This is a genomic window from Streptomyces sp. NPDC055966 (genome assembly GCF_042269865.1).
GTDB lineage: Bacteria > Actinomycetota > Actinomycetes > Streptomycetales > Streptomycetaceae > Streptomyces.
Genome location: NZ_JBHJYK010000017.1, coordinates 1 through 57,500, shown reverse-complemented (window position 1 = coordinate 57,500; position 57,500 = coordinate 1). Strand labels below are relative to the sequence as shown.

Sequence of the window (57,500 nt, the reverse complement as noted above, 5' to 3'; positions counted from 1 at the left end):
CCGGTGCCTAGCTCTCGGCCGTCCCGCCCGGCGACAACGTACCCATCCCTCCCATCAGTTGGCGCAGACAGTGGAGCGCGAGGGCGGCCGGGGAGCCCCTGCCCGTGACGTCCGCCTCCGTGTCGGCCCAGGTCTCCAGGGCGATGCGGATCGCGTCCGTGGCGGCCGCTGCCACCAGGCGCACCTGTACCGCCTCCAGGTGCCCGTCCGCGAGGCGGGCGACGACCGGCACGAGACGCTCCTCGGACTCCTGGTTGACGCGGTACCAGACCGCGCGCAGCGCGGGATCGTCGGCGGCGGCACGCAGCAGCCCCCGGGTCCGCAGCAGCGCCCGGGCGGCATCCTCGTCCGGTGCCGCCAGCGATTCCTCCACGGCGGCCTCAAGTGCCCGGGACAGCCCGGTGCCCGGTTCGGCCGACTCCAGCAGCGCCCGCCACCGGTCGGCACCGGCGGCGAGCAGCGGGCTCACCGCGTCCTGCTTGGAGCGGAAGTACCGGTAGAAGGTCCGCAGCGCGACCCCCGCGTGCCGGGCGATCTCCTCGGCCGTCGTCGCGTGCGGGCCCTGGGCGGCGAAGAGCTCGGCCGCGGCGTGCGCGATCTCGAGTTGGGTGGCGGCCTTGCGGCGCTCGGTCAGGGAGGTGGGCGGCGCGCTGCTCGCCCCGGACGGCTTGGTGCTCACCCCAGAAGGGTACGGCCCGACAGCACGCCACGGCACGCAATGACGAAGTGGCAAACCATGCCATCGAGGCGTAACGTGAAGCGCATGGGGACGCTGGCGGGCAGGAGATCCGGCGTCGCGAAGGCTCCGCCGTACAGCGACGGGGCGGGCAGGAGAAGACATGAACCGCTACGAAGGCCGCCGCGCACTGATCACCGGCGGCGGCTCGGGCATCGGCCAGGCCACCGTGCTGCGCCTGCTCGCCGAGGGCGGCACCGTCGTGGCCGCCGATGTGAGCGAGCGGGGCCTGAAGGACACACTGGCCAAGGCGGCAGCGCACGCGGACCGCCTGACCACGCTCGTCGTGGACGTCGCCGACGAGACCTCCGTACGCGAGGGCGTCACCGCCGCGGTCTCCGCGCTCGGCGGGCTGGACGTGCTGGTCAACGCGGCGGGGATCCTGCGCTCCTCGCACACCCACGAGACGACCCTTGACGACTTCACCCGCATCCTCCAGGTCAACCTCGTCGGCACGTTCCTCGTCATCCGCGAGGCCGTACCGGCACTGCTGGCGGGCCGCGACGCGGCGGTGGTCAACTTCAGCTCCACCTCGGCGACGTTCGCGCACCCCTACATGGCGGCGTACGCGGCGAGCAAGGGCGGGATCCAGTCCATGACCCACGCCCTCGCCGCCGAGTACGCGAAGCGGGGCATCCGCTTCACCGCCGTCCAGCCCGGTTCCATCTCGTCCGGCATGACCGACGGCAGCGGCGCCAGCGGACAGAGCGTCGGTTCGGGGCTGCCCGCGGACGCCGATATGTCGCTGTTCGCCAAGCTCTCCCCGGCACTCGGACAGGGCTTCGCCGGTCCCGAGACGGTCGCCTCCGTCGTCGCGATGCTCGCCTCACAGGACGGCGGGTTCATCACCGGCACCGAGATCCGCGTCGACGGCGGCACCCACTTCTGAATGCGGGAGGCCGCACCGTGCTGCCGACTCCCGCGATGCGGCCCGCCGCGCGGCGGTACGGCCGTCAGGAGCCGAGGAGTTCGACGAACCGCTCGATGTCGATGTTGCCGCCGGAGGCGATGACGCCGACGCGCGGCGGGAGGCTGTCGACGCGGCCCGCCAGGAGTGCGGCCAGGCCGGTGGCGCCGCTGGGTTCGAGGACGATCTTGAGCCGTTCGAAGGCGAACCGCATGGCGGTGATGATCTCCGCGTCGCTGACCAGCGCGATACCGTCGACCAGGCGCTGGTTGATCGGGAAGGTGAGCTCGCCGGGCGTCGGCAGCGCCTGCCCGTCGGCGATGGTCCGGGGGACGGGCCGGGTGACGCGGACGCCTCTCTCCAGCGACTGCTTGGTGTCGTCCCCCGCCTCGGGCTCCACGCCGAGGACCCGGATCGCGGGGTGCAGCGCCTTGGCCGCCGTGGCGCTGCCGGCGATGAGTCCGCCGCCCCCGACGGGCACGAGGAGGGAGTCCAACGGGCCGGTCTCCTCCAGGAGTTCGAGGGTCGCGGTGCCCTGGCCGGCGATGACCTGCGGGTGGTCGTAGGGCGGGATGAGGGCGAGACCACGCTCCTCGGCGAGAGCGCGGCCGAGCGCGGTGCGGTCCTGGGTGTAGCGGTCGTAGGTCACGATCTCGGCCCCGTACCCGGCGGTGGCCTCGCGCTTGGCGCGGGGGGCGTCCTCGGGCATCAGGACGACGGCGGTGGTGCCCAGTTCGCGGGCGGCGAGGGCGGTGGCCTGGGCATGGTTGCCGGAGGAGTAGGCGGCGACGCCCTTGGCCAGCTGCTCCGGCGGGAGCTGGGCGATCGCGTTGTAGGCGCCGCGGAACTTGAAGGCGCCGACCCGCTGGAAGTTCTCGCACTTGATGAACACCTCCGCGCCGACGAGGGAGTTCAGGGTGCGCGAGGTGAGGACGGGGGTGCGGTGGGCGACGCCCGCGAGGCGTGCGGCGGCGGCACGGACGTCGTCGAACGGGACGGGTGAAGCGGCGGCCATGGCGAGATCCTCTCCCGGTGCGTCATTTCGCATAGTTGTAGACGGTGGCCCGGGAGACGCCGAGCAGGTCCGCGATGGTCTGCGCGGCGTCGCGCGAGTCGAAGTACCCGTCCTGGTACAGCTGTCGTACGAGCGTCTTCTTGTCCTCCCGGCCCAGCGACCGGGGCGTGGCGCCGCGTTGCGCGGACAACTCCTCGACGGTGCGGCGCAGTTCGCGGGCGGTGCGGTCGCGCAGGGTCTCCAGCGGGCGCTCGCCGTGCGCGGTGTCCGTGGCGACGAGGTTCGAGAGGGCGCGCGTGACGGGCGACAGGACGGAGATGTCGAGGTTGAGGCAGAGCGCGGCGACGTACTCCCCCTCGGCGTTCCTGATGCCGATGGACGTGCTCTTCGCGGGGCGGCCGTCCGGGAAGCGGTTGGGGTAGTTCTGGACGATGCTCGGGAAGTCCGGGTCGGCGATGCGCGCGAGTCCCAACTCGGTGGCGGAGTCGCCGACCTGACGTCCCGACAGATCGTTCTCGATCACCCGGATGGCGTGCCGCGGGTCCCGCAGATCGTGCAGCACCACCTCGCACAGGCCCGGAAACATCCGCCCGAGCGCCACGGCGATCTTCTCAACCTCCCGGACGAGGTGTTCGTCGGACTCCGCCGCCACCTCACTCACCAGCCCCGCCACTTGGAATGATTTTCCAATACTGTACATGAATTCCAAATGCGCGCCGCAGGACGGGTTCGTACGGGCGCACCCCCCGAGGGCGCGGGCTCAGTGGCCGCTGATCCCGCGCGGCGTGTACGGCTCCTCCAGCCGCCGCACCTCTTCGTCGGTGAGCCTCAGGTCGAGGGCCGCGACGGCGTCTTCGAGGTGGTGGGCCTTGGTGGCGCCGACGATGGGGGCGGTGACGCCCGGGCGGGAGGCGACCCAGGCCAGGGCCACCTGGGCCCGCGGGACACCGCGGCTCTCGGCGATCGCCGCGACGGCGTCGACGATGCGCTTGTCGTCGGGCTGGTAGAGGTTGCGCAGGATGGCGTCCGACTCGCTGCGGGCACTGCCGGCGTCCCAGTCCCGGGTGAGCCGTCCGCGGGCGAGCGGGCTCCACGGGATCACCCCGACACCCTCGTCCGCGCAGAGCGGCAGCATCTCGCGCTCCTCCTCGCGGTAGAGGAGGTTGTAGTGGTTCTGCATGCTGACGAACTTCGTCCAGCCGTGCAGCTCGGCGGTGTGCTGGAGCTTGGCGAACTGCCAGGCGTACATCGAACTCGCCCCGATGTAGCGGGCCTTGCCCGCCCTGACCACGTCGTGCAGGGCCTCCATCGTCTCCTCGACCGGGGTGCGGGGGTCGAAGCGGTGGATCTGGTAGAGGTCCACGTAGTCGGTGCCGAGCCGGCGCAGGCTGTGGTCGATCTCGGCCATGATCGCCTTGCGGGACAGCCCGGACCGGTTGGGCCGCTCGCTGCGCGCCGCGCCGTTCTCCACCGCGAAGAACACCTTGGTGGCGATCACGACGTCCTCGCGCCGTGCCATCTCGCCGAGTGCCCGGCCGACGATCTCCTCGCTGGTGCCGGCCGAGTAGCTGTTGGCGGTGTCGAAGAAGGTGATCCCCGCGTCCAGGGCCTGGCGGATGAACGGGCGGGCGACGTCCTCGGCCAGCGTCCACGGGTGCGGACCCCGGTCGGGAATGCCGTAGCTCATGCAACCGAGCGCCAGCCGCGAGACCTCCAGGCCGCTCGCGCCGAGCTTTGCGTACTCCATGGTTCGGTTCCCCTCGTCGGTGCCGGTCCCGCCACGCACCCCGGCGCGTGTCCGGGGACGGGGCGGGCCTGCTCCATCGGTACGAGCGTGATCGTACCGATGGACGTACGGCGACCCGAGGGGCGTACGGCGACCGGCCCGGCGGACTCGAACGCCCCCGCCCGCACTCCACGACGCCGTCCGGGCCGAGGGTGTGCCGACGGCGTGCGGTCAGCCGGCCAACTGCGGGTACAGCGCCGCCAGGTCGCCGGAGAGGCCCGCCTTCACGTTCCGGGTGAGCTCGTCGGCCAGCACTTCGTACGCCCCGGTCTCGACGCCGTCGAGCGCGAGGGAGGCGACGTCGTGCGGTGTGGACTTGGGGGCGTCCACGGCCGCGGCCATGTCGGTGTCGATGTAGCCGACGTGCAGCCCCGTCACCCCGATGCCACGTGAACTCAGCTCAAGGCGCAGGGAGTTGGTCTGGGACCAGAAGGCGGCCTTGGTGGCGCTGTAGGAGCCGGCGAGCCCGAGCCAGGAGAGCACGGAGTGCACGTTGAGGAGGTGTCCGCCGCCATTGCGCTCCAGGACCGGGACGAAGGCCCGGGTGACCAGCAGCGGGCCGTAGAAGTTGGTCTCGAACTCCCGCCGTACGACATCGATTTCAGCGTCGAGGAAGGAGTGCGCGCCGAACGAGACACCCGCGTTGTTGATCAGGACCGTGACGTCCTGCGCCTGCGCGGCGGCCGCCGCGACGGAGGCCGGGTCGGTGACCTCCAGGGCGAGCGGAACGGCGTCCGGGTGGGTCACGGTGCGCGGGTCCCGGGCCGTGGCGTACACCTTGGCGGCTCCGCGCGCGTACAGCTCCTCCACCAGCGCCTTGCCCAGGCCCCGGCTGCCGCCGGTGACCAGGGCGACGGAGTTCTTGATCGCGGTCATGTCGTCTCCAGAGGAAGTCACACGTGGAAACCGATCGGTTTCCCATCGGTCGCTCCCCACGGTAAACCGATCGGTTTCCAACTTCAAGTGCGCACCGAAACCACCCCCCTCGCCGCCCCGTCCACTACCCTTCCAGTGAGTTTGATTTTCCAACCCACCAGGAGGAGGCCGCATGAGCGAGCAGCGCAGGGCAGAGGGAGCGGGGAGCCGGAAGCTGCCCGCCCGCCTGGCCGCCCACCCGTCCGTACGGGCCGTACTGGCATCCCGCGCGAACGCCGCTCCGGCACCCGCGCCACCGGTGATCGACGCGGACTGGCTGCGCGCGCTCTGCTTGGAGGCCGGTGCGGACGACGCCGCGGCGGTGAGCCTGGACCACCCCGACCTCGCCGGGGAGCGGGACCATGTCCTGGCCGCCCTGCCGGGCACGCGCGCGCTGGTCTCGCTCATGGTCCGGATGAACCGTGACAACACCCGCTCACCCGCGCGCAGCGTGGCCAACCAGGAGTTCCACCAGACCGACGAACAGGTCAACGCCGCCGCCCGCAGGGTGGTCCGGGCCCTGGAGGACGCCGGCCACCGCGCGCTCAATCCGTCCGCCGGGTTCCCACAGGAGATGGAGCGTTTCCCCGGCCGTATCTGGGTCGTCGCGCACAAGACGGTCGCCGTGGCCGCGGGCCTGGGCGTCATGGGGCTGCACCGCAATGTCATCCACCCCCGGTTCGGCAACTTCGTGCTGCTCGCGACCGTGCTCGTGGACGCCCCGGTCAGCGCGTACGGCCGGCCGCTGGACTACAGCCCCTGCGTGGACTGCAAGTTGTGCGTCGCGGCCTGTCCGATCGGCGCCATCGGCAAGGACGGCTCGTTCGACGCCCTGGCCTGCACGACCCACAACTACCGGGAGTTCATGAGCGGCTTCACCGACTGGGTGCAGACCGTGGCCGACAGCGCGGACGCGGCCGACTTCCGCTCGCGGGTGACCGACCCGGAGAACGCCTCGATGTGGCAGAGTCTCGCGTTCAAGCCGAGCTACAAGTCCGGCTACTGCCTGGCCGTGTGCCCCGCCGGCGAGGACGTGCTGGGCCCGTACCTCGACGACCGCAAGGCCTATCTGGAGACCGTTCTGCGCCCGCTCCAGGACAAGACGGAGACCCTCTACGTCCTGCCGGGCTCCGACGCCCAGCGGTACGCCGAGCGCCGCTTCCCGCACAAGCCGGTCAAGGAGGTCTCCGGCGGCTGGCGGCCCCCCGCCGGGCGCCGTCCCGTCGAGCGGCGCGCCGACGGGGAGCGCCCGGAGTCCCCCGGCCCGCGCTGAGCACCACCACCCGCCGGGCAGCCCTCGTCACCCGGGCGGCCCGTCTCCGCTGGCCGTCGCGCGTCCGGTGGCGGAGGGTCTGAACAAGATCGGTGGGTCGATGCCTCGTCCGACCGGTCGCCGAGTCGCCCCTCCCTGTCCGTGACGACGTGCCGAGGCGGGCCGACCCACCGGGGGGCGGGGAGCGATCAATCCATGCGCTCGGGTAGTTCCCCGCCCTCTCCCACCATCCCGGGATCCACACGGCCCCTCCCGGGATCCACACGACACCCCCTATCCGCCGCGCCGCAGGAAGCGAATCACCGGGTGCCCGTCCGCGGTGGTGACCGCGGCGTCGACGCCGTAGACCCGCTTGATCAGACCGGTGGTCAGGACGTCGCCGGGCGGGCCCTCGGCGACCGCCCGGCCGCCGTGCAGCACGAGCAGCCGGTCGCAGTACATCGCGGCGAGGTTGAGGTCGTGCAGGGCGATCACCGTGGTGACCGGCAGGCTCGCGACGAGGTCCAGCAGATCGAGCTGGTGCTGGATGTCGAGGTGGTGGGGCGGCTCGTCCAGAAGCAGTCCGCGGGGTTCCTGGGCCAGGGCGCGCGCGATCCGGGTGCGCTGGCGTTCGCCGCCGGACAGGGTGTGCCAGGACTGCCCCGCGCCGTCGGTGAGACGCGTGCGGTCCAGCGCCTCGGTGACGGCCCGCGTGTCCGCGGGACCGGCGGCCGCCCAGGCGCGGCGGTGCGGGATCCGGCCGAGGGCGACGACGTCGCGGACGGTCAGCTCGGTCTGGGTGTGCGCGTGCTGCTCGACGGTGGCGACGCGCCGGGCACAGCCGTCGGCGGGCGGAACTGTGGGCACGAGCGGGGTAGTTGATATGGGAAGCTTTGGCCAATCGTTCACGGGACCAAGGCCGTGACGGTCGGGGAGAGGAGCCCACTGTGACTCAGGACGGCGGCCAGGCCGTGCACATCGACACCAGCAAGCCGCATCCCGCGCGCATCTACGACTACCTCCTGGGCGGCAAGGACAACTACGAGGTGGACCAGCAGGCGGGCGACCAGCTCGCCGCGGCGGCGCCCGAGGTGTGGATCTCCGTGCGCGCCAACCGCGCCTTCCTGCACCGTGCGGTGCGCTACGTCGTCGACAGCGGTGTCCGCCAGATCCTGGACATCGGCACCGGCCTGCCCACCTCCCCGAACGTGCACGAGGTCGCCCAGGAGCTGGCGCCGGACGTGCGCGTCGCCTACGTCGACAACGACCCGATCGTGAAGGCGCACGCCGACGCGCTGCTCAGCCGGGCCGGCACGACCAGCATCGTGCTCGCCGACCTGCGCGATCCGCAGTCCGTCATCGATCATCCGGAGGTCCGCCGGATCATCGACTTCGGCCGGCCGGTCGCCCTGTTCCTCGTCGCCATCCTCCACTTCATCCGTGACGCGGACGAGCCCGAGCGGATCGTGGCCACCCTGCGCGACGCGCTGCCGGCCGGGAGCTTCCTCGTCCTCTCGCACGCGACGGGCGACTTCGCCGACGACCGCAGCGACGCCGAGGCCGTCTACAACGGCGCCACCGCCACCATGAACCTGCGCTCCCGCGACCAGGTCGAGCGGTTCTTCGACGGCCTCGAACTGGTCGAACCCGGCCTGACCCAGGTCCCGTTCTGGCGCCCGGACACCACCCCGCCGGCCGGCTCCGAGGAGATCGGCTTCTACGGCGCCGTGGCCCGGAAGAACGCCTGAGCACGGCGTGTCCGGCGCAGGGCCGAGCCCGTGCCGGACACACGCACGGTCGCCGGGCGGGCCCCGCGTTCGGCGTCCCGCCCGGTGCACGGGTGGTGCGGGTGCCGTACCTCGGCGCCGGCGCATGTGTGGCCGGCCCCTTCGAGGAGGCTGCCGTCGGCCTGCCACGCGAGGCGAGGAGACCTGCGCCGCTCTCGTGCGCGACCGGTGCCCGACGGGTGTCGTGGACGAGACGGCGGGAGTGCCGGTGCGGTGGGGGCTCGGTCCGAGGGCGGCCGCGTTCGGCTTCGGCCGGCACTGTTCGCCCCGCCCGTTCGCTCATACCGGAGGCAGTGCCTGCGCGGTCCCGGCGGCCCCCGACGCCGGGGTGAGGATCGCGGCGCACGGCAACGGCAACGCCCCGGTCACCGAACGTGCCCGTCGCGACCACGCACGGTGCACGCCGGGATGCACGTACCTCGGGCCGGCCGCACCCGGGGGACGGGCGGCGCCCGCCTGGCGCCGGGCCTCGGCCACATGTGAGCACCGCCCGTCGTAGGGGGGTCCGCCCGCTTGGTGGGTGCCGTCCGATGGTGCGACGCTGGGTGGAGAGGTGACCGACCCCGGGGAGTCCTGGAGGGCCGATGGGACGTGACGTCCCGGCGCTCGTCTTCACCCGCGAGGACCGCCGCCGGTACCGGATCAAGATGCACGGGTGCCTCGACGCGCTGGCGCAGATGCTGCGCGAGCAGCGGTTCGAGTCCGAGCGGCCCCAGGTGGGCCTGGAGATAGAGCTGAACCTGGTGGGCGACGACGCAGAGCCGGCGATGCGCAACAGCGATGTGCTCCAGGCCGTCTCCGACCCCGCCTGGTCCACCGAACTGGGCCGCTTCAACCTGGAGATCAACGTCCCGCCCCGGCGGCTGACGGCGGGCGGCCCCGACGCGTGGGAGGCCGAGATCCGCGCCGCGCTGAACCACGCCGACGAGCGGGCCCGCACGGTCGGCACCCGGCTGATCATGATCGGGATCCTGCCCACGCTGCGCCAGGAGGACATCGGCGAGGGCGCCCTGTCGGAGAACCCCCGCTACCGCCTGCTCAACGACCAGATCTTCGCGGCCCGGGGCGAGGACCTGCGCATCGAGGTGGACGGCGCCGACCGGCTGCGGACCTACGCGGACACGATCACCCCGGAGGCGGCCTGCACCAGCACCCAGTTCCATCTCCAGGTCTCCCCGGAGGAGTTCGCCGCCTACTGGAACGCCGCGCAGGCGATCGCCGGCGTCCAGGTGGCGCTCGCGGCCAACTCCCCCTTCCTGTTCGGCAAGGAGCTGTGGCACGAGACCCGTATCCCGCTGTTCGAGCAGGCCACGGACACCCGCCCGGAGGAGATCAAGGTGCAGGGCGTACGGCCCCGGGTGTGGTTCGGGGAGCGGTGGATCAACAGCGTCTTCGACCTGTTCGAGGAGAACCTGCGCTACTTCCCGGCCCTCCTCCCGCTGTGCGACGAACAGGATCCGGCCGAGACCCTGGACCGGGGTGACGTCCCCGAGCTCGGTGAACTCACCCTGCACAACGGCACGATCTACCGCTGGAACCGCCCGGTGTACGCCGTCACGCACGACGTGCCGCACATCCGGGTGGAGAACCGGGTGCTGCCGGCCGGCCCGACCGTCGCCGACACACTCGCCAACGGCGCCTTCTACTACGGTCTCACCCGGGCCCTGACCGAGGAGGACCGGCCGGTGTGGTCGCGGATGTCGTTCGCGGCGGCCGAGGACAATCTGCACACCGCCGCCCGGCACGGCATCGAGGCCCTGCTGTACTGGCCCGGGATGGGCGAAGTCCCGGTGCCGGAACTGGTGTTGCGCCGGCTGCTGCCGCTGGCGCACCGGGGGCTCGCGCTCTCCGGCATGGACGAGGCGTGGCGCGAGCCGCTGCTCGGCATCATCGAGCAGCGCTGTGTGACCGCGCGCAACGGCGCGGTGTGGCAGAAGGAGACGGTCCACCACCTCGACGCCACCACGCACACCAGCCGCCACGAGACACTGCGCCGGATGACCCAGCTCTACATCGACTACATGCACCTCAACGCTCCGGTGCACACCTGGCCGGTGGACTGATCCGGCTCAGCCGCGGCCGCTCAGCAGATTGACGGCCCGGTCGAAGGCCGAGTCCCGGTTCTTGGCGAACTCCTCCTTGGTGAAGACCGGTTCGGTCAGCTGCGGCGGAATGCCGGTGCCGTCGAAGGTGCGCCCGGTGCGGGTCAGGTACTCCTCGTCGGGCAGGCCGAAGACGAGCCCGTCGGGCAGGTTGCGCATCAGGACGTCAGAGAACACGCCCTGGGTGGGCTGTCCGATGCGCACGGTCCGTGCGGGCCGGTCGATGAGCGCCTGGGTGAAGGTCTCTCCGGCGCTGACCGTGGAGCCGCCGGTGAGGAGGGCGACCGGGCCGGTGTAGCGGGGCGCGTCGGCGGGGACGACGGACACGGGTTCGGGCCGGGTGTGCCGGTCGGGGTCGGCCGGGTCGTTGCGGGCGCGCTTGGCGTACGCGGTGTAGGGCGTGTCCGTCAGCCGCCGGGCGATCCGGATGCCGAGGCTGTCGGCCCCGCCGCCGTTGACACGCAGATCGATGACGAGCCCCTTGAGCCGCTTCGTCCGACGGGCGTCGAGCACGGTGTTCAACGCCCGGTCCAGTTCGGCCTGTTCGGCGGTGTACGGCGCGTTCTCGCCGGCGTATCCGCCGAAGCCGGAGATGCGCAGATAGCCGAGGTCGCCCGGCAGGTCGGCGTAGGTGATCCGGCCGGCGCCGAAGTCCTGGCGGTGGGCGGCGTCCTTGAGATCGCGGGCGACGATGAAATTCTTGACCTTCGCGTCGAGTTCCTCGCTCGGAATGTCGGTGCCGGGGCGCACCTCGGCGAACCGACGGTGGCCGTCGATGACGCCGACATGGGCGTCGTACAGCGGGCGCACCATCCGGCTGAGGATGGTGAAGAGCTGGTCCTTGGTGGTGTCCCGGTGGACCAGCGGCCGGTAGCGGTCGCGTACGGCGTGCCAGTCGATGCCCTTGGCGGCGAAGAACGGGTAGTTCTCCTCGAAGGTCTGCCAGAAGACGTCGAAGGCGGTGCGCGGGTCGGGGGACGCCGGGCGTGCGCAGTCGGCGGGCAGGGCGGGCAGGCGGCGCAGCTGCCGGTGTCCCACCGAGCTGTCGGCGGCGAACAGCGCGTGATTGCGGTCGCGCTGGATCCGTACGGTCAGCACCGAGCCGTCGGCCGTGAGGTAGGTGCCCGGTCCGGTCCGCCGCGAGGTGTCGCCCTTGAGACAGCTGACGGACGTCGTCTGATACTCCTGGAGCACTCCCCCGCCGGCGACGAGGACGGTGCCGTAGCCGTCGACACGCCACACGCCGTCGGTGCCGGGCGGGCCGGCCTGGGCGGCGGCCGCGGCCGGTACGGCTGTGGCGGCGAGGGCCAGGACGGCGACGGTGGCCGTGAGGGTACGCACGATGGGTTCCTTCCGGTTCGGTGCACGCCGGCCTCCACCGTCGCCGCACCGCCCCTTGCCGCACCATCCGGTGTCCCGGTGCACCGGCACGGGGGACAGCCCCCGTACGCGCCTCACCCGGACCGGTGCACGCCGTTCAGGGGGACGCGCCGCGCGGTCAGTGTGCGGTGGCTGATCCGCCAGCCGTCGGGGGTGCGGACGAGGAAGTCGTCGTAGGTGAGGGAACCGCAGGTGCCGTCCGCCCGGACGCCGAGCCCCTTGGAGCGGGCGCGGACCCGGCCGTCCGGCTCCTCCCGCACGACGATGTTGGTGACGTGATGGGCGACGGGGTTGCCGTCCCCGAGCGCCAGCGCCGCCTGTCGGAGAGCGGCCAGGCCCACCAGCGGGTCCTGGCCGAAGTCGGACATGTCGTAGACGACGTCCGGGGTGAACAGCTCGCCCAGGCGGTCGAGCTGTCCGTCGTCCACGAGGTGACCGTGCAGCGCGATCAACTCCCCGATGGCGACCCGGTCTTCGAGCTCCAGCGTCATGTGCTTCCCCCTCGGCCGACTCCTGCGCGGATGCCCTGGTCGGGTGCTCCCGCTACGCCGCGCCCGGACACGGCGGCGCGTCCGGCAGATGGGTCTTGGCCCAGTCTCCCAGTTGCCGCAGCGCGGGCTCCAGGGCGGCACCCGCCTCGGTCAGGCGGTAGGAGACCCGCAGCGGCGGGCCCTCGTCGACCTCACGCACGACGAGACCGGCGGCGCCGAGTTCGGCGAGCCGGTCGGACAGCATGCGTTCGCTGATGCCGGGGACGGCCCGGCGCAGGTCCGCGAAGTGTGCGGGCTGCTCCACCAGGACGGAGACGATGGGACCGCTCCAGCGCTTTCCCAGCAGCTGGAAGACACGGGTGATGCTGTCGTCCACCCGCTTGCACATCTCACTGCCGTGGTTCTGCTCCGCCGCCATGTGATCAGGGTACTACTCCACCGTAGGGAGGTGAAAAAAAGTAAGCCCCTGTGCTATTCATAGTTAGGTACGAAACTTCAGCCCGGGACGTCCGTGCCGGGCTGCCTTGATCAGTTTCCTGGAGTTCCCCATGGCCACTCTGCTGCACATCGACTCGTCCCTGTTCCCGGCCGAGATCTCGTCCTCCCGCGCCGTGACCGCGGCCTTCCGCAAGCACTGGGAGGAGCAGCACCCCGAGGGCACGGTCGTCTACCGCGACCTGAACGCGCAGCCCGTCCCGCACATCACCGCCGCCTCGCACACCGCCGGCTTCGTGGACCCCGCCGCCCACACGCCCGAGCAGGCCGCCGCCTTCGCCGAGCGCGTCCGGCTGATCGAGGAGCTGGAGCAGGCGGACGCGGTGCTGATCGGCGCGCCGATGTACAACTTCACGGTCCCCTCGACCCTGAAGGCCTGGCTGGACAACGTGATCCTGATGGGCCGCACGGCGGGCGAGACCCAGTCCGCCAAGGGCACCCCGGTGACCGTCGTCGCGAGCCGCGGCGGCTCGTACGAGCCGGGCACCCCGCGCGAGGACTTCGAGTACGTGCGCAACTACCTCGGTGCCGCCCTCGGCGCGGGCCTCGGTCTGGACGTCGACTTCATCGTCCCGGAGCTGACGATGGCCCCGCAGAACCCGGCGATGGCCGAGCTGGTCCCGCTGTACGAGGCCTCCCGCGACCGCGCCCTGGAGCAGGCCGCCGCGAAGGCCGGACAGCTCGTGGAGCGCCTGGCCGCCTGAGCCCGCCCCCTCCGACCCGGGTACCGCCGACGAGGGCGGGCCCGGGTCGACGTGTGTGCGTGCGCGAAGACCGTGCCGGACGGAGCGACGTCGACCGCGGTGCCCGCCAGGACGGTCAGCCGCGCGTCGCGGCGCCGCAGGTGCACGCCGACGGTGACGGTGAGCGCCGCGAGCGGGGCCGGTACGGCGGTGCGGGTGACCGGCAGGTCGCGCAGATCGCCCCGCCGGTCACGGACGGTACGGGACCGAGGCCGGCGGTACGGCGGCGGCGACCAGGCCATGAGCAGGACCTCGAAGGTCCGCCGCGGACGGGGACGCGTCACGGCCGGCGGCAGGAGACCAGTCGATGCCAACGACCGTACGACGTCGCAGGATGTACCGTGCACGTACCTGCTCGACGCCCCGTGATCATGGACACCCGAGGAGAGTCACCCGTTGTCCGCGAGCTACTTCGAACGCATCGACCCGCAGCACTACAAGCCCACGGCACACGCGAGCGGTGCGTGGGACACCGACGAGATGCACTTCAGCCCGCTCGCCGGGCTCGTCGTCCACGCGATCGACGGGTATCTCGCCGAGCGGCCGCGGCAGGGCTCGCTGCTGGTCTCCCGGATCAGCTTCGACATCCTGGGGCGGCTCGCGCTGGACGAGTGCGAGATCCGGGTGGAGTCGATCCGGCCCGGCCGCACCATCGAACTGCTCGAAGCGGTCGTGGACATCGCGGGACGGACGGCCGTACGGGCCCGCGCCTGGCTGCTGGCCGAGGGGGACACCCGTGCCGTGGCCGGCGGCGGTGACGCCCGCCTCACCCCGCCGCCGGACGCGATCGCCGCGCGGTCGCTGGGCTCCGTCTGGCCCGGCGGACACTGCGCGTCCGTCGACTTCCGGCCGCTCGCTCCCGCGGAGCCGGGCCGCGCCACGGCCTGGATCTCCACACACCTCGACCTCGTCGCCGACGAACCGAGCAGCCCGCTCGCGTCCTACGTCGCCCTGATCGACACCGCCAACGGCATCGCCGTACGACGCTCGCCGACCGAGTGGATGTTCCCCAACGTCGACCTGACGATCCACCTCCACCGCCGACCGGAGGGCCGCTGGGTCGGGTTGGACACCACGGTCGTCTTCGGCCCGACCGGCCAGGGCCTGACCAGCTCCGTCCTGCACGACCTGACGGGCCCGGTCGGCCAGGCCCAGCAGACCCTCACCGTGCGCCCGCTGCCTGGCGCGTGACCCTCCACCGCGCGGGCGGCCCCCGAGGCCCTGATCGGATGACATACGGTGCTGTCATGCGCGTCGACTACTCGCCCGAGTCCCTGGGGGCCGGGGCGTTCTACCGTCTGCTCACGTCCGTCGTCGTGCCCCGGCCGATCGCCTGGGTCTCGACCCTCGCGCCGGACGGCGAGACGGCGAACCTGGCTCCGCACTCGTTCTTCACCGTCGCCTGCACCGATCCGCCCGTCGTCCAGTTCACCGCGGTCGGCCGCAAGGACTCGCTGCGCAACGTCGAGGACACCGGGGAGTTCGTCGTCAACCTCGCCCCCGAACCGCTCCTCGCCGAGATCAACGCCACCGCGACCGAATTCCCCCGGGACCAGGGCGAGTTCGAGGCCGTGGGCATCGAGCGGGAGCCCTCGCTGCGGGTGCGGCCGCCGCGGGTCGCCGCGTCCCCGGTCGCCCTGGAGTGCACGCTGCACTCGACGCTGCGCCTCGGGAACTCGACGGTGGTGTTCGGCCGGGTCGTGCACGCCGCCGTCCGCGAGGACGTGCTGGTGGACGGCCGGCCGGACATCGGCCGTCTGCGTCCCCTCGCCCGCCTGGGCGGGAACGAGTGGGCCACCGTCGGCGAGGTCCACGAACTGGCCCGCGTGCCGTACCGGGGGCGTGCCTGACCGTCCGCCTCAGGCCAGCACCAGCACCAGGGGCACGCCCGCGCACGGCACGAGGCCGAGGCCGTCGTGCGTGCCGGGGCGTGCCGTGCCGAGCAGGTCCCCGAAGCGCGGGCCCCGGGTGAGGGAGCCGGCCAGACGGGCCGGGTCGGCGGAGGCGGCCACCCGGCCCCGCGCGTTCACCAGATGCGCGGGCCGGGGCAGGCTCCGCAGCAGCGGCAGGACGGCCGCCTCGAAGTGCCGCAGATACACGTCGGCGGCGGCCACTCCGGCGAACCGGCCCTGGACGAGGACCGGTTCGGACAGCGTGAGGCTGTACTCGTCGGAGCAGAGGTAGTCGACGTAGGGTCCGGCGACGGCCCGGCGCCCGGTGTCCCGGGGCAGCGCGAACCAGTCCCAGTGGGTGTAGTCGGTGTACGCCGACTGCCCGGAGTCGAGGTCGAGGTGGAGCGGGCGCACCGCGCCGTCGGCGCCCGACTGCCACCACTCCAGCCAGGCGGGTACGTCGCCGAGCAGGCCGGGCGCCGCGACGAAGCCGGCGCCGGAGACCAGGTCCTCGTGGGTCAGCTGCCGGTGCAGTCCGGGGCGCAGGGCGGCGAGGTCGGCGCTGGCGGGCCGCCGTTCCTCGGCGGTCGCCCGGCGCAGCAGGTCCTCGGTCTCGGCGCGGATCGCGGCGACCGTGTCGAAGACGGCCTCCAGCGCGCCGCCCACCTGCGCGGCCACCCACGTCTCCGGGTCCGTGTCCAGGGTGGCGAGCGGGGGGCTCCAGCCCATGGTGTCCTCCAGCGGACGGGAACCGGACGCGGCGCGGTCAGAGCCCGAGGCGGACGGCGACGAGCCGCGCCACCGGCTCCCTGACGCACCGCTCGGCCAGCGTGCCGGCCTTTTCGTGGGTCCCATCCTGCACGGCGGAGATCACGGCGCGGTGGCGGTCCGCAACTTCTTCACGAAACGCGTCGTCGGCGAGGACGAGGCAGAGCAGGGCGCCGATCTCGCTCTGGAGGGCGACCTGTTCGCGGGTGAGCCGGGCGGACTGGGCGGCGGCCGCGAGTTCGACGTGGAAGCGGCCGTACAGCCTGCCGCGGGCCGCCGCGTCCCCGCTGCGCGCCAACTCATCGGCGGTACGGCGCAGTTGGCGCAGGTCGTCGGGTTCGGTGCGCTGGGCCGCGAGGCGGGCGGCGGCGCCGGACAGAGCGGCCCAGTGGTCACCGAGGTCGCGCAGTTCCTCGGTGCTCCAACCGCGCAGCCGGGCCTTGAGGCGGTCGTCGGCGGGGACTTCGGGCACGGAGACGAAGCTTCCGCCGCCGCGGCCCCGGCGGGTGGTGACCAGGCCCTGCTGGCGCAGCGCCATGAGAGCCTCACGCAGGGTGACCGTGGAGACGCCGAGCTGTCCGGCCAGTTCGCTCTCGCCGGGCAGTTGCTCGCCGTCGGCGATCAGGCCCAGCTCTATGGCGTCGCCGATGCGGCGCACCACCGCCTCCACGCGAGCCCGGTTGTCCACCGGGCTGAAGACGGCCTTGCGGGCGGCGCCCTCTCTTGCGTCCTGCTTCACGGCCACCACCTCGTGCACTGACTCAAGCTTTACCCTAAGGGGCTCTTGAGCTATGAACTATGACTTCATATGTTTACGCCAACGTTGAGCGAGCCAGAAAGGTTCCCGTATGGAGGGAATGGCGATCCGGCTGCACGACCTGCACAAGTCGTTCGGCGGGACGACCGCCGTGGCCGGGGTCGACCTGGAGATCCGGGACGGGGAGTTCTTCTCCATGCTCGGCCCGTCCGGGTCCGGCAAGACGACGGTGCTCCGGCTCGTCGCCGGCTTCGAGACCCCGGACCGGGGCCGGATCGAACTCGCCGGGCAGGAGGTCACCGGGCTCGCTCCGTTCGAGCGGGACGTGCACACCGTGTTCCAGGACTACGCCCTGTTCCCGCACATGACGGTCGAGCAGAACGTCGCCTACGGCCTGAAGGTCCGCAGGGTGCCCAAGGCGGAACGCCTCGTCCGCGCCCGCAAGGCCCTTGCCGAGGTCCGCCTGGAGGGCTACGGCCAGCGGCGCCCGGACCGGCTCTCCGGCGGCCAGCGCCAGCGCGTCGCGCTCGCCCGCGCCCTGGTCGGCCGGCCCCGGGTGCTGCTGCTCGACGAGCCTCTCGGCGCCCTCGACCTGAAGCTGCGCGAGCAGATGCAGGTGGAACTCAAGGCGCTCCAGCGGGAGGTGGGCATCACGTTCGTCTTCGTCACCCACGACCAGGAGGAGGCGCTGACGATGAGCGACCGCATCGCCGTGTTCGACCAGGGCCGCATCGCCCAGGTCGGCACGCCCGCGGAGATATACGAACGCCCCGCGACCCCTTTCGTCGCCTCCTTCGTCGGCACCTCGAACCTGCTCGACGGCGAGACGGCCCACCGGATCGTCGGCGCACCGGGCACGTACAACATCCGGCCGGAGAAGATCCGCGTGCTGAAGGAGTCCGCCGAGGCCGACGAGCCGGACTCGGCCACGGCCACCGGCACCGTGGCCGACGTCGTCTACCTCGGCGACGCCACCCGCTTCCTGGTCGACCTGGACGGCGGCGGCCGGCTCACCGCGCTCCAGCAGAACCTGGAGACCTCCGCCGAGGACGTCGCCGGCTACCGCGGCACCCGGGTGCGCCTGGCGTGGCACCACCGGCACGCCGTACGGCTGCCCTCCTGACCGCTCCCGTCCCTACGCCTTCCTGGAGATCGTCGTGCGTCTCAACCGCATCCCCCGGGCCGCCGCGGTGGCCGCCACGCTGCTGCTCGCCGCCGCGTGCGGCTCCTCCGGCTCGGGCGGCTCGTCCGCCACGGGACTCAACCCGCCTCACCTCAAGGCCCCGGCGAAGCTCGGCGCGACGGAGGGCCAGGTGAATCTGATCGCCTGGGCCGGGTACGTCGAGGACGGCTCCAACGACCCCAAGGCCGACTGGGTCCACGCCTTCGAGAAGCAGACCGGCTGCCAGGTGCACTCCAAGGTCGCCGCCAGCTCGGACGAGATGGTCAAGCTGATGAAGACCGGCGAGTACGACGCCGTCTCCGCCTCCGGCGACGCCTCCCTGCGCCTGATCGCCTCCGGCGACGCAGCCCCCGTCAACACCGCGCTCGTCCCCAACTACAAGGACGTCTTCGCCGGGTTGAAGAACGGCGCCTGGAACTCGGTGAGGGGCCAGATGTACGGCATCCCGCACGGCCGGGGCGCCAACCTGCTGATGTACAACACCGAGAAGGTCAGGCCCGCGCCCACCTCCTGGTCGGCGGTCTTCGAGGACGCGGCACGCCACAAGGGCCATGTCACCGCCTACGACTCCCCGATCTACATCGCCGACGCGGCCCTCTATCTCAAGGCCACCAAGCCACAGTTGAAGATCCAGGACCCCTACGCGCTCGACCAGAAGCAGTTCGACGCGGCCGTGTCCCTGCTCAAGCAGCAGAACAGAAGCGTCGGCGAGTACTGGAGCGACTATCTGAAGGAGGTCTCCGCGTTCAAGAGCGGTGACTCGGTGGTCGGCACCACCTGGCAGGTGATCGCCAACCTCGCCGCCTCCGAGGGCGCGAAGGTGAAGGCATTCGTGCCGAAGGAGGGGTCGACCGGCTGGTCCGACACCTGGATGGTCTCCAGCAAGGCCAAGCACCCCAACTGCGCCTACAAATGGCTGAACTGGATCGTCTCGCCGAAGGTCAACGCCCAGGTCGCCGAGTACTTCGGGGAGGCCCCGGCGAACTCCAGGTCCTGCGCCGAGACCAGCGACAAGAACTTCTGCACGGTCTACCACGCCGCCGACGAGGGCTACTGGAAGAAGATCGCCTTCTGGAACACACCCATCGCGCAGTGCCTCGACGGCCGCAAGGACGTGAGTTGCGTGCCGTACGACCGGTGGGTGCAGGCCTGGACCGAGATCAAGGGCTGAGCCGTGGCGACCGACGCGGGCACCGCCGCCGGCCGGGGCACCCTCCGGCGGCTCGCCGGAAGCCTGCACCGCAGACCCCGGCTGCGTCTCGCCCTGCTGCTCTGCGCCCCGCTGCTGTGGCTGGCCGTCCTCTACCTCGGCTCGCTGGCGGTGCTGTTCGCCTCCGCGTTCTGGACGACGAACTCCTTCACCTCGCAGGTGGTGCGGGTCTGGACGACGGACAACTTCCACGAGCTGTTCACCACGCCCGTCTTCCGCGAGGTCGTCTGGCGCAGCGTCGGCGTGGCGCTCGCGGTGACCGCCCTGTGCGTGGTGCTCGCCTTCCCGGTCGCCTACTACACGGCGCGCGTGGCGAGGCCCCGGTGGCGGCCACTGCTCGTGGTGGCCATCCTCACCCCGCTGTGGGCGAGTTACCTGGTGAAGGTGTACGCCTGGCGGCTGATCCTCTCCCAGGGCGGCCTCGCCGACTGGCTGCTGGCGCCTTTCGGACTGAGCGGGCCCGGCTTCGGCCTGCCGGCCACGGTCCTGACCCTGACGTACCTGTGGCTGCCGTACATGATCCTGCCGGTCCACACGGCCCTCGCCCAGCTCCCGGCGAGCCTGCTCGACGCGTCGGCCGACCTCGGGGCGCGGGCCGGGCGGACCTTCCGCTCGGTGGTGCTGCCGATGGTGCTGCCGTCGGTCGCGGCGGGCTCGGTGTTCACCTTCTCGCTGAGCCTCGGCGACTACATCACCGTGCAGATCGTCGGCGGCAAGACGCAGCTGATCGGCAATCTCGTGTACTCCAACATCGAGCTCAACCTGCCGATGGCCGCCGCGCTCGGCACCGTCCCCGTCGTCGTGATCGTCCTGTACCTGCTGGCGATCCGCCGCACCGGTGCCCTCAACAGCCTCTGAACCCCCTGCCGGAAGGAAGAGTGCCATGCATCTCGGCCGCACCGCGCGCATCGCCCTGCGCGCCGGCGCCGCGCTCGGTTTCGCGGTGATCTACGTGCCGCTGCTGCTCGTCCTCGTCAACTCCTTCAGCCCCGACCGCAGCGCGAGCTGGCCGCCGCCCGGGCTGACCGGGCACTGGTGGTCGGTGGCCGTGCACAACTCCGGTGCGCGGCAGGCCCTGTGGGTCTCGGTGAAGGCGGGCCTCGGGGCCACCGCGATCGCGCTCGTGCTCGGCACGCTCATCGCGTTCGCCGTGACCCGGCACCGCTTCTTCGGCCGGGACACGGTCTCGTTCGTCGTGGTCCTGCCGATCGCGCTGCCCGGCATCGTCACCGGCATCGCCCTCAACTCGGCCTTCGGCACGGTCCTGCAGCCGCTCGGCGTGGGCCTCGGGCTGTTCACGGTGATCGTCGGCCACGCCACCTTCTGCATCGTGGTCGTCTTCAACAACGTGGCGGCCCGGCTGCGCCGTACGGCGGCCTCGTACGAGGAGGCGGCCATGGACCTCGGCGCGACCAGCTTCCGCGCCTTCGCCGACGTCACCTTCCCGCTGGTCCGCTCCGCGCTGCTGGCGGGCGGGCTGCTCGCGTTCGCGCTGTCCTTCGACGAGATCGTGGTCACCACGTTCACGGCGGGCCCGGGGATCGAGACGCTGCCCATCTGGATCTTCGACAACATGACCCGGCCGCAGCAGGCACCGGTGGTCAACGTGGTGGCGGCCGTCCTCGTCCTGCTGTCCGCGCTCCCGATCTACGTCGCCCAGCGCCTGTCCGGGGACACGGCGACGTCGAGCAGGGTGTGACACCCTGGGCGGCCGGCGGGCAGAAGGACAGGGGGCGTGATGGACACCGGAGCACGGGTGCTGCGCGCGGCGTACGAAGCCGCCGCGGACGTCATCAGGGACCTGGGTGACGAGGAGTCGTGGCGGCCGAGCGGGTGTACCGGCTGGGCGGTCCGCGATCTGGTCTTCCACTGCCTCGGTGACGCCCAGCGCGGGCTGGTGGCCCTGCACACACCGTCGCCGCGCCCGGCGGACCGGGACGCGGTGACGTACTGGCGGGACTGGCGGCCGAACCCCGTCGGGGCGGCGAACGGCCGCCGCTGGGCACGGGTGAGTGCGAGCATGTTCCTGGACTGGGGACAGCTGCGGGGCGTGTACCTGGAGACACTGGCGGCGGCCGTGCACGCCGGGGACGCGGCCGATCCCGACCGGCGTGTGGCGACCCAGGGACATGTGCTGACCGCCGGGGACCTGCTGACCACCCTCGCGGTGGAGGCGACCGTCCACCACCTGGACCTGACCGTCGGCCTCCCGCACGCCCCGGGCCCGGCGCCCGAGGGGCTGGCAGCGGTGCGCGCCACCCTGGACGGTCTGCTGGGCCGGCCCGCGCTCCCGCAGTGGAGCGACGGACACTACGCGCGTGTGGGCACCGGCCGGGCTCCGCTCACCGCGGCGGAGCACGCCGCCCTGGGCCCGGCGGCGGACCGGTTCCCGCTGTTCGGCTGAGACCTGCGGAACCCACTGCCGACACACCGTCAGAGAGCAGACACACAGGCCGGGTTGATGAAAGCGTGCGGGTCATGAACCAGCCGCCCAGCATCAACAGTTACGTCGACCGCGTCACCGCAGGCCCCGGTGGCGCGCTGACCGACGAGGCCGGTGTCCTCACCGGCGAACTGACCGTCGCGACCATCCTGCGGCCCGACGGCCACAGCGCGCGCGTCGCCGTCCAGCCCTTCGACAGCGACAACTGGTACACCCTGAGCGGCAGTCCGGCTCCGGTGCCCGCCGGGCAGCTCGCCGCCTATCACCGGGATCTGCTGGGCCGCATCCGGCGCGGCGGCGGCACCCGGGCCAGCTGAGCGCCGACCCGACGGGATCTCGCGTGACGTGCCGTCAATATCCATATCGGCCCGGACGGTTGACTCCCTCATGAACGTGCAAAAGGCGACCCCCAGCCCTTGACCGAAGTTTTGGTCCAGACCAATCATGGCCTAGACCAATAGCCCGGCCGGGCTGCTCGACCCGTTCGACCGCCCGTCGTTCGATCGACTGTCGTTCGCTATCCGGGAGTACCCGATGACACGTCCGAGATCCGTACGCGCCCTGCTCGTCGGCGTGGCCACCCTGGCCGCCTCCGCGGGGCTGGCCCTGGGGGCCACCGGCACGGCCCAGGCGGCGACCCCGCTGCCCACCCACGTCTTCGCACCCTACTTCGAGGCCTACAACGGCGACAGCCCCGCCGCGCTCGCGCAGGCATCCGGCGCCAAGTACCTGACCATGGCGTTCCTCCAAGCCGACACAAAGGGCTCCTGCACGCCGTACTGGAACGGCGCCACCGGCACCCCGGTCGACGCCTCCGTCTTCGGCTCCGACTTCGCCACCATCCGCTCGCGCGGCGGCGACGTGATCCCCTCGCTCGGCGGCTACGCGGCCGACAACGGCGGCACCGAGATCGCCGACAGCTGTACGAACGTGGACTCCGTCGCCGCGGCCTACGAGAAGATCATCACGACCTACGACGTGTCCCGGCTCGACATGGACGTCGAGGACAACTCGCTGACGAACACCGCCGGCATCGACCGCCGCAACCAGGCCATCAAGAAGGTCCAGGACTGGGCCGCCGCCAACGGGCGCTCGGTGCAGTTCTCGTACACCCTGCCGACCACCACGAGCGGACTCGCCGACAGCGGGCTCGCCGTGCTGCGCAGCGCGAAGAACGCGGGCGCCAGGATCGACGTCGTCAACATCATGACGTTCGACTACTACGACGGCGCCGCCCACCACATGGCGACCGACACCCAGACGGCGGCGAGCGGACTACACGACCAACTCGCCGCGCTGTACCCGAACATGTCGGACAGTCAGCTGTGGAACTCGATCGGCGTCACCGAGATGCCGGGCATCGACGACTACGGCGCGGCCGAGACCTTCACCACCGCCGACGCGACGAGTGTCTACGACTGGGCGGTCGCCAAGGGCATCAACACCCTCTCCTTCTGGGCCCTCCAGCGCGACAACGGCGGCTGCCCCGGCACCGGAGGCTCCGACAGCTGCTCCGGCATCGCCCAGGACACCTGGTACTTCAGCCACACCTTCGCGCCCTTCACCGGCGGTACGACGACCCCGCCGGCCAACGACTTCAACGTCTCCCTCTCCCCCACCACCGCGTCGGTCGACCCCGGCGGCTCGACGACGGCGACCGTGAAGACGTCGGTGACCTCGGGCAGCGCCCAGAGCGTGAACCTGGCCGTGAGCGGCGCGCCGAGCGGAGTGACCGCCTCCCTCAGCCCGGCCTCCGTCACCGCGGGCGGCACCTCCACCCTCAGTGTGCGGACCAGCTCCTCGACGGCACCGGGCACCTACACCCTGACGGTCACCGGCACGGCCGGCTCGGTCTCGCACAGCTCCTCCCTCACCCTGACCGTGAACGGCTCCGGCGGCGGCACGACCGCGCTCGCCAACGCCGACTTCGAGACCGGCTCGCTCGCCCCCTGGACCTGTGACAGCGGCGCGACCGTGGTCGCCTCGCCCGTGCACGGCGGCTCCCACGCCCTGAAGACCGCACCCTCGGCCTCGCAGACCGGCCAGTGCGCGCAGACCCTCACCCTGAAGCCCGACACCTCCTACACGCTGAGCGGCTGGGTCCAGGGCCCGTACGCCTACCTCGGCGTCAGCGGAGGCGCCACGGCCAGCACCTGGGCCTCGCCCTCGTCGTGGTCGAAACTGACCGTCCCGTTCACCACCGGCTCCTCGGGCACGGTCACGGTGTACGTGCACGGCTGGTACGGCCAGGGCGCGGTGTACGCCGACGACCTGAGCGTCGCCTGATCCACCGCGCCCCTCCACGCGGCCCCGCCGGGCACTCACCGGGCGGGGCCGCGTCAACGCCGTCGGCCCCCGACCGCGCCTCCTTCGTCCACGGCAGCTGCCACGTGGTCGGCGGCGGCCGGTCGGTGATCCTGTCCCACGGCCGACCCGGCACACGGGCCGTGCCTTCCGTAGGCTGAAGAGGTCCGAGGCTCCTCCGGGACCGGGAGGTGCCGGCAGGCAGGAGACGGTCGTGATCGTACTGGCCGCGGCGTTCGCCGTCGCGGGAGCGGCGAGCAATGCCGTGGGCACCGCCTTCCAGCGCAAGGCGGCGTCCACGTCCCGCAGGAGCGGGATCCGTCTGCTCGCGGAGCTGGCGCGGCAGCCCTTCTGGGTGATCGGCATGGCCGGTGTGGTCTGCGCCGCGCTGTTCCAGAGCCTCGCCCTGGTCAACGGCCCGCTCGCACTGGTCCAGCCGCTGTTCATCCTGGAGCTGCCGTTCGCGCTGCTGGTCGCCGCCCCGCTGATGCACAAGCGGATGCCGCGCTCGGGCTGGTGGGGCGTGGGCGGCTGTGTGGCGGGCCTCGCGGTCCTGCTGATCGCGGCCGCCCCGCACGGGGCCACGGACCACGCGCCGCTCACCCGCTGGATCCCGGCCCTGTCCGTGTGCGTCGGCGGAATGGCTGCGGCCGTGCTGCTGGCCGGCCGGGGCCACGCGCCGGCCCGGCGCGCCGCGCTGTTCGCGGCCGCCTCCGCGACCGGCAACGCCCTGACCGCCGCGCTGCTGAAGTCGGCCAGCGGCACCTTCGCCGACCACGGCTTCGCGGCCTTCCTGCGCGCCTGGCAGACGTACGGCTTCGCGCTCGCCGGGGTCGCCTCCGTGATCCTGCTGGAGAACGCGCTCCAGGCCGGCCCCCTGGTCGCCGCGCAGCCGGCGCTCACCATCGGTGACGCGATGGTGAGCCTGACGCTCGGCATGACCCTGTTCGACGAGCGGATCCGCCTGGGCTGGTGGCTCGTGCCGGAAGCCTGCGGCGCCCTGCTGATCGTCGCGGGCGTGGTGGTCCTCAGCCGTGCCGTCCAGAACATCACCACGGTGCCGGTGGCCGCGGAGCAACGGCAGACGGCGGCGTGACACCGGTTCCCCGGGGCTGATCGCGCTCGGCCGCTACCGCCCCGCGGCGATCCCGTCGATCCAGGACTGCAGACGCTCCCCCTGGGCCGCCATCAGGCCGGGATCGCGCAGGGTGTTGGTGAGGACGGACATGCCCTGGTAGGCCGCGACGAGTTCGACGGCGAGCGCGGCGGCGTCGGCGCGGCCGAGCTGGGCGAACTGGGACTCCACCCAGTCGAGCAGGGCGCGCATGACCTTCGCGGCGGTGAGGTCCAGTCCGTCGTCGCGCTTGTCCAGTTCGGTGGCGAGGGTGCCGAAGGGGCAGCCGAAGCGGGCGGCGGTCTCGCGCTGGTCGACCCAGCCGGCGACGAGCGCCTTCAGCCGGGCGGCCGGGTCCGGGAGGGCCTCCAACTGCCCTGTCAGGGCGTCGAGTTGGGCGCAGTGGGCGTCCACCGCGGCCTCGACCAGCAGGTCCTTGGTCTTGAAGTAGTAGTAGACGTTGCCGAGCGGCACCTCGGCCACGCGGGCGATGTCGCCGAGCGTGGTCTTCTCCACGCCCTGCTCGTGGAAGACCTGGACGGCCGCCCGCACCAGGCGCTCACGCTTGCCGCCCCGGTCCGGCCGCGCGGCCTTCTCCCTGGCGGAATCTGAGTCAGTCACCTGACTGAGGATAGACAGCGAGCCGGGATCCGGCTAATGTCTCGACTTAGTCAGTCAACTAACTAACTCAGGGGGAACAGACCATGATCGTCGTCACGGGCGCCACGGGGAACGTGGGCCGAGCACTGGTCGCCGAACTGACCGAGGCCGGGGAGACGGTGACGGCCGCCGCACGGCACATCGGTGGCGATGCCGTCCCGCCGGGAGTCCGGGCCGTGTCCGCCGACCTCGGGAAGCCGGAGAGTCTCGCGCCTGCCCTGGACGGCGCGAAGTCCCTGTTCCTGCTGGTGGCGGGCGAGAACCCGGAAGGCCTCCTGCGCACGGCCGCGACAGCCGGGGTGACGAAGGTGGTACTGCTGTCCTCACAGGGCGTGGGCACCCGGCCCGGGGCATACCCGCAGGCGGCGGCCTTCGAGACCGCGGTCGCCGGCTCCGGACTGCCCTTCACCGTCCTGCGCTCGGGCGGCCTCGCCTCCAACGCGCTCGCCTGGGCGGAACCGGTCCGCCGCCACCGTACGGCCGCCGCGCCCTTCGCCGACGTGGCGCTGCCGTTCGTCGACCCGGCCGATGTCGCGGCGGTGGCGGCGGTCGCGTTGCGCGAGGACGGACACACCGGCGAGACCTACACCCTGACCGGCCCGGAACCCCTCACACCGCGACAGCGCGCGGCCGCCCTCGCCGAGGCACTGGGAGAGCCGGTGACCTTCACGGAACAGAGCCCCGAGGAGGCCCGCACGCAGATGCTCGCGTTCATGCCGCCCGCGGTGGCCGACGGCACACTCGCCATCCTCGGCACGCCCACCCCGCAGGAGCGGACACCCACCGGCGACGTGGCCCGCCTGCTCGGCCGCCCGGCGACACCCTTCGCGGCCTGGGCGGCACGCAATGCGGCGGCGTTCCGCTGACGGACCGGCACACCGAGGCGATGGCCTCCCTTTTGCGCGCCACACCGACCCAAATGAACTATTTGTCGGTTTATCAGTTCTATGGTGCGAGGTGTTCGGATTCTTGACCGAGGGGGCGCACAACGCGTCGCGGAAGGGCGCGGGTTGGGATGGGCGATGAGTGGAATCAGCCGCCGGGGCCTGGCACGGCTCGGGCTCGGTGCCGGTGTCGGTGTGGCCGCCGCCTCGATGACCGGATGCGGAGGTCAGGACCGCAACGACGGCCACGAGGGGCCGGAGGCGGCGCCACGGCTGCTCGGGGACGGCTCGACGTCGTACACCGGACCGCAGCCCCACCAGCCGCCCCCGCCCACTCCCCTCGAACCCGGCCGGACCCCGCCGCAGTTCGTGGTGTTCTCCTGGGACGGCGCCGGCGAGTTGGGCACCGGCCTGTTCCCGCGCTTCCTGCGGCTCGCCCAGGACCACGGCGCACACATGACCTTCTTCCTCTCCGGCCTCTATCTGCTGCCGGAGGACAAGAAGCGGCTGTACCGGCCGCCGAACAACCCCGTCGGCGCCTCGGACATCGGCTACCTCACCGACCATCACCTCAAGGAGACCCTGACCTACGTGCGTCAGGCCTGGCTCGACGGCCATGAGATCGGCACGCACTTCAACGGCCACTTCTGCGCCGGCCCCGGCTCGGTGGCCGGCTGGACCCCGGCGCAGTGGCGTTCCGAGATCGACCAGGCCCGCGCCTTCGTCACCTCCTGGCGCACACACACCGGGTGGGACAGCGAACCACCGCTCCCCTTCGACTACGACAAGGAACTGATCGGCGGGCGCACCCCGTGCCTGCTCGGACAGGCCAACCTGCTGCCGGTCGCCCAGGAGCTGGGCTGGCGCTACGACGCCTCCTCCCCCGGCGGGCTCCAGCGCTGGCCGAGGAGGCGCGGCGGCGTCTGGGACCTGCCGCTGCAGAGCATCCCCTTCCCGGGCCACAGGTTCGAGGTGCTCTCCATGGACTACAACATGCTGGCGAACCAGTCCCTGAACACGACGCGGGCACCGTCGTACAACTACCCCTTCTGGCGCGCCCAGGCGACACAGGCGTACGTGGCCGGGTTCGAGCGCGCGTACGCGACCAACCGGGCGCCGCTGTTCATCGGCAACCACTTCGAACAGTGGAACGGCGGCATCTACATGGACGCGGCCGAGGAGGCGCTCAAGCAGATCGCCGGCCGCGAGGACGTCCGCCTGGTCTCGTTCCGGCAGTTCGTCGACTGGCTCGACGCCCAGGAGCCCGAGACACTCACGAAACTGCGCAGCCTCCAGGTCGGCGAGAGGCCCGCGGGCGGCTGGTCGACGTTCCTGCGCCCCACAAGCCACTACAGCGAGGCGGCGTGACCAGCGAGGCGCTCCGGCGTGTCACCGTACCGCCTCGGCGGTCTCCACCAGCGCGTGGTACGGCGTGAGGCTCTGCTTGTCGATGGAGATCCGCCGCCGGCGACGCACACCGACGGGCCCGACCCCCGACACGCCACGACCCGGACGTTCATGTCCGCGGGCGCCTCGCGGTGCGGCGTCCGGTCTTGTCGCGGGAGAGGACATGCAGCCATGCCTCGTACGCCAGCACCACGGTGCGGACGAGGAGACCCGTCACCGCCTCGCTCAGCCTCCATGGGACGGACGCGCCCGTACGGGACGCGGCGGGTTCACGCGGAGGCCTTTTCATGGTGGGTCCTTCAAGGCGTGTGGCGTTCCAGGGCAGTTCGTCTCGGCGGGCCGGGTGCAGATGGGCCGCGGTGTCGTCAGGACGATGTGGCCAGGGCGAGGACGACGTTGTGGCCGCCGAAGCCGAAGGAATTGCTGACGGCGACGCGGATGTCCTGCTGACGTGGTTGTCCGGTGACGCAGTCGATGTCGAATTCGGGCGCCGGGGCCTGGAGATTGGCGATCGGCGGCACTGTGCGGTGCTGGATGGCGAGCACGGTCAGGGCCGCCTCGACGGCGCCTGCCGCGCCGCAGCCGTGGCCGAGCACGCCTTTGGGGGCGGTGACGCTGGGGCGGTGCGGCAGTACGCGGGCGATCATGGCCGCTTCACCGGCGTCGTTCAGTGGTGTGGAGGTGCCGTGCGCGTTGACGTGGTCGACGTCGTGCGGGGCCAGCCCCGCATCGGTCAGAGCGGTGCGCAGGGCCGCCTCCGCGCCTGGGGTGCCCGGGACGGGCGCGGTGGGGTGATGGGCGTCCGAGGTGCTGCCGCAGCCCACGAGCCGGGCGCGGACGTGGGCGCCGCGCGCGGTGGCGTCCTCGGTCCGTTCGAGGACGAGGACGCCGGCGCCTTCCCCGAAGACGAAGCCGTCGCGGTCGGCGGCGAAGGGCCGGGAGGCAGCGGTGACCGCGTCGGCGCGCCGGGACAGGGTGCCTGCACGCCAGAACGCCGTGGTGGTGAGCGGGGTGATGGCGGCTTCCGTGGCCCCGGCCACCGCGACGTCGCACTGGCCGGATGCGAGCAGGTCGCGGGCCAGCGCGATGGCGGTGGCGCCGGAGGCGCAGGCGGTGGCCGGGGCGAGACTGGGGCCGTGCGCGTGGAGGTCGATGGACACCTCTGCGGCCGCCATGTTCGGGACGAGCTGGGGGATGGTGAGCGCGGAGACCATGTCGGGTCCCCGTTCGTCCAGCCGCTTGCCCTGCTCTTCACGTACTGCGTCTGCGCCCAGCCCGCAGCCGACGACGACGGCGACCCGGTCGCCGTTCCATGTCGCGGGATCGAGGCCGGCGTCGTGCACCGCCTCGCGGGCGGCGAGCACAGCCAGCTTCGCGTTGCGCGACATGCGCCAGGCCGTGCGTCCGACGCGCTGGTCCAGAGCGTCCCGGGTGAGGGGGACGCGGCAGGAGAAGTCGACAGGCAGGCCGGCGAGCGCCCGATCGTGAGCCGCGGTGCCCACGCCGCGGCACACGGCGTTCCATGTGGCATCGGTGTGCTCCCCGCCCGGGGTGAGCAGGCCGAGTCCGGTGATGGCGACGGGCACTGTCATGAGGACGCCGCCGCCCCGGTGTCTTCCGCGCGCAGGATGTCCAGGCGATCGACGATCTCGGTGATGGTCGTGCTGCGGGCGGCGTGCTCGCCGGTGACCGTCACCCCGAACCTCTCGTGGATGACGAGCCACAGATCCGCCAGGGCCAGGGAGTCCAGGCCCAGTTCCTCCAGCGTGGCCTGGGGCTGGATCTCGTCTTCTGGGATGCGGAAGGTGCTGGTCAGGATGGAGCAGAGGAGCTGGTGCGTTTCCGGCATGAGGTTTCCTTGCTGTCGTCCGGCGCGGACGGGGTGGTCCGGGTCAGCTCTGCGAGGCCGGTCTCGAACCCGATCGGCGGGTCGAAGCCCAGCTCGCGGCGTGCTGCGGTGAGGTCGAAGTGCTGCGGCTGCAGGAGTTCGGTGACCAGGAAGCGGCTCAGGGCGTGGGTGCGAGGGCTGCGGATGACGCGCAGCCAGGTGTCGCTGACGGCGGCCGCGGCCGTTGCGAGGCGGGGTGGGACGGCGCACCAGCGGGCGTCGATGCCGGCGGCTGCCAAGAAGTGGTGGACGATCTCGCGCAGGGGACGCGGGTCGTCCTGGCCGATGAAGTAGGCACGGCCGCCGGCCGCCGGGGACTGCTGGAGACGGTCCAGGGCAAGGAGATGGGCGTGGGCGGCGGTGCGCAGATGCGTGGTGTCCACGAGGTTGCCTCCGTGCCCGGGCATCAGCAGGCGGCGGGCCAGGACGGCTCTCGCCAGGGCCGGGGCGAAGTGGGGGTCGCCCGGGCCCCAGATGATGTGCGGACGCAGCGAGACGGTGGCCAGCTCGGGACTGTGGGCGGCCAGCACGAGGGCCTCGGCACGGGCTTTCGCGGCCGGGTAGGCGGCCAGGTGCCGACGCGGGTAGGGAAGATCCTCGGCGACACCCTCCAGACCGCCGGGGCGGAAGACGACGCTGGCGGTCGAGGTGTACACGAGGGTGCGCACCTGATGGGCGCGGCACTGCTCGATCACGTGGCGGGTACCGCCGACGTTGATGGCCCAGTAGGGCGCCGGCGGGCCGCTGACCCCGGCCAGTGCGGCATTGTGGATGACGGCGTCGCAGCCGGCGACGGCACTGGAGACCGCGCCCGCGTCGGTGAGATCACCCAGGTGCTGCTGGACTCCCAGGTGTTCCAGCGGGGTGCTGGGGCGGCGGCACAGGGAGGACGTGGCGATGCCCCGTGCTGTCAGCTGCCGGCAGATCTCCCGTCCCAGGAAGCCGCTTGCTCCGGTGACCAGTACTTTCACCGCGGCCTCCCGCGCAGGCGCTTGGCGGCCCAGGCGGCCAGCCGCGGCCGGTCGATCTTGGAGTTGTGCCGGGGGTCGGTGGGAAAGCCCGGGTGCGGCAGCAGGGCGCCGATGCGGTGTGCTGCCGGGTGGCCCGTCAGGGCGGCGCGTACCGCGGCCAGCACCGTGGCACGGTCGGCGGAGGGCTGGACTTCCACGCACAGGACGGGCAGTTGGCTCCCCGCCGGGCCGACGCCGACCAGGGCGGTGCGCGAGACGCCCGGGGCGGTGTCGGTCACGATCTCGACGTCTTCGGTGGTCAACGAGGAGCCGGAGGTGGTGACCAGGTGCGCCCGGCGGCCGAGGAACCACAGCCGGCCCTGGTCGTCGAGCCGCCCGAGGTCTCCGGTGCGGTGCAGCACGCCACGGTCGGTCTCGATCTTGGTGGCGGCGTCGGCCTCGGGCTGTGCGTGGTAGGCGGGGCTGACGGTGGGGCCGCAGACGGAGATCTCACCGAGTCCGGTGGCGTCGGCGTCCAGGATCCGGGCGTGGAGGCCGGGCAGCGGCCGGCCCAGGCAGGTGCCGGCCTGCCCGGCGGGCGGCCGCAGGCGCGCGGTCCGCAGGTCGTGGTCGGTGATCGCGGAGACGGGCAGGCACTCGGTGGCGCCGTAGACGCTGAGGAGTTCGGCGTCGTCCGGGACGGCCTTGCGCAGCGCATCGGCGAGACGGGTGCGCAGCGGGGCGCCGAAGGACAGGATCTGCCGTACCGAGGGCAGGGTGATGCCGTGACGGGCGCAGTGGGCGGCGATCAGGGTGAGAACGGCGGGCGAGGCGAGGATCTTGGTGACGGAGTGCCTCAGGATCGGCTCGACGAGTTCCCTCGGCGGTGTGCGCGCCGGGGCCAGATGGTTGACGGCAGGGGCGACGGTGGTCAGGTCCAGGAGCGGGCCGAGCATGGCCACCGGCAGGAAACCCGCGAGGAGGACGTCGTCGGCCCGGGGGGTGAGCAGCCCGGTCAGCGCGTCGAGCTGCCCGGTCAGGGTGGTGTAGCGGTATTCCGCTCCTCTGGGGCGGCCGGTGGAGCCGGAGGTGAAGGCGATCATGGCCAGGTCGTCGCCGCTGGGCTCCGCCAGTCGTGGCAACGGCCCGCTGCCGTCGGGCGCTTGAGTCGTCAGCCGACGCCCCGGGGCGAGCGGTGTTCGGCCCGTGACCAGGGCGATCCGCACATGGGGGCGGCCCCATCCCCGTGCTCGGCGTCCCAGGTGGGCGAGAGGCTCGCCGATGAGGACGTCCGGGGCGATCTCCTTGAGGCAGCGGCCCACTTCGGCGCGCGGCTCGATCAGGACGGGGACGGCGCCGAGGGAGCACAGGGCGTAGGTCACGGCTGTGAGGTCGTAGGCGTCGCGTGTCATGACCACGGCCTTGTGGCCGGGGAGGACCCCGGCCTCGCGCAGGGCCTGGGCGGTGGCGTGGCAGCCTCGTAGCAGTTCGCCTCGGTGGACGGTGCGGTCGGTCTGCTTACGGCAGCTGATGAGCGCGGTGGCCTCGGGCTGTTCGGCCAGGCGTGACAGGCGTGCGGTGACGTTCAGGGCGGTGGCGGTCACGGGGTCCCTCGCAAGAAGTCGCGGATGTGGTCGCCGAGTTCGCCGGCGGCGTCCTCCATCACGAAGTGACCGGCGTCGGGGAAGCGGTGGATGGCGGCGTGCGGGTAGCGGCGAGCCCATTCCTCCAGGACGAGGGGTGTGAACACGGGGTCGCGCATGCCCCAGCCGATGAGCATGGGCACCGCGCCCAGGCCGGCGTCGGGGTTCGGGGGTTCGAGCAGTTGCCAGGCCGGGTCGGTGCTGTCGCGCGGGATGGCGCGGATGGCGTCGACGACGGCCCGGCGCTCGCCGCTGCGGGCATACGGCCGCAGGAAGGCGCGGCGCTCGGCCGCGGGCAGCCGATGGTGGACCCCGGCGTGAACAGCGGTGCGGGCGAAGGCGTTGGTGAGGTGGACGAAACCGGACACCAGCGCATGGTCGCGGATCCAGCGCAGATAGAAGGGGAGCTGAAAGCCGGCGGGCCAGGGGAAGGCGACGGTGTTGCAGACGACCAGGCGGGTCACGACGCCTGGGTGCCGCAGGGCCCAGGCGATGCCGAGCGGGCCGCCCCAGTCGTGCAGGACCAGCGTCCAGCCCCGCTCGGGCAGTTCTCGGTCCTGTGCCAGGTGGCGGTGGAGGGTGTCCAGGTGGTCGAGTTGGGCCTGGTAGGGGTCCGGGCATCCGGCGGGCGGCCTGAGATGACGGGACATCCCGAAACCGGGCAGGTCCGGTACCACGCACCGGGCGTGCGGCGAGAGACGGCCGACCAGTTTGCGCCAGGCGTAGCTCCATGACGGGTTGCCGTGCAGGAACAGCACCGGATCACCGGTGCCGAGGTCCAGATAGTGCTGTCCGGTGGACGGGACCCGCCGCCAGTGACAGGGCGGTGGATAGCCCGGCATCAACCGGTCGATCACGGCCTCTCGCGTCGACGGGGCGAGAGCGGGTTCCGGGGCGCGGCCGGCCGTGCCGCTCACCATCGGAGCAGCGCCAGGCCGAAGCTGAAGCCGCTGGCCAGGCCGAGCATCGTCACGATGTCCCCGCTCTCGACACGGTCGGCCTCCCGGGCCTTGACCAGTTGCAGTGGCAGGGAGGCCGCAGCGGCGTTGCCGTGTTCGAGTACGGCGGGCATGCATCTGTGCTCAGGCAGGGAGAACAGCTGGATCACCTCCCGGTACTGCGGCATGGCGATCTGGTGGAAGGCGATGAAGGCGCCGGCGCGTGCCGTGTCGAGTTCGCTGCCTGCGACGGTCAGGATCTCCGGGAGAACGTCGAGCACGCCCTGGCGGAGGTCTCCGTTCAGACGCAGTGTGGTGTGGTCGTCGTGCACCGACCGGCTGTGCATCGTTCCCCCGCCGGCCACGGTGCACGACTGCCAGGCGGCGGAGTTGCTGACGAAGCGCATCGCCAGTACTCCGGGATCGTCGTCGCCCGCGGGTCCGGCGGTGAGGACCATCGCGGCGCCGGCGTCCGACGCGGTGTAGCCCGGCAGTGCCCGAAGCAGAGCCTGACGGTCGGGGGCGTGCCACCGCGTGACCAGGGAACCGACCTCCCCGCAGGCGATGAGCACGGTGCGGTGGTGGCCTGCCGCGATGAAGGCCGCGGCCACCTCCATGGCGTTGAGGACGCTGTTGCAGGCGTTCTTGACGTCGAACACCGGGCAGGACGCACCGAGTTTCGCGGCCACGAGGTGAGAGGTGGCGGGCTCGATCAGGTCGTGCGCCGTCGCGGCGAACAGCAGCAGGTCCACGTCGTCGATCTTCAGGCCGGCCTCGTCGAGTGCCGTGCGTGCGGCGGCCACGGCAAGGTCGGAGGCGTTCTCGCCGTCCTCCCGGACATGGACGCCGCGTACCCCGGTGAGATCCTCCAGCAGGCCCGGGGGCGGGGCGTAGCCGCCCGTCTCGGCGATTTTGGCGCGGACTTCGTCCATGGTCCGGTAGTGGGACGGCAGGTGAGCGGCGACGGCAGTGATGCGGGCACGGCGGGCTTCGGGCACCGCGCCACCGTAGCGGCGCAGCGCACGGCGGCGGACCCGCAAAGCACCTGGTGAGAGGTTCTCCACCCCAACGAGTGGTCCGCATTGGCTTTCGCCTCCGTGATGCTCTTCAATGCCGAATCACCCCAAGGTCTGCAATTCGGTGTGAGAAGGCGGAAACGTGGCGACGCAGCTTGAGCGATCCGTGGCGGTGGTGGGTGCCGGCTGCCGGCTTCCCGGCGGAATCACGGATCTGGACGGACTGTGGACCGTGTTGCGGGAAGGGCGGGACATGGTGGGTGAGATGCCCGCCGACCGTCTTCCCAGGGACAGGATGGTCGACCCGGGGGCCGTGCGCCCCGGCCGCAGCTACACGGCCGCCGGCGGTTTCCTCACGGATGTCGCCTCGTTCGACGCCGCCTACTTCGGCATGTCCCCCGCCGAGGCGCGGCACACCGACCCCCAGCAGCGGCTGTTGCTGGAGATGACCGCCGAAGCGCTCGACGACGCGGCGATCCCGGCCGAGTCGCTGGCGGGGTCCGACACCTGTGTCTACGTGGGTGTCTCCGACCCCGCCTACGGCACGACGCTGGCGATGATGCAGGACCACACGAGTCCGCACACCATGCCCGGCGCGACGCTGTCGATCGCGGCGAACCGGGTGTCGTACGCCTTCGACCTGCGCGGACCGAGCATGGTGATCGACACCGCCTGTTCGTCCGCGATGGTCGCGCTGGACCGCGCGTGCCGCACCCTGCGCGAGGGCACCAGCCGCGTCGCCCTGGTCGGTGGCGTCAACGTGCTGGCCAATCCCTATTCCTTCGCCGGCTTTTCCTATGCGGGCATGCTGTCGCGCCGCGGGCGCTGTGCGGCGTTCTCCGCCGACGCCGACGGGTTCGCGCGGGCGGAGGGCGGCGCGGTGATCGTCCTCAAACGCCTGGTGGACGCGGTGGCCGACGGAGACCGCGTCCACGCCGTGCTGGCCGCCACCGGCAACAACACCGACGGCCGCAGCACCGGCATGGTCCTGCCCAGCAGCGAGACGCAGGAAGCGCTGCTGCGTGCGCTGTACGCGGAGGCGGAGATCAGCGCGGACGACGTGGTGTACTTCGAGGCGCACGGCACCGGAACCCCGGCCGGGGACCCGGCGGAGGCCGAGGCCGTCGGCCGGGCGCTCGGCCGGCACCGCAGCAGCGGCGCACTGCCCATCGGCTCGGTGAAGACGAACCTGGGTCACCTGGAGCCCGCGTCCGCGATGGCGGGCCTGCTGAAGGCGATCCTGGTTCTGCGTCATCGACTGGCGCCGGCGTCTCTGCATGCCCTTCCGCTCAACCCCGCGATCGACTTCGACGGCCTCAAGCTGGCACCCACCGTCGAACCCCTCCCCTTGACGCTGGGGGAACGATCCGCCGTGGGGGTGAGCGCCTTCGGCTTCGGCGGAGCCAACGCCCACGCCATCGTCACCCTGCCGCCCGCGCCCCTTCAGGCCGACGTGGGCCCCGCACCGAGCACGCGCCCGCTGCCGCTGGTGATCTCCGCCCGTTCCGCGAAGGCACGAGACCAGCTGGCCGCCCGGATGGCAGAGCGCCTGCGCGCCGCGCGGCCCGAAGACTTCTACGACCTCGCCCACACCAGCACCGTGCGGCGCAGCGCGCACCCGCACCGGGCCGCCGTACTGGCCCGCGACCCGCAGGACGCCGCCCGGCAACTTGACCAGCTCGCGGCCGGACAGCCCGGCCACGCAGCCACCGTGCGCACGAGTGCGCGGGGCGGCGTCGCGTTCGTGTACTCCGGCAACGGCTCGCAGTGGCCGGGCATGGCCGCCGACCTGCTGGAGCACGAACCGGCCTTCCGGGCGGCCGTCGAAGAGGCGGACACGGCCCTGGCCCCGCACCTGGGCTGGTCGGTGGCCAAGGAACTCGCGTCCCCCTCCCCCCGCGCCTGGCAGCGCACCGAGATCGCCCAGCCGGCCCTCTTCGCCGTGCAGGTGGGCCTGACCGCGCTGCTGGCCTCCCATGGCCTGCGGCCGCGCGCCGTGGCCGGACACAGCGTCGGAGAAGTCGCCGCCGCCCACGCCGCCGGGGCCCTGCCCCTGGAACAGGCGGCGCTGGTGATCGCCGAACGCAGCCGCACCCAGGGCACCACGGCGGGCCGGGGGCGCATGGCCGCCGTCGGCCTGCCCGAGAACCAGGCCCGTGAGGAACTGCTCCGCCGTGGTGGGGCGTTGGAGATCGCCGGTGTCAACAGCGACCGTGATGTGACGGTCGCCGGCTGCGCCGACGCGCTGGCCGCCTGGGGCGCCGAACTGGCAGGCCGAGGCGTCTTCTTCCGCGAGCTGGACCTTGACTACGCCTTCCACAGCCGCGCCATGGACTCCACCGAGGAGGCGCTGCGTACCGCGCTGGACGGCCTCGCCCCTTCTGCCGCCAAGATCCCGTTCGTCTCCACCGTCACCGGCACCGCCCTGACCGGCAGCGAACTGGACGCCCCCTACTGGTGGCGCAACGTCCGCGAGCCGGTCCGCTTCGCCGACGCCGTCAGCCACCTCACGGCCGAGCACGCGGGCGTCCTGGTCGAGATCGGCCCGCACCCGGTACTACGCCCCTACCTGCGCCGTACGGACGCCACCTGCATCGCGACCCTGCTCCGTGACGGCGACGGCCGCCGCGAGGCCGCAGCCGCCGTCGCCGCAGCGCTCGCCGCCGACCCCACGACCGACTGGCGGCAGCACTTCCCCCGCCCGGGCCGCGTCATGGACCTGCCCGCCTACCCGTGGCAGCACGAACGGCACTGGCACGGCAGCGCCCCTGACTGGGTGGCACGGACCAGCGGCTCCGGTGAGCTGGACCATCCGCTGGTCGGTGAGCGGATGCCCGCCCCGCACCCCGTCTGGCACGGCACCGTCGAGCCGCAGCTGGTGCCCTGGCTGGGTGACCACAAGATCGGCGACGACGTGCTCATGCCGGCGGCCGCCTACGTCGAGATGGCGCTGAGTGCGGGCCGCCGAGCCCTCGATCAGCCGGTGGAGGTGCGGCATCTGGAGATCGGCCGTCTGCTGTCCCTGCAGTGGCCGGACCCGACGCCGGCCGCCCTGCAGACCGCGGTCACCCCCGACGACGGCGCCCTGACCATCAGCGTGCGCGAGGAACACGGCGGCGAGTGCCGGCCCGCCGTACGGGCGCGGGTGCGCAGCCTGCTCGGCACGGCACCCCGACCGCTCGACGTCGACTCCCTGCGGACGCGGTGTCAACGGCACATCGACGGCCCGGACTTCTACCGGACCTGCCATCGCATCGGGCTGAACTGCGGCCCCGCCTTCCAGCTGATCGACCGCCTGGACGTCGGCGACGACGAGGTCCTTCTCTCCTATCGGCTCCGGCACGCCGCCGACGCCTACACCGCCCACCCGGTCCTGCTCGACGCGCCGCTGCAGGCCACCGTGGCTCTGTCCGAGCTGACGACGGAATCCGCCGCCTTCCTGCCGACGGTGTTCGCGGCCGTGCGCGTATGGCGCACCCCCGCCGCCACGGGCATCGTGCATCTGCGCCGCCGCACCCGCAGCGCCAACGAGATCTGCTGGGACATCACCTACGCCGACACCGACGGCACCGTCACCGCCGAGATCGACGGCTGCCGCACCCGCCGCGGCGGGCTGACCGAGCACGTCCCACTGGCCGTCCAGCGCACCGTCCTGAGGGCAGCCCCGCACCCTGGCAGCCCCGCACCGCCCTCTGTGCTTCCCGCCCCGAGCGAGGTGGCGCGTGCGGCCGGGCCGCGCATCGCCGCCGCTCGCGCCGCCCTGGACGACAGCGGCCACCAGCGTTTCATCACCGCCGCCGAACAGGCCACGGCCCGCTGCTGGGCCCGGACGCTGCGCGGCCTTCTCACCGATCCGGCAGCCCCTTTCGCGATGCACGACCTGGTGACCGGGGGCCTTCAGCCACAGCACCGGCGGCTGGTGCGCCTGATGATGCCTCTGCTGCTCAGCCATGGCCTGGCCCGGACAGCGGGCGAGAACTGGCAGTTGACCGACGCCGGTGACCGCGCCGTGCCGCTGCTGCGCAGCCTGGTGGAGGACCATCCCGGGTACGGCGCCGAGACCCTGCTCATCAACCGGCAACTGCGGCACCTGCCCGACGTCCTCGGGGGACGCCTCGACCCACGCGAGCTCCTGTCGACCGGGGAGAGCGCCTATGAGCAGATGCGGGACACCAGCCCCGCCCACCGCTTCACCCACCGCGTCGTGCAGGCGCTGCTGGGCGACATCGTCGCCCGCTGGCCCGCCGACCGACCATTGCGGATCCTGGAGGTCGGCGCGACCACCAGCGCCCTGACGGCGGCAGTCCTGCCCGTGCTGCCGGCCGACCGGACCCGTTACACCTGCACCGCTCCCCACGACAGTGTCCTCACCCGCGCCGAACACCGCTTCGGCCGCCACGACTTCGTCGACTACCGCACCGTGGACCTGAACGCCGGTCCGGCCGGACAGGACCTGCCCCGAGGCGGCTTCGACCTGGTCCTTGCCGGCGATGCCCTACAGGACACCGCCGATCTGGCCACGACCCTGCGGCACCTGCGCACACTGCTGGCCCCGGGCGGACAGCTGCTGGCCACCGAACCGCACCATGCCCAGCTCCAAGCCGTGCTGTTCGCGGCTTCGGAGGACTTCTGGGAGCGCGCCGACCACACTCTGCGCCCTGCGTCCCGCGTACTCGACCGTGATCAGTGGGTCCCGCTGCTGGAACGGTGCGGCTTCACCCAGGTGGTGCAGACCGGACCCTACGACCGATCCGTCCTTCTGGCCGCGGCCGGCCCCGACACCGTTGCGGACGCGCACGCACCGCGACCGGTGCCCGGCGCCACATGGGTGGTCGCCGTCGAGGACGCCACCGAGGTGCCGACCGCACAGGCGCTCGCCGCCCTGCTGGGCGACGCCGTGGTCGTCCCCGCGGCCGACGAGACGGCCACCTGGACCGCCGTACTGGCGAAGGACACAGTCCCGCGCGTCGTGCTGCTGCTCGCCGCGTCCGCCCCGCACGAGACCGTCCCACGAACCGTCCGCCGCGCCGCATTCCTGCGTGCCCTGGCCACCGCCTGCGAGAACCTCCCGGGCACAGCCAGTCCGCACCTCTGGCTCATCACCCGCCCGACCGGCCTGTTCCCGGCACCTGAACAACCCGAGCAGCCGGACGACGCGGCCATCTGGGCGGCGTGCCGCACACTCGCCAACGAACGCCCGGACCTCCACGTACGACGCGTCTCCTGCCACCGCACCGACGACGCCCTGGCCGACGCCCAGCGCATGGCCGAAGAGCTCCTCGCCACGCACGCAGGCTCCGGAGACGGCCGGGAGGACGAGATCGTTCTCACCCCGCAGGGACGCTTCGTCCCCCGGCACGTCCAGCACCCCGCCGACGAGCTGCCGGCCCACCCCGCCACGACACCGTTCATCCTGGACGTACGCAACCCGAGCCTGAATCGCCGCCTGGTATGGCGGCAGACAGACATCGTCGAGCCCGGGCCGGGCGAGGTCGCCATCGAGATGCGGGCCGTGGCCCTGAACTACCGCGACCCCATGCGCGCCAATGGGTTGCTGCCGCCCGAGGCAGTCGAGAACAGCCCCCTCAGCCGCGGTCTGGGCACGGACGGCGCCGGCGTCGTCTGCGCCGTCGGGCCGGGCGTTGACCATCTCAAGCCCGGCGACCGGGTCTTCGGCCTCGTCCCCGCCGGCCTCGCCTCCCACGCGACGAGCCCTGCCTACGGCCTGCACCGTATCCCCGAGGACATGAGCTTCGCCGAAGCAGCGACCTTCCCCGTCGCCTTCCTGACCGTCCACCACACCCTCGTCGAACAGAGCCGCCTCGGCCCCGGGGACACCGTGCTCGTACACGGCGGAGCGGGTGCGGTCGGCCTGGCCGTCCTGCAGTGCGCCCGCGCCTGCGGCGCCCGCGTCATCGCCACCGCCGGGACCGAGACCAAGCGGGACCTGCTGCGCACCCTGGGCGTCGAACACGTCCTTGACTCCCGCAGCCTGGACTTCGTTCCGCAGGTACGGGAGCTGACCGGCGGACAGGGCGTGGACGTCGTCGTCAACTCCCTCAGCGGCGAGGCGATCGCCCACAACGTCGATCTGCTCCGCCCCAACGGACGGTTCATCGAACTCGGCAAGAAGGACATCTTCCTCGACAACTCCCTGCCGCTCCGGCCCTTCCACCGCAGCCTGACCTTCATCGGCTTCAACCTCGACGCCGTCGTGCACGACCGGACCCGAGGCAGCCGGCTCGCCGGCGCGTGCGCATCACAGATCGCCGCCGGCACGTACCGCCCGCTGCCCCACTCGGTCTACCCCGCCGCCCGCGTCGACGAAGCCTTCCACCTCCTGCAGCACTCCCGGCACACCGGCAAGATCGTCATCTCCTTCGACCCACTCGACGAACCCGTCCCCGTCGAACCCGCACCCGGCACCCCCGCCCTCGACGCCACCGGCACCTACCTGATCACCGGCGGGCTGAGCGGGCTCGGCGCCGCCACCGCCCACTGGCTGGCCGACCACGGAGCCCGGCACCTGGCCCTGCTGTCCCGTCGCGGCCCCGAGGCCCCCGAAGCCCCCGCCCTGCTCCAGCAGCTCACCGAACGCGGTGTGCGTGCCACCGCCCACGCCGCCGACGTCACCGACGAGGACGCCCTGCGACAGGTCATCGACACCGTGAACGCCTCCGGACACCGGCTGCGGGGCGTCGTCCACGCGGCCATGCACATGGACGACGCCCCGCTGTCGGAACTCACCGACGCCCGATTCGCCGCCGTGCTCTCACCCAAGGCCACGGGAGCGGCCGTCCTTCACCGCCTCACCGAGGACCACGACCTGGACCTGTTCCTCGCCCACTCCTCCGTCTCCGCCGCGATCGGCAACCCCGGCCAAGCCGCCTACGCCGCGGCCAACGCCTACCTGGAGGCCCTCGCCCGGGCCCGACGCGCCTGCGGACAGCCCGGCACGGCACTGGCCTGGGGACCGATCGGCGAAACCGGATACGTCGCCCGCAACGCCATGGAAACCGTCATGACCGAACGCGGCCTCGAACTCCTCACCCCCGCCGAGGTCCTGACCACCGCCGGTCACCTCCTGGCGGCAGGCACCGAAGTCGCCGGAGCGGGCCGCTACCGCTGGGGCGCCGTACGCGACCTGCTGCCCGCACTGTCCACACCCCGATTCGCGCCCCTGCTCCCGCCCACCTCCGCGGCCTCCGCGGACGCCCGCGACGAACTCCTGCGGACGCTGGCCACCCTGCCCGCGGACAAGGCCCTCGGCACGATCACCGACAGACTGGCCCACCTCCTGGCAGGCGTCCTGCAGACCGATCCCGCCGACATGGACCCCGCCCGCCCCGTCACCGACTTCGGACTCGACTCCCTGCTCGGCACACACTTCCTGGTCCAGGCCCGAGACCTCTTCGCCATCCGACTCGCACCGCCGGATCTGGCCACCGGGCGAACCCTGAACCACCTCGCCCGTCTCGTCCACCAGCGACTCGAACTCCATGCGGACGACGCGGAGTAGGAAGGACAGGGAAGACCTTGGGCGGGTCGGATCGGCGGCCCGCTCGGGGCTTCCGTGAGGCCGCCCGCAGAGGCCGGCGAATGCTTCGCCCGGCGACACCCCGCTTCCACTCGTTCGCATCACCGGGCAGCCGCAGGGAAAGCGACAGGATCGGCACCATGAGTACCGAGACGGACTGGACATACCGGGTGGAGGAGCCGCACGGCTCCGAGGGGTGGCGCCCCTACGGCGACGATCCAGGGCGTTGGCGGGGAACCGTCACCACCGACGACCCGAAGGAGAACGCCGAGTACGTCGCCGCCCTCGTCGTCACCGACCTCGTGACCGAGTGGGACCGCGAGGGCGCCGTCCGCAAGCATGTGCGCGTGATCGTCTGGGAGGGCGAGGAAGGCACCGGTCCCGCCGACGCGGCCTTCACCGTCGAGATCCAGCCCGCCACCGACGGAGACTGACGCATCGTGGTCGGTCAGCCGAGTGAAGTGAGGAGGGTGTTGAGTGCCTTGTGGGCTGGTGGTGTTCCCAGACAGGTCCAGGGCTGCTGCTCAGCGCGAGGGGAACGCACGGACATGCCGGCCGACTGTCGTGCCGCACACGGTGCCGGAGCCCATCAGGCCAGTCCTACATAATGTAGGAGTTCATCGGGCGCCGCCCACCGGGTCCTCTGCTCCATCAACGACGGAGAGCGCCTGTCACGACCGCACGAACGGGAGCAGAGTTGTCCAGCGCACACGACGGGGCGGTCACGGTGGTGGTCATCGCCTACAACGACGCGGAGCACGTCGGGGAGGCGGTGGCCTCGGCCCTCGCACAGGGTGATGCGGTCGGCGAGGTCGTCGTCGTCGACGACGCGTCCACCGACGACACACCTCACGTACTGGCACAGCTCGCGGCCGCCGAGCCGCGCGTGCGCGTCGTACGCCGTGCGGTCAACAGCGGCGGCTGCGGCACCCCGCGCAACGACGGTATCGACGCGGCCCGCCACCCGTGGCTCGTCTTCCTCGACAGCGACGACGTGCTTCCGCCGAAGGCCGTGGACACGCTCCTCGCCGTCGCACTCCGGCATGACGCCGACGTGACGGCAGGCCTGTGCGTGCGGCGCGAGCTGCCCGGTGGACGTGAGATCCCCTGGCAGGAACAGCTGTTCACGGCGGAGTCGGTGCACGACGGGGTGGCCGGGCGTCCGCGGACGCTGTGGGACACGCTGTCGGTGAACAAGATCTACCGCCGTGACTTCCTGCTGTCCCGGCGGATCCGCTTCCCCGACGGCGCCGCGCACTACGAGGACTTCGTGTTCACCGCGCGTGTCTACGCGGCCGGGCCGCGCTTCGCCGTCACCCCCGAAACCGTCTACATCTGGCATGTGCGCTATGGCACCGGCCAGGCTTCGATCTCGCTGCGCCGGAACCTGATCCAGAACTGGCAGGACCGGGTCGCCGCCCATCGGCAGGTGTTGGAGATCATGCGGGACAGCGGCGACCAGGATCTGCTGATCGCCGCGCAGACGAAATTCCTTGAGTTCGATCTCGCTGTCTATCTGCGCGAACTGCCGCAGCGCACGCCGGAGTACCAGGACGCCTGGTGGCGGATCGCCCGTGAGCACGTGGGGGCCTTCGAGACCGAGGCCGTTCGCCGGGCCACTCCCGCTGCCCGCTGGCGTACCGAGGTGCTGCTCGGCCGCGAGCGAGATGCCGTGGACGTCCGGCGGCTGGCCGAGCTGGCGGCCGACCCGCCGCGGCTGGCGCCGCCGTACGCCGGTGACGCGCGGCGACCGCTGTGGGACGAGGCGGGTTCCCTCCCCGAGGCGGCGGACGAGATCGTGCTCGACGGTCTTGACGACACCCCTGTCGCACTGCTGCCCTTCCACGTCCTCGGGAACGTGGGCGCGGGTCGCCGCCTCGTGCTCGAACTACGACTGGCCGACCTCTACGGCAGGACCGCGCACGCCGGCCCGGAGCGGGCGGCCGTCGAGTTGCGGCACCGGGTGACGGGCACGGCACACCGGTACGAGGCAGCGTGGGAAGCCGAGCCGGGCGGACACGGCTGGCGTGCCGTCGTCACTGCCGACGTGGCGGCGCTCTGTGAAGGCGGCACGATCACCACCTGGGATGCCTGGGTGACCCTGACCTTCCGGGACGGCGCGTCGGCCACGAGACCACTTCGCGCGGGATCCGGACTCAGGCGGCTGGTACGGATGGGCCGCGGGGGACGGGTGCTGTTGCTCCAGCCGTACGCCACCACCAGTGGCTGCCTCGCCGTGCGCGTCACGGATGGCCTTTCCGGGATGCGCCGCGTTGTCGCGGGACGGATCGCCCGCCGCGTGCGGCGCTGAACGGCGACGAGGTCAACTGCCCGCCGGTACAGGTCCGTTCGTGTCGGCCGGCTTTCGCAGGAAGACGCTGCGCACCACGCGTTCGGCCGCGTGCCCGTCGTCGTAGGGGCAGAAGCGTGCCCGGAATCCGGAGCGCCGCTTGGCCATGTGCGGCCCCGTGTACTCGCCGCTGAGGAAGATCTCGGCGAGTTGCTCCTGCGTGGTGGCGACCGCTCCGGGCGCCTCGGCGAGGAGGTCGAAGTAGACGCCTCGTGCGCGGCGGTACGTGTCCCAGTCGGGCGCGTAGATCACGACCGGCCGGTCCAGGGCGGCGTAGTCGAACATCACCGAGGAGTAGTCGGTGATCAGTGCGTCGGCAGCGATGCACAGGTCTTCGATCGACGGGTGGGACGAGACGTCCACGACGCCCGGCGACGGGACGGTCCCAGGGGTGTCGAAGTAGTGCGCACGCACCAGCAGGACGTGGTCGTCACCGAGCTGATCGGCGAACCGCCGCACGTCGAGCAGGGGTGCCGCCTGGTCCTGGTGGTCGCGGTGGGTGGGCGCGTAGAGGACCGCGGTCTGCCCAGGGGCGATGCCCAGTTCGTCCCGAACCCGGTTCACCTCGTCGAGCGAGGCGTTGACCAGCCGGTCGACGCGCGGATACCCCGTCTCAAGTACCTCGTAGCCGCCGGGGTAGACCCTGGTGAACACCTCGGTGGTGTGCGGGTTCGGCGAGACCAGGAAGTCCCATCGCCCGCACTGCTCCACCAGCCGGTCGAAGTTCATGCCGCGTGCGGCTGCGGGGTGGTCCCGCAGGTCGGTTCCCATCTTCTTCAGGGGGGTGCCGTGCTGTGTCTGCACCAGTACCGCGCCGCGCCGCTTGGGAAGTTCATAAGGGAAGTTGACGTTGTTGACCAGATACTTGGCCCGCGCCATGGTGCGCAGGCATCGTGCCGACCCGTCCACCACGTACTCGACCCCCGGCGGGATGGATGCCGTCCTGTCCCTGGCGACCACCCACACCCCGCGGATGCCGGGCGCGAGCTCGCGGGCCTTCTCGTAGACGGCCGCGGGGTTGCAGGCGTAGCCGCGGTTCCAGTAGGCGGCGTAGACGGCGAGGCTGTCGTCGACGGGTAGCAGCAGACAAGCGCGATAGTAGGCCCGCCGCAGCGCCGTGGCCACGAGGCGGGGTGCCCGCCGTGCCGCACGACGCGCCCGGCCGAGGGCGGTACGCAGTGCGAGACGAAGCCGGTTCACCGGTTCCAGGGCCGCGTAGGCGGGGTAGGCGCCCCGCTCCACCAGCCGGTACTGCAGGCCGCGCAGCCCGGACGGGTGGGAGTAGTCGCGTGGCCGGAATCTCCGGAAGTGCTCCGACGCCTGCCGGAAGAAGTCGCGCCGCATGCTCTCCGGCACGAGTCCCGGGGTGGCGAGCACCGTCGTCGCATGGCGTACGGTCCGGTCGAACACCGCCCTGCGGAAGGGCTCGGCGGTCTCGGCCTCGCGGTCGATGAAGGCGAAGATCCGCTCGTACTGGGCGAAGAGATCGAAGTGCTTCGGGCTGGAGGTGTTGGTGATCGCGCCCTCGCGCCCGCGCCGGTAGTGGTAGCAGACACGGTCGAGCATGCTGAGCCGGCGCGCCGCGAGCAGGACGGGATAGGTGACGGAGATGTCCTCGTAGTACCCGTGCCCGAATTCCACGTCCAGGCCCAGCAGGAACTCGCGGCGCAGCACCCTGCCCCACGCGGTCATGATGAGGTCCAGGGTGCTCGGGCGCTCCGCGAGCGTGAACGTCTCGGGGGCGTCCCGGAACAGATGCGCACGCACGTTGCGCTCCACGCCTCCCTCCGGGCCGAGGAGGGCGTGGTCGACGAGCAGCACGTCGGGCTCGGTCCGCTTCAGCCGCTCGGCGACCGCGGCGAGCGCCCCGTCGGCCAGCCGGTCGTCGCTGTCGACGAACCACACGTAGTCACCACGGGCCCGGGCCAGTCCCTCACCGCGCGCCCGGCCGAGGCCGACGTTCTGCGGCAGGTGGACCACGCGCAGCCGCTGGTCCCGGGCCGCGTACGCGTCGAGCAGGGCACCGCTGCCGTCAGGGGAACAGTCGTCCACGGCCACGACCTCGATGTCCTGGAAGGACTGCGACGCCCCGAGGACCGAGTCGAGGCACTCCTCCAGATACTCCTGCACCTGGTAGACGGGCAGGACGATACTGATGAGTACCTCTACGGACGGTTGCACGGCCGGGGTGTCAGTCGTTGCCACATGCCCTCCAGGCAAGTGTCGGTGTGTATGTGTTGCACGCTCGGACACCCGTGAGGTCGTCTCACGCCATTCCTCGGCATGAAGGAACCAACCATCCTGACCAGCGACACACCAGGGCGCCCCTGCACGGGGGAACGCGGCAGCTCCTCAAGCACACACTAGTACTACATGTTGTAGGAGGACCAGCGCGGTCGTGCTGGGCGAGGTGAGCGGGCAACGCGGAGGCATCGGAGAATGGTGCCACAGGGCCGAAATTCCCGCCAAAGCTCCACTCGAAAGGGTGAATCGCCCGAGGGAATCGATCGGGTAGGCCACGCCCGTAGGTGTCTCCCGCGGAGGGCGGGTCAGGGAGTCCGGATGCGCCTTCCAGGCCGGGCTCGGGTCCCGACCTCCAGCGCCGTCAGTACGTCACCGTGATCCGCTGCGCCGGGCCGTCGACGCTGATCCACCCGCCGTACGGGATCACCAGTTGGGGATCGGTGTGTCCGAAGTCGACGTCGAACACCGCCATCGTGTGCGGGGCATACGTCGCCAGCGCGCGCAGCACCGCTTCGCGCTGCTCAGTGGCGTAGCGCCGCTTGTCCTCCGTCTTGTTCGGCTGCTGGAAGGACCACGCCTTGGCGCGGCCCATCAACAGGGCCGGGAACCGCGCCAGCAGGCCCCGTTCTCCCATGTTGCGCAAGATCCGGAAGACGTCCTCCCCGCTCGGCAGCTCCTCCGAGGTCTCCAGGAACAGCACGCCGCCCTCGTAGACGGCCGGGTCGCGTGCGATCTCGCGGTCGGCCATCAGCAGCCATGACAGGATTTCCAGGTTGCCGCCCCAGGCACGGCCCTCGACGAATTGGTCGGGCTGGTGCCAGATCCAGCCGTCGGCGGGCTGCGAGTCCGGCTCCGTCTCGAAGGTGGCGGGGTCGGCCCAGTCACGGGCGGTGTCACGGTAGCGCGGGGCGGGGCGGAGTTCGTACGGGCCCGAGGTGAACAAGGCCGCGCGTACCGAATCTGCGGTCATGGGGTGGAGTGCGTACGGGCGGCCGAGCTCGGTCATCAGGCAGCCGCCGTGGTAGGCGACGATGCCCAGGTTGTGCAGGAAGACCAGCAGGTTGGTGTTGTCGCTCATTCCGAAGAAGGGCTTGGGGTTGGCGCGGATCAACTCGCGGTCCAGGAAGGGAAGCACGGTGATCTGGTCGTCGCCGCCGATGGTGGCCATCACCGCTTTGACCGTGGGATCGGCGAACGCGGCGTGGATGTCGTCGGCTCGTTCCCTGGGGGTGGAGCCCATTTTGCGCGTCGCCGGGTACTCCACCGGTTCGAGTCCGAAGTCCTCGCGCAGTCGCTTGAGCCCCAGCTCGTGCGGCTGAGGGAAGAGCGCCGGCAGTCCGGACCCCGGCGAGATGACGGCTATACGGTCGCCCGGCACAGGCTTGGCCGGATACGCAGGTGAGGTCATGTCGGCCAGGTTAGGGGCCTGTTCGACTTCCGATCATCTTCATTTCTGCTGCGCGGGTCGAGTTGTCGAGTACGAGGGCGGCGACCTCTGGGGGAGGAAACTCCTGCCTACCTCATCAGCGAGTTTCCGTTGACGGTCCGAGTCGTGCCGTCGTTGAGGGTGACGGTGATGGTGGTGCCGGTGAGCTGGTCGTGGGAGTCGCTCTCCGGCCACCAGGCGGTCCACCGGCCGTACGGCAGTGTGCGGATTTGCCGCACGGTGGCATGGACGGTGCGCCGGTGGTCTCGAACGGTGATCTCCTTCACGTCGGAGCCCATCGATCCGACCGCGTAATGGAACCGGGCGGAGCCGCCGCCCTGGGCGCCCTGCGCGTCCAGCGTGACGCCGTCCGCGGGTACTTCGACCGCAGGGCCGACGGCCACCGCGACGCCCGAGCCATCGGATCCCGCCAGGCAGTACGCCGCGTGGCCGTGGCGTGTGATGATCATGGAGGCGATGGTTCCACGCATGTCCGTGTTGCTGAGCTCTCCTGGTCCTCCTTCCCCGGAAGCCTCCTTCGTCTCCTTGAGGCACCGGATCAGAGGGGAGGATTTCGCGCTGCCGGCATCAGTCACGTCGCCGGCGGTGGGTGTGGCAGTGGCCGTCCAGGTGGCTACTTGGGCCGCCGACAACGGTCCGGAGCCCCCAGGCCCAGGCCGATCCGACAGCACGGCCAGCAGGGCGGCACCTGCCGCCAGTGTGCCGGCCACCGTGAGCGCAATGCTGCGCACCAGCGGCCGGCGAAACGGGACGACGGCGGAACGGCCGGGACGGGCGGTGTCGCTCAGAACCGTCCGCAGCAGCCGTTCCCTTCGGTCGAGATCGGCGGCGGAGAGTTCGGTGCGCGGTGCGGCGTCGAGTTCGGTGAGGCGGGAGAGGAGAGCGTTTCTCATGCGGAGCTCCTGTCAGTGCGTCGGAGAGAGGTCGGGTGAGGCGGGGGCGGCAGGTCTGACACGGCTGGCGAGACGCCGCTTCGCACGCGTCAGGCGCATGGCGTATGCCGCACGGGTGCAGCCGAGGACCGTGGCCGCGTCCCGAGCCTTGAGTTCCTCCCAGACGTGCAGCGCGAGGACCTCCTGGTCGGCCGGGGTGAGTGACTGCCAGGCAGCGACGAGGTCGATCCGGCTGTCCACCTGGGCCGTCGCGTCGATCGCCGTTTCGTGGCAACCCGCCTCGGTGGCTTGCCGGATGTGCACCACGAGGGCCGACTGTCGGCGTGCGCTGCGGTCCGCGTTCAGCATCACGTTGCGGGCCACGCCGAACAGCCACGGCCGCGGATGTGCGGGGAGTTCGCGCCGGCGGCGCCACGCGGCGAGGAACGTCTCCCCCACGATGTCGTCGACGTTCATCGAGTGGGCACGGCGGCGCACGAACCGCAGCACGTCCTCGTAGTGAGCCCGGTACACGTCCGTGAACTCAGCCTCGGTATGGATGGGCATGGCTTCCTTCCGTAGCGCCTGCCTCTACATGTCCATCACCGATAGAAGTGCAACAGGGCCTGCTGCCCGTCGCCGTGCCCGGATCGCACCGTCGAGCGCGAGGACAGCATCATCCCGTTACCCGGGTCCAGCCCGGACAGCGTCCGGCAGCCACCCGTCGGCACTCGGCAGCCGTGGGAGCCAGCGGACCGGGAGCAGGCCGCCGTCGACGGCGTGACCGGCCCCGAGCCACGCACCAACCGGCCTGCCCCCGGCCTCCCCCCTTGGACGAGATCAAACCGTGGGCGTGGCCGGCCCCGGCCCGTGAGTGCAACGAGGCCGGATCTCCGGGCCGTTGCCGGACGCCGGCTGACCAACCCGGTGCCGTTTCCTGCCCATGGCGCTCGCATGCGCGAGCGCGTCTCACAGGGCGGCCGAAGAGACGCTTCCGCCAGGCAGGTGAGGCTGCTGCCGGGCCGTGGGGGCGGCGGGCCAGGGAGCGGTGGGCAAGACTCGCGCCAGCTCGTGGCGTATGCGGTCGGCTTCACCACGAGCCTGAGCCGGCACGTCACCGCGCTCAGCGACAAGGCGATTGAAGATCGGGGTTTCCTGGAACACGCTGGGATCTGCCTTCTGAGGTGGGTTCGGCACGGCAACCACCGAGCCGCGAATCGATCATGTGACGGATCGAGTATCCAGTGCCGCGAGCAGGGGCAGTCACCACCCGTACGAGGGAGACGGCACCGATGTCGGACTCTGTGCTCTTGATCACACCAACTCAACGGTCGGCCGACCCGGTCAGCGCCCCAGGTACTGGGGGTGAGCAGCACCGTCGTGGTGCAGCGGGCCGTTCCGTGACGCGTTCCCCTTGGGCGAGGGGTGGCGGGCACTCCGGCACACGCGGGCAGTACACGGCGGAGAACGCGCAGGAGTGGGCCGACGCCCCGCGGAAGCTCTCGTTGAACCGGATCTCCTCCGCCGAGCAGTCAAGCCAGGAGCAGGGCGGCGTCCCAGGGGAGGTCGTCGCCGTCAGATGCGGGCGGCCGGGTGATCCGGTCGTGCAGGGCGAGGGCGACTCCGGCGGCACCTTCGAGGTATGCCGGGGAGTCGAGTGGTTCCGGTCGGTGCGGAGGCGCGGGGACGGTGGGGAAGCCGAAGGCCGACGAGGGGTCGAAGCGGGCGCACAGCCGCTCGGCGAGTTCGTCGGCTCGCGCGGACAGTGAGGCGTCGTCCAGATCGGCGGCCATGCGCCCGGCGGTCTGCATCAGTCCGGCAAGGCCGTGGCACAGGCCCGCGTCCTCAAGCCCGCGCAGCCGGTCGGGGTGGGAGAAGAGCGCCCTCATCGCGCGGGCCGCGTTGTCCTGCCACTCGTCCTCTCCCAGTGCCGTACCGGCGAGTTGGAGCGCACGGGCGATGCCCGGCGTGCCGTAGCACCAGCTCGGGCGCCCGCGCTCCACGGAGGGCATGGCGGGGGCGAGTTCCTGGTCAGCGGTGACCGTGCCGGGCCACCACGGCCCCGCGTCCGCGTCCTGTCGGTCCTCTTGGCGCCAGCTCATCAGCCACGAGGCGATACGGCGGACGGCGGTGTCCTGGCCGGGGACGCGCAGTCCGCGCGTCCAGCACAGGGACAGCAGCGCGAGCGGCCCCGCCGCGCCGTGTGCCAGGCCCAGGTCGAGTACGCACTCCCGCCCGCGCTCGTCCGCCGCGAAGGGCCACGGGGGGCTGGACCAGCCGGGCAGCGGTCCTGCCTCTGTCCCGACCGGCTCGGTGAGGGCGACGAGGTAGCGCAGCACGTTCCGGACGGCATCGGTGTCGGCCGTGGCGGCGGGCTCGGCGAGGAAGTACCGGCCGAGGCCGGTCACGCCGGAGATGACGTCGAAGTGCGCCCGGTCGGCGCCGGGGGTGCCCGACTCGATACGGGCGTACTCCGTTTCGAGGATTCTCACCAGGCCGTCGCGCAGGGCCGTGTCGATGCGGGCCCGCAGGGTGGCGTAATCCCGGGGCGAGCGGGTGGCGTGCTTCGCGGCGAAGCCGAGACCGCCCAGTCCGGAAAGGATCCCGATCCCGCCGGCGCGCCCGGCCGCTTCGGCCTCAGCCGCCAGCAGGGCATGGGCAGTTGGGCGCAGGCTCGCGTCGCTCCTGCTGACCTCGCCGAACAGCAGCGCCGCCCCCGAGGGGCCGCCTGCGAGTCCGGAGGTGGTGAAGAGCCGCGGGTCGGTGAGGCGGTCGCGAGCGCGGGCCAGGATCTCGGCCACCACCGTCTCGGCGTCCCACCGCTTCGGTGCGGTAGCCGTCATCGCAGGTGCTTCCTGCGTCCGTGTTCGGCCTGGGCGAGGCCGCGCGCCACCGCGAGCGAGCGGTTCTCCGAGGTGCGCGAGGTGCCGACGAGCCGGTTGTGGTGCATGTGGAACACGCTTGCCAGCACCGATGGTTCGCGGGCGACGGAGGCGTACACGCGCATGGCCGCCGCCCTGGCGGCACAGGCGGCCAGCACCGCGTCGGCCTTTCCGGCCGGGAACGCGGCCCTGATCCCGCCGTCGTCCAACAGGCGCAGCGCCGCCGCGCGGTGATCGCGGAAGTAGGCGTGGTTCTCCTCGTCGCGCGGACGCGTGAGGTGCCAGTCGGGCCACTGGTCGCCGTGCACCTGGCGGGAGAGGTCGAGGTAGTTGGCCGCGGCGAGCACCGCTGGCTCGACGGTCACGGCGTCCGTCGCCCGCAGCCGCAGCTGTTCCAGGACGGCGGCGCTGTCGCGGTGGAAGACCTCCTCGGCGGCTTCGAGGGCCTCGTGGCCGCCGTAGCGATGGGCTTCGGGCTCGTAGCCGTCGAGGACGAACGCCCCGGCCAGACGCATGCCGCGAAGCTGCTCGACCCAGTCCAGGACACCCGGTGTCAGCTCGCCGTGGAGCATGTCGGGGTCGCCGTGGAAGCGCAGGCGCAGATGCGCGCCGGTGGGGTCGCTGTAGCGGATGAAGAACCAGCGGTCGACCCCGGGCGGCAGGGCCGCCAGCAACCGGGGCAGCTGCTCGGTGAGGATCTCGTTGTGGCGGGCCGCGGCGGCGTAGAGCCGGCCGTAGAGCCATGCGCGGCTGTGGCGCGGGGCGGGCGGGGCGACCGGGCTGAAGCGCGGCGTCCGAGGCCCGGCGGCAGGGGGCCGCGGGGCGGCGGACGGCTGCGCGCCCGTAGGTGACGGCGGCGTGGCAGGGGACGGGGCAGGGAGGAGGGGGAGCACCAGTTCGCTGGTGAAGGCGCCCGCGTCGGTCGCCAGCCAGCCATCGCCCGCGCCCGCGTCCTCAGGGGTCTCGTACGCCGCCACCGGCGCTCCCCGGCCCAGCTCGCGGCGCAGCAGCATCCGGTGCAGCGGTGCCGTCAGGTCCAGCTCCGTCCGGCGGTCGGTGCTGCCGACGACCACCCGGTCGGGGACGTTCCACCGGGCACGCCAGGCGTCCAGGCGACGTCCCCATTCCTCGTCCGGGAGGGAGGAGTCGGCCAGATCCGTGGCCGACAGCTGCCAGCGGGCGGGGGCGAGGACCGACCTGCCGTAGCGGACGCGCGGCAGGCAGGGAAGCCTGCCGAGCGCGCCCCATGACCACAGGCCCTGCACCGCCGTGCCCATCTTCGGCACCTCGCGCAGCAGCCGGACCGCGGCGGGGGCGAGGTGCGGGTTGAGCATGGTGGGGAACTGGGGCACGATCTCCTGTCCGGTCGACGCGTCCACCACGTACAGCTGGTCCAGGTCGGCGGCGAGCGCGAGGTCGCCCATTCCGCGCACCGCACCCGAGGAGCGGTCGGCGAAGCGGCCGACGGCGACGCGCTCGCTCCAGAACGACGGCACACGGACGACGTTGGTGCTGCGGCCTCCCCGGGGCGTGAAGTCCAGCTGTGCCGGGCACGCACCGTCCCCGGCCGCATCGGTGGCGGCACGGCGGACCAGTCCGCCCAGCGCGTCGACGTCGTCGAGGAGATAGGCGAACCTGCCGAAGAGGTCACCGAGTGACAGTGACGCCGTCGTCGGAGAGATCACCAACGTGAAGTCGCCCTCTTCGACGGCCTGTTGGGAAGGGGCGGTCAGATGCAGGCACAGATCCAGTGCCGCCGCGGGCGGTGTCCGCGAGCCGGCCAGCCGGTCGAGCACCGCGTCGTCGAGCACCACTTCGCGGGCACCGGAAGCGACCGCCCCGAGGGCGAGCTCCGCCAGGAGCGCGTCCCTGGACCGGCCACGCTCACTCGCTTCCCCGCGCGCCGGCTGCCGCCGTTCGCTGCGCGGATGGTCGTACCCGGCAGGCGGGCCGAGCCCCGTGTGCGGATCGAGCACGTCGCTCAGCGGCACGGCCCGGCCGGTGCCGTAGCGCTCGACGAAAGCGTCCCGGTACTCCCGCAGTTCGGCCCACTGCCCCGCGGCGTCGGGGGCGGCGAGACGCAGCGCGGCGGCCGCCCGTTCCGCCTCCCTGAGCACCTCCCGGGGCAGGGTGACCTCGGCGTCCAGCCGGGTGTCGACCTGGATCGACCGGTCGCCGGTGCGCAGCGCGCCCATGGTGTCGAGGGCCGTCCGCCAGTGACCGAGGCCGGCGCCGGCGTGTTGTGCGCCGTACTGCTCCAACAGGTCACCGACGGAGGCGAGTCGGCCGGCCTCGTCGGCTCGGCCCGCGGCGTTGAGGGCGTCGATCGCGTACCGCAGTGGATCGGTCTCGCTGAGCGGCGGGCGCAGCTCCGTGAGGAGGAATCCCTGCCGGACGAGCCCGAGGACCAGCCCCTCCTTGGCGGACGCGGGCACCCCGGGGTACGCGCCGTCAAGGTGTTGCAGCAACTCCCCGGCGAGTACGGGGCGATGGGCCATGGCGAGAACGGTCCTCACCGGCGCCGTGTGGCGCACGGAGACCTCCTGGACGCCGTGGCCCTCGTGCTGCCGTTCCGAGGCGTCCTGCCTTGCGGAGTCATGCCCTGCGGAGTCATGCCTTGCGGAGTCCGTGGGATCCTCGACGGCGTCGGCGAAGGGGAGCACCCAGCGCCGGCCTCGTGCGAACCCGAGGTCGTTGGTGACGACGCGCAGCCCGCGGAGCACGTCCATGTCACCCTCCCACGTGGCGAGGACGCCGAGCAGCCAACCGCCGTCCGGGCGCACCGCCTTGCGGTGACGGGTGCCCATGCGGACCCGGCAGCCGTCGCCGAAGGAGACGGGGGCGACACCCGCGAGAAGTCCGAAGGGGGTGGCGCGGCTGGCGGCCCGCAGCACGTAGCGGGTGGCCGAGAGAGTGAGCTTACGCAGGGCGTTGGGCCTCATCGGCGCGCCGCCGCGCAGCGTTTCGACGGCCCGGTGAAGCGAGGGGCTGGAGACGGCGAGCGCCTCCTCGACCCGTGCGTCGGAGGTGAGCGCGTCGAGGTACCGGGCGACCTGGTCGCGGTCCCGTGGATCGATCGCGGCGCGGGACTCGGCGGCGGCCGTCCGGGGAAGCAGGGGGACGCGGAGCATCCCGAGGGGCTCCGCTCGGAAGGGCACGTTCTCGCCGGGCATGTTCTCGCCGCTCCTTTTCGCGTCCTGTTCGCTTCCTTGTTCTCGCCGGGCACCGCACATGTGCGCCGCCTGTGGGCACATGTGCGTCTGTCGGCCGCGGGGGCCCGGGCCTGAGCCCGAACTCCCGCGGCCTCAGCTGATCAGGAGCAGGTCGGGGTGAGGCAGCCGATCTCGGACGGGCAGAACACGATGGTGGCGGTGGGGGTGACCGAGAGGGCACCCTCGATCGACGCCGACTCGTCGAGCTCCACTCGCACGTCCAGGTCGAACTCCGACAGCTCCACCGGCGACTCGGCCGGCATGGCAACGGACATGGTTCTCTCCTTCGGCAGAAACACGCGATGGCAACCGGGCACCCGGACTTGAGCACCCGTCAGTCACATACACGGTGAGAGACGGGTCGCCGGTGCCGTGCGAGACCGAGGCCTAGTGGCCACCACAGACATGCCCGCCATGAGGCAACCGTTCGAACCGGCCGCGCGTCCCCGCCAGATTTGCTTCGCGTATGCGAACGTGAGGGCGGCGCCATGGACGACGGCAGCTCGTTCAGCACGCCGAACAGACGGGGAGATGCGCCGTCCGCCAGACCCTGCCGAGGCTCAGACCCTGCTGACGGTCAGACGCTCCAGCGCGGGGATCACGGCACGCAGGTCCTCCGCCTCGACGTACGTCGTCGCGCGTGCGCGCACGTCGGGCGGGGCGTTGAAGGCGATGCCCAGGCCGACGGTGTCGAAGAGCAGGCCGTCGGTCGGGCAGGCGCCCACCGCGGCGCAGTCCGTGGGGGCGACGCCGAGATCGTCGGCCCGGCGCCGGACGAACTCGATCTGGTCCGCGGAGGTGACCGGGGCTCCGGCCTGGCCGGTGAACCGGCCGTTCATCGCGTCCAGGAAGCGGCCCGAGTACGAGTGGAAACCGAACCGCTCCGCGAGATGCGCGCCGATCGGGGTCCAGGTGAGGCTGGAGACGATCGGCACCAGGCCGTTGTTCCAGCACCACTGCGTGGTCTCCGCGACGCCGGGCACCACGGGCAGGCCCGCGAGCTGGGTGTGCAGGGCCTTCTCCGGGATGCCCGTCCAGCGTTCCGCGTCCGCCTGCCCTGTTTCGTGCACGCCCGAGGCCCCGCTCAGTCCGAGGCGTTCCTCGACGAGGCGGGACAGGCTTCTTCCCGGGACCAGAACGCAGTCCACGGAGAAGAACACGGCGGCGTTTTGAGCAAACATAAGCTGTGCGAGTATGCCACCGCCTGCGGCCCCGCAGTAGACATATTCGCGATCGCTCCTTCCGGGATCTCGTGGGGGTGCACGCTTTAGGGATCTCCTGGTCCAATCAAGGCAAACATGGGAACGGCCGTGATCTCACGGTCCGCCGCCGCCTCGCTTCACGGGAGCACCGTGTCCACCAATTACGTGCCCTTTACTGCCGGTTTGTCACCGGGGCCACTGGACTTCGCCGGAGCCGCGCCGGCCACGCAGCCGGCCGTCCAGAACGCCTGACACCGGTCCCGCCACCACGGCCCCTCCCGAACAGGAAATCCCGTGCAGCTCTCACCCCTGCCCGAAGCCTCCTTCACCGCTCGCCTCCGCGGCGCCGTACGCCCCGACCGTCCGTTGATCGTGGTGGCGGCGGAAGCCGAGGCGGCGTGTTTCGACGACACCTTTCCCGTACTGGTCACCGGAATGGGGAAGGTACGGGCCGCCGTGGAGCTGACGCTGGCGCTGTCGTCGGCCCGGCCGCGGGAGATCGTCAACGTCGGTACGGCCGGCTCGCTCCGGGACCTGCCGTGCGGGGTCGTGGAGGTGAGCCGGGTCATTCAGCACGACCTGCCGGACGAGGTGCTCCACCGGCTCAGCGGGGTCCACTACAGCCGTCCGCTGACCGTACGGCCCGAGCCCGGCCCCACCCTGGCCACCGGTGACGCCTTCGTCGCCGACGGTCGCACCCGCGCGCTGCTGGCCGAGCGGGCCGATCTGGTCGACATGGAGGGCTACGCGATCGCCGCCGTGGCCGAACGGTTCGGCGTGCCGGTGCGGATCGTGAAGTACGTGAGCGACCAGGCCGACGAGTCCGCCGAGCGGGAGTGGCCCGAGGCGGCAGCGGTGGCCTCCGGCGCGCTGGCCGACTGGATGCGCCGGCACCTGCTCTGAACGGCCGTGCCGGCAGGCACGGCAACCCGAACCGTCCGTCCGTACGGTGTCCCGTCCGGGGCACCGCCGTATCTCTGGAGAGTCATGCCTCGTCGCCTGTTCACCTCGGAGTCCGTGACCGAGGGCCACCCCGACAAGATCGCTGACCAGATCAGCGACACCATTCTCGACGCGCTTCTGCGCGA

Annotated in this window: 48 protein-coding genes and 1 pseudogene; 22 read left to right on the top strand and 27 right to left on the bottom strand. The window is 71.9% G+C overall.

Annotation, left to right across the window (positions count from 1 at the left end; translation table 11 throughout):
• Positions 1-7: 7 nt before the first annotated feature.
• A complete protein-coding gene (locus ACFC8N_RS31500) occupies positions 8-679 on the bottom strand; it encodes a TetR family transcriptional regulator (protein WP_356033285.1) in 672 nt (223 codons plus the stop codon).
• A 160-nt stretch (positions 680-839) separates the two neighbouring features.
• Here ACFC8N_RS31500 and ACFC8N_RS31495 point away from each other — a divergent pair, with 160 nt between their 5' ends.
• Positions 840-1,625: an SDR family NAD(P)-dependent oxidoreductase gene (locus ACFC8N_RS31495; protein ID WP_376291701.1), complete on the top strand. Its 786-nt coding sequence runs from the start codon at positions 840-842 to the stop codon at positions 1,623-1,625.
• A gap of 64 nt (positions 1,626-1,689) precedes the next feature.
• On the opposite strand, the gene ACFC8N_RS31490 is transcribed toward ACFC8N_RS31495, so the two are convergent.
• From ACFC8N_RS31490 to ACFC8N_RS31475, 4 genes are all read right to left on the bottom strand, one after another.
• Positions 1,690-2,658 (bottom strand): threo-3-hydroxy-L-aspartate ammonia-lyase, encoded by a 969-nt coding sequence (locus tag ACFC8N_RS31490; protein WP_376291699.1) that lies wholly within the window; start codon positions 2,656-2,658, stop codon positions 1,690-1,692.
• Positions 2,659-2,680: 22 nt separating this feature from the next.
• Entirely contained in the window at positions 2,681-3,358 is a 678-nt protein-coding gene (locus tag ACFC8N_RS31485; protein WP_376291697.1) for a transcriptional regulator, read from the bottom strand.
• A 60-nt stretch (positions 3,359-3,418) separates the two neighbouring features.
• Entirely contained in the window at positions 3,419-4,405 is a 987-nt protein-coding gene (locus ACFC8N_RS31480; protein WP_376291695.1) for an aldo/keto reductase, read from the bottom strand.
• Positions 4,406-4,615: 210 nt separating this feature from the next.
• Positions 4,616-5,320: an SDR family oxidoreductase gene (locus ACFC8N_RS31475; RefSeq protein ID WP_376291693.1), complete on the bottom strand. Its 705-nt coding sequence runs from the start codon at positions 5,318-5,320 to the stop codon at positions 4,616-4,618.
• 172 nt (positions 5,321-5,492) lie between these two features.
• Between ACFC8N_RS31475 and ACFC8N_RS31470 the strand changes: the two genes are divergently transcribed.
• Complete coding sequence (locus ACFC8N_RS31470; protein ID WP_356033271.1) at positions 5,493-6,632, top strand: (4Fe-4S)-binding protein; 1,140 nt, start codon at positions 5,493-5,495, stop codon at positions 6,630-6,632.
• A 273-nt stretch (positions 6,633-6,905) separates the two neighbouring features.
• Here the strand turns inward: ACFC8N_RS31470 and ACFC8N_RS31465 are convergent.
• A pseudogene (locus ACFC8N_RS31465) lies at positions 6,906-7,448 on the bottom strand (ABC transporter ATP-binding protein); the annotation flags it as partial.
• A gap of 110 nt (positions 7,449-7,558) precedes the next feature.
• Between ACFC8N_RS31465 and ACFC8N_RS31460 the strand changes: the two are divergent.
• A complete protein-coding gene (locus ACFC8N_RS31460) occupies positions 7,559-8,359 on the top strand; it encodes an SAM-dependent methyltransferase (protein ID WP_376291690.1) in 801 nt (266 codons plus the stop codon).
• Positions 8,360-8,982: 623 nt separating this feature from the next.
• Positions 8,983-10,461: a glutamate-cysteine ligase family protein gene (locus tag ACFC8N_RS31455; protein WP_356033265.1), complete on the top strand. Its 1,479-nt coding sequence runs from the start codon at positions 8,983-8,985 to the stop codon at positions 10,459-10,461.
• A gap of 6 nt (positions 10,462-10,467) precedes the next feature.
• Here the strand turns inward: ACFC8N_RS31455 and ACFC8N_RS31450 are convergent, their stop codons facing one another.
• The 3 genes from ACFC8N_RS31450 to ACFC8N_RS31440 form a co-directional block, all read right to left on the bottom strand.
• A complete protein-coding gene (locus ACFC8N_RS31450; RefSeq protein WP_376291688.1) occupies positions 10,468-11,841 on the bottom strand; it encodes a S41 family peptidase in 1,374 nt (457 codons plus the stop codon).
• Between the two features lie 113 nt (positions 11,842-11,954).
• Positions 11,955-12,371, bottom strand: coding sequence for a nuclear transport factor 2 family protein (locus tag ACFC8N_RS31445; protein WP_376291686.1), 417 nt, complete (start codon positions 12,369-12,371; stop codon positions 11,955-11,957).
• A 52-nt stretch (positions 12,372-12,423) separates the two neighbouring features.
• Positions 12,424-12,789, bottom strand: coding sequence for a helix-turn-helix domain-containing protein (locus tag ACFC8N_RS31440; protein ID WP_356033257.1), 366 nt, complete (start codon positions 12,787-12,789; stop codon positions 12,424-12,426).
• Between the two features lie 130 nt (positions 12,790-12,919).
• Between ACFC8N_RS31440 and ACFC8N_RS31435 the strand changes: the two genes are divergently transcribed.
• The 3 genes from ACFC8N_RS31435 (at position 12,920) to ACFC8N_RS31425 (ending at position 15,459) form a co-directional block, all read left to right on the top strand.
• Positions 12,920-13,570 (top strand): NAD(P)H-dependent oxidoreductase, encoded by a 651-nt coding sequence (locus ACFC8N_RS31435; RefSeq protein WP_356033254.1) that lies wholly within the window; start codon positions 12,920-12,922, stop codon positions 13,568-13,570.
• 435 nt (positions 13,571-14,005) lie between these two features.
• Positions 14,006-14,800: a thioesterase family protein gene (locus tag ACFC8N_RS31430; RefSeq protein ID WP_376291683.1), complete on the top strand. Its 795-nt coding sequence runs from the start codon at positions 14,006-14,008 to the stop codon at positions 14,798-14,800.
• 56 nt (positions 14,801-14,856) lie between these two features.
• The gene (locus tag ACFC8N_RS31425; protein WP_356033250.1) at positions 14,857-15,459 is read left to right on the top strand and encodes a flavin reductase family protein; all 603 of its coding nucleotides are present in this window, start codon (positions 14,857-14,859) and stop codon (positions 15,457-15,459) included.
• A 9-nt stretch (positions 15,460-15,468) separates the two neighbouring features.
• Here the strand turns inward: ACFC8N_RS31425 and ACFC8N_RS31420 are convergent, their stop codons facing one another.
• Positions 15,469-16,230 (bottom strand): cache domain-containing protein, encoded by a 762-nt coding sequence (locus tag ACFC8N_RS31420; RefSeq protein ID WP_376291680.1) that lies wholly within the window; start codon positions 16,228-16,230, stop codon positions 15,469-15,471.
• Positions 16,231-16,267: 37 nt separating this feature from the next.
• Positions 16,268-17,017 (bottom strand): FadR/GntR family transcriptional regulator, encoded by a 750-nt coding sequence (locus ACFC8N_RS31415; protein WP_376292010.1) that lies wholly within the window; start codon positions 17,015-17,017, stop codon positions 16,268-16,270.
• A 100-nt stretch (positions 17,018-17,117) separates the two neighbouring features.
• Here ACFC8N_RS31415 and ACFC8N_RS31410 point away from each other — a divergent pair, with 100 nt between their 5' ends.
• The 8 genes from ACFC8N_RS31410 to ACFC8N_RS31375 all read left to right on the top strand — a co-directional run bounded on the left by ACFC8N_RS31410 (position 17,118) and on the right by ACFC8N_RS31375 (position 25,262).
• The gene (locus ACFC8N_RS31410) at positions 17,118-18,149 is read left to right on the top strand and encodes an ABC transporter ATP-binding protein (RefSeq protein WP_376291677.1); all 1,032 of its coding nucleotides are present in this window, start codon (positions 17,118-17,120) and stop codon (positions 18,147-18,149) included.
• Between the two features lie 34 nt (positions 18,150-18,183).
• Entirely contained in the window at positions 18,184-19,380 is a 1,197-nt protein-coding gene (locus tag ACFC8N_RS31405) for an ABC transporter substrate-binding protein (RefSeq protein ID WP_376291675.1), read from the top strand.
• Positions 19,381-19,383: 3 nt separating this feature from the next.
• Positions 19,384-20,277: an ABC transporter permease gene (locus tag ACFC8N_RS31400; RefSeq protein ID WP_356033239.1), complete on the top strand. Its 894-nt coding sequence runs from the start codon at positions 19,384-19,386 to the stop codon at positions 20,275-20,277.
• A gap of 25 nt (positions 20,278-20,302) precedes the next feature.
• Positions 20,303-21,118 (top strand): ABC transporter permease, encoded by an 816-nt coding sequence (locus ACFC8N_RS31395; protein WP_356033236.1) that lies wholly within the window; start codon positions 20,303-20,305, stop codon positions 21,116-21,118.
• 39 nt (positions 21,119-21,157) lie between these two features.
• On the top strand, positions 21,158-21,823 hold the full coding sequence (locus tag ACFC8N_RS31390) for a maleylpyruvate isomerase N-terminal domain-containing protein (RefSeq protein ID WP_376291673.1): 666 nt from the start codon (positions 21,158-21,160) through the stop codon (positions 21,821-21,823).
• Positions 21,824-21,897: 74 nt separating this feature from the next.
• A complete protein-coding gene (locus tag ACFC8N_RS31385) occupies positions 21,898-22,179 on the top strand; it encodes a hypothetical protein (RefSeq protein ID WP_356033231.1) in 282 nt (93 codons plus the stop codon).
• A gap of 217 nt (positions 22,180-22,396) precedes the next feature.
• The gene (locus ACFC8N_RS31380; RefSeq protein ID WP_376291671.1) at positions 22,397-24,148 is read left to right on the top strand and encodes a carbohydrate binding domain-containing protein; all 1,752 of its coding nucleotides are present in this window, start codon (positions 22,397-22,399) and stop codon (positions 24,146-24,148) included.
• Positions 24,149-24,380: 232 nt separating this feature from the next.
• Positions 24,381-25,262, top strand: coding sequence for a DMT family transporter (locus ACFC8N_RS31375; protein ID WP_362822451.1), 882 nt, complete (start codon positions 24,381-24,383; stop codon positions 25,260-25,262).
• Between the two features lie 33 nt (positions 25,263-25,295).
• Here ACFC8N_RS31375 and ACFC8N_RS31370 read toward each other — a convergent pair whose 3' ends face one another.
• Positions 25,296-25,901 carry a TetR/AcrR family transcriptional regulator gene (locus ACFC8N_RS31370; RefSeq protein ID WP_376291669.1) on the bottom strand — a complete coding sequence of 202 codons (606 nt, stop codon included), beginning with the start codon at positions 25,899-25,901 and terminating at the stop codon, positions 25,296-25,298.
• A gap of 83 nt (positions 25,902-25,984) precedes the next feature.
• On the opposite strand from ACFC8N_RS31370, the gene ACFC8N_RS31365 reads away from it, so the two are divergent.
• Positions 25,985-26,806 (top strand): SDR family oxidoreductase, encoded by an 822-nt coding sequence (locus ACFC8N_RS31365; RefSeq protein ID WP_376291666.1) that lies wholly within the window; start codon positions 25,985-25,987, stop codon positions 26,804-26,806.
• Between the two features lie 156 nt (positions 26,807-26,962).
• Complete coding sequence (locus ACFC8N_RS31360; protein ID WP_376291665.1) at positions 26,963-28,192, top strand: hypothetical protein; 1,230 nt, start codon at positions 26,963-26,965, stop codon at positions 28,190-28,192.
• A 148-nt stretch (positions 28,193-28,340) separates the two neighbouring features.
• On the opposite strand, the gene ACFC8N_RS31355 is transcribed toward ACFC8N_RS31360, so the two are convergent.
• From ACFC8N_RS31355 to ACFC8N_RS31325, 7 genes are all read right to left on the bottom strand, one after another.
• Positions 28,341-28,520, bottom strand: coding sequence for a hypothetical protein (locus ACFC8N_RS31355; RefSeq protein WP_362822447.1), 180 nt, complete (start codon positions 28,518-28,520; stop codon positions 28,341-28,343).
• Between the two features lie 76 nt (positions 28,521-28,596).
• Positions 28,597-29,823, bottom strand: a complete 1,227-nt coding sequence (locus tag ACFC8N_RS31350; protein WP_376291663.1) for a beta-ketoacyl-[acyl-carrier-protein] synthase family protein — start codon at positions 29,821-29,823, stop codon at positions 28,597-28,599.
• A complete protein-coding gene (locus tag ACFC8N_RS31345) occupies positions 29,820-30,080 on the bottom strand; it encodes an acyl carrier protein (protein WP_362822445.1) in 261 nt (86 codons plus the stop codon). Before ACFC8N_RS31345 ends, ACFC8N_RS31350 begins: the two co-directional genes overlap by 4 nt.
• Positions 30,044-31,090 carry an NAD-dependent epimerase/dehydratase family protein gene (locus tag ACFC8N_RS31340; protein ID WP_376291660.1) on the bottom strand — a complete coding sequence of 349 codons (1,047 nt, stop codon included), beginning with the start codon at positions 31,088-31,090 and terminating at the stop codon, positions 30,044-30,046. Before ACFC8N_RS31340 ends, ACFC8N_RS31345 begins: the two co-directional genes overlap by 37 nt.
• Positions 31,087-32,673, bottom strand: coding sequence for an AMP-binding protein (locus ACFC8N_RS31335; protein ID WP_376291658.1), 1,587 nt, complete (start codon positions 32,671-32,673; stop codon positions 31,087-31,089). The genes ACFC8N_RS31340 and ACFC8N_RS31335 overlap by 4 nt, the downstream gene beginning before the upstream one ends.
• Positions 32,670-33,632 (bottom strand): alpha/beta fold hydrolase, encoded by a 963-nt coding sequence (locus ACFC8N_RS31330; protein ID WP_376291656.1) that lies wholly within the window; start codon positions 33,630-33,632, stop codon positions 32,670-32,672. The genes ACFC8N_RS31335 and ACFC8N_RS31330 overlap by 4 nt, the downstream gene beginning before the upstream one ends.
• Positions 33,626-34,648, bottom strand: a complete 1,023-nt coding sequence (locus ACFC8N_RS31325; RefSeq protein ID WP_376291654.1) for a 3-oxoacyl-ACP synthase III family protein — start codon at positions 34,646-34,648, stop codon at positions 33,626-33,628. Before ACFC8N_RS31325 ends, ACFC8N_RS31330 begins: the two co-directional genes overlap by 7 nt.
• A 160-nt stretch (positions 34,649-34,808) precedes the next feature.
• Between ACFC8N_RS31325 and ACFC8N_RS31320 the strand changes: the two genes are divergently transcribed.
• The 3 genes from ACFC8N_RS31320 to ACFC8N_RS31310 all read left to right on the top strand — a co-directional run bounded on the left by ACFC8N_RS31320 (position 34,809) and on the right by ACFC8N_RS31310 (position 44,514).
• Positions 34,809-42,185: an SDR family NAD(P)-dependent oxidoreductase gene (locus tag ACFC8N_RS31320; protein WP_376291651.1), complete on the top strand. Its 7,377-nt coding sequence runs from the start codon at positions 34,809-34,811 to the stop codon at positions 42,183-42,185.
• 158 nt (positions 42,186-42,343) lie between these two features.
• Positions 42,344-42,637: a hypothetical protein gene (locus ACFC8N_RS31315; protein WP_356036750.1), complete on the top strand. Its 294-nt coding sequence runs from the start codon at positions 42,344-42,346 to the stop codon at positions 42,635-42,637.
• 263 nt (positions 42,638-42,900) lie between these two features.
• Positions 42,901-44,514 (top strand): glycosyltransferase family 2 protein, encoded by a 1,614-nt coding sequence (locus ACFC8N_RS31310; RefSeq protein WP_376291649.1) that lies wholly within the window; start codon positions 42,901-42,903, stop codon positions 44,512-44,514.
• 12 nt (positions 44,515-44,526) lie between these two features.
• Here the strand turns inward: ACFC8N_RS31310 and ACFC8N_RS31305 are convergent, their stop codons facing one another.
• From ACFC8N_RS31305 to ACFC8N_RS31270, 8 genes are all read right to left on the bottom strand, one after another.
• Positions 44,527-46,734 carry a bifunctional glycosyltransferase family 2 protein/CDP-glycerol:glycerophosphate glycerophosphotransferase gene (locus tag ACFC8N_RS31305; RefSeq protein ID WP_362822439.1) on the bottom strand — a complete coding sequence of 736 codons (2,208 nt, stop codon included), beginning with the start codon at positions 46,732-46,734 and terminating at the stop codon, positions 44,527-44,529.
• A 424-nt stretch (positions 46,735-47,158) separates the two neighbouring features.
• Positions 47,159-48,205: a S66 peptidase family protein gene (locus ACFC8N_RS31300; protein WP_356036743.1), complete on the bottom strand. Its 1,047-nt coding sequence runs from the start codon at positions 48,203-48,205 to the stop codon at positions 47,159-47,161.
• A gap of 107 nt (positions 48,206-48,312) precedes the next feature.
• The gene (locus ACFC8N_RS31295; protein WP_376291646.1) at positions 48,313-49,137 is read right to left on the bottom strand and encodes a hypothetical protein; all 825 of its coding nucleotides are present in this window, start codon (positions 49,135-49,137) and stop codon (positions 48,313-48,315) included.
• 12 nt (positions 49,138-49,149) lie between these two features.
• Complete coding sequence (locus tag ACFC8N_RS31290) at positions 49,150-49,683, bottom strand: sigma-70 family RNA polymerase sigma factor (protein WP_356036738.1); 534 nt, start codon at positions 49,681-49,683, stop codon at positions 49,150-49,152.
• Between the two features lie 965 nt (positions 49,684-50,648).
• The gene (locus tag ACFC8N_RS31285) at positions 50,649-51,959 is read right to left on the bottom strand and encodes a lanthionine synthetase C family protein (protein ID WP_376291644.1); all 1,311 of its coding nucleotides are present in this window, start codon (positions 51,957-51,959) and stop codon (positions 50,649-50,651) included.
• Complete coding sequence (locus ACFC8N_RS31280) at positions 51,956-55,171, bottom strand: lantibiotic dehydratase (protein ID WP_376291642.1); 3,216 nt, start codon at positions 55,169-55,171, stop codon at positions 51,956-51,958. The genes ACFC8N_RS31285 and ACFC8N_RS31280 overlap by 4 nt, the downstream gene beginning before the upstream one ends.
• A 140-nt stretch (positions 55,172-55,311) precedes the next feature.
• The gene (locus ACFC8N_RS31275) at positions 55,312-55,485 is read right to left on the bottom strand and encodes an FDLD family class I lanthipeptide (RefSeq protein ID WP_376291641.1); all 174 of its coding nucleotides are present in this window, start codon (positions 55,483-55,485) and stop codon (positions 55,312-55,314) included.
• Positions 55,486-55,770: 285 nt separating this feature from the next.
• Positions 55,771-56,370 (bottom strand): haloacid dehalogenase, encoded by a 600-nt coding sequence (locus tag ACFC8N_RS31270; RefSeq protein ID WP_356036725.1) that lies wholly within the window; start codon positions 56,368-56,370, stop codon positions 55,771-55,773.
• A 336-nt stretch (positions 56,371-56,706) separates the two neighbouring features.
• Here ACFC8N_RS31270 and ACFC8N_RS31265 point away from each other — a divergent pair, with 336 nt between their 5' ends.
• Together ACFC8N_RS31265 and ACFC8N_RS31260 are read left to right on the top strand one after the other, a co-directional pair.
• The gene (locus ACFC8N_RS31265; RefSeq protein WP_376291639.1) at positions 56,707-57,315 is read left to right on the top strand and encodes a nucleosidase; all 609 of its coding nucleotides are present in this window, start codon (positions 56,707-56,709) and stop codon (positions 57,313-57,315) included.
• Positions 57,316-57,399: 84 nt separating this feature from the next.
• Positions 57,400-57,500: S-adenosylmethionine synthetase N-terminal domain-containing protein (locus tag ACFC8N_RS31260; RefSeq protein WP_376292008.1), on the top strand; the 101-nt coding region annotated here is incomplete at its 3' end.

Bases quoted from the DNA above. Each gene is read 5' to 3' on its own strand.
- ACFC8N_RS31275 (WP_376291641.1), bottom strand. From the start codon at position 55,485: ATGTCCGTTGCCATGCCGGCCGAGTCGCCGGTGGAGCTGTCGGAGTTC.
- ACFC8N_RS31290 (WP_356036738.1), bottom strand. From the start codon at position 49,683: ATGCCCATCCATACCGAGGCTGAGTTCACGGACGTGTACCGGGCTCAC.
- ACFC8N_RS31385 (WP_356033231.1), top strand. From the start codon at position 21,898: ATGAACCAGCCGCCCAGCATCAACAGTTACGTCGACCGCGTCACCGCA.
- ACFC8N_RS31300 (WP_356036743.1), bottom strand. From the start codon at position 48,205: ATGACCTCACCTGCGTATCCGGCCAAGCCTGTGCCGGGCGACCGTATA.
- ACFC8N_RS31495 (WP_376291701.1), top strand. From the start codon at position 840: ATGAACCGCTACGAAGGCCGCCGCGCACTGATCACCGGCGGCGGCTCG.
- ACFC8N_RS31345 (WP_362822445.1), bottom strand. From the start codon at position 30,080: ATGCCGGAAACGCACCAGCTCCTCTGCTCCATCCTGACCAGCACCTTC.
- ACFC8N_RS31470 (WP_356033271.1), top strand. From the start codon at position 5,493: ATGAGCGAGCAGCGCAGGGCAGAGGGAGCGGGGAGCCGGAAGCTGCCC.
- ACFC8N_RS31435 (WP_356033254.1), top strand. From the start codon at position 12,920: ATGGCCACTCTGCTGCACATCGACTCGTCCCTGTTCCCGGCCGAGATC.
- ACFC8N_RS31285 (WP_376291644.1), bottom strand. From the start codon at position 51,959: ATGACGGCTACCGCACCGAAGCGGTGGGACGCCGAGACGGTGGTGGCC.
- ACFC8N_RS31440 (WP_356033257.1), bottom strand. From the start codon at position 12,789: ATGGCGGCGGAGCAGAACCACGGCAGTGAGATGTGCAAGCGGGTGGAC.
- ACFC8N_RS31420 (WP_376291680.1), bottom strand. From the start codon at position 16,230: ATGGGCTGGAGCCCCCCGCTCGCCACCCTGGACACGGACCCGGAGACG.
- ACFC8N_RS31425 (WP_356033250.1), top strand. From the start codon at position 14,857: ATGCGCGTCGACTACTCGCCCGAGTCCCTGGGGGCCGGGGCGTTCTAC.
- ACFC8N_RS31355 (WP_362822447.1), bottom strand. From the start codon at position 28,520: ATGAAAAGGCCTCCGCGTGAACCCGCCGCGTCCCGTACGGGCGCGTCC.
- ACFC8N_RS31365 (WP_376291666.1), top strand. From the start codon at position 25,985: ATGATCGTCGTCACGGGCGCCACGGGGAACGTGGGCCGAGCACTGGTC.
- ACFC8N_RS31480 (WP_376291695.1), bottom strand. From the start codon at position 4,405: ATGGAGTACGCAAAGCTCGGCGCGAGCGGCCTGGAGGTCTCGCGGCTG.
- ACFC8N_RS31490 (WP_376291699.1), bottom strand. From the start codon at position 2,658: ATGGCCGCCGCTTCACCCGTCCCGTTCGACGACGTCCGTGCCGCCGCC.
- ACFC8N_RS31295 (WP_376291646.1), bottom strand. From the start codon at position 49,137: ATGAGAAACGCTCTCCTCTCCCGCCTCACCGAACTCGACGCCGCACCG.
- ACFC8N_RS31455 (WP_356033265.1), top strand. From the start codon at position 8,983: ATGGGACGTGACGTCCCGGCGCTCGTCTTCACCCGCGAGGACCGCCGC.
- ACFC8N_RS31330 (WP_376291656.1), bottom strand. From the start codon at position 33,632: ATGGTGAGCGGCACGGCCGGCCGCGCCCCGGAACCCGCTCTCGCCCCG.
- ACFC8N_RS31380 (WP_376291671.1), top strand. From the start codon at position 22,397: ATGACACGTCCGAGATCCGTACGCGCCCTGCTCGTCGGCGTGGCCACC.
- ACFC8N_RS31350 (WP_376291663.1), bottom strand. From the start codon at position 29,823: ATGACAGTGCCCGTCGCCATCACCGGACTCGGCCTGCTCACCCCGGGC.
- ACFC8N_RS31445 (WP_376291686.1), bottom strand. From the start codon at position 12,371: ATGACGCTGGAGCTCGAAGACCGGGTCGCCATCGGGGAGTTGATCGCG.
- ACFC8N_RS31395 (WP_356033236.1), top strand. From the start codon at position 20,303: ATGCATCTCGGCCGCACCGCGCGCATCGCCCTGCGCGCCGGCGCCGCG.
- ACFC8N_RS31315 (WP_356036750.1), top strand. From the start codon at position 42,344: ATGAGTACCGAGACGGACTGGACATACCGGGTGGAGGAGCCGCACGGC.
- ACFC8N_RS31475 (WP_376291693.1), bottom strand. From the start codon at position 5,320: ATGACCGCGATCAAGAACTCCGTCGCCCTGGTCACCGGCGGCAGCCGG.
- ACFC8N_RS31280 (WP_376291642.1), bottom strand. From the start codon at position 55,171: ATGCCCGGCGAGAACGTGCCCTTCCGAGCGGAGCCCCTCGGGATGCTC.
- ACFC8N_RS31410 (WP_376291677.1), top strand. From the start codon at position 17,118: ATGGAGGGAATGGCGATCCGGCTGCACGACCTGCACAAGTCGTTCGGC.
- ACFC8N_RS31360 (WP_376291665.1), top strand. From the start codon at position 26,963: ATGAGTGGAATCAGCCGCCGGGGCCTGGCACGGCTCGGGCTCGGTGCC.
- ACFC8N_RS31485 (WP_376291697.1), bottom strand. From the start codon at position 3,358: ATGTACAGTATTGGAAAATCATTCCAAGTGGCGGGGCTGGTGAGTGAG.
- ACFC8N_RS31390 (WP_376291673.1), top strand. From the start codon at position 21,158: ATGGACACCGGAGCACGGGTGCTGCGCGCGGCGTACGAAGCCGCCGCG.